Origin of the sequence: Nonomuraea fuscirosea, assembly GCF_003001935.1 — a bacterium.
Taxonomy (GTDB): domain Bacteria; phylum Actinomycetota; class Actinomycetes; order Streptosporangiales; family Streptosporangiaceae; genus Nonomuraea; species Nonomuraea fuscirosea.
The window spans coordinates 110,842-168,076 of sequence record NZ_PVNG01000023.1; the positions used below are offsets into that span (position 1 = coordinate 110,842).

Sequence of the window (57,235 nt, forward strand, 5' to 3'; positions counted from 1 at the left end):
CGCCCAGTCGCGCGCACCACCCAGCCGGGCACACCGCTCAGTGGCGCAGGACGCTCAGAGCGCGATGACGATCTTGCCTCTGGCGTGGCGGCCTTCGAAGTGGGTGATGGCTTCGGGAAGTTCGCTGAGCGGGTACGTGCGGTCGATGACGGGGGTGAGCTTGCCTCTTTCGACCAGTTCGCGCAGGGTGGCGAGGTCCCCGGCGTTCTCCTGGGTGACGAAGGTGACGATGGTGTGCCGGACGAACGGGGACATCGCCTTCAACCGGATGAGGCGACCCATCACCCCGAACCAGGGCCCGCCGCCGGTGCCGCTGTTGGGGACGAGGATCCCGTCGGGGGTGAGCGCACGCCGCAGGTCGGCCACCGTACGGTTGCCCACGTTGTCGAGAATGAAGTGATATCGGCGGCCGGTGCGGGTGAAATCCTCTTTGCCGTAGTCGATGACGTGGTCGGCGCCGAGTGAGCGGACCAGGTCGGCGTTCCCGCCGCTGCACACGCCCGTCACCTCGGCCCCGTACGCCTTCGCGAGCTGCACCGCGCACGTGCCGATGCCGCCCGAGGCCCCGTTGACCAGCACCCGCCGCCCCGCCCGCACCCGCCCTTCGCCACGCAGCGCCCGCAGCGCGGTCAGCCCCGAGGTGGGCAGGGCGGCGGCCTGCTCGAACGTCAGCCCGGCGGGCTTGTGCGCCAGCGGCCCGTCCGCGCGCACGGTGACGTATTCGGCGAAGGCGCCCCGGGCGCAGCCGAAGACCTCGTCGCCGGGCTCGAACGCCGTGACGCCCCCGCCCACCGCCTCCACCACGCCGGCCAGGTCGTTGCCCAGGCCTGGGTGCTTCGGCCGGGCCGGGCCCGCCATGGCGCGCAGGATGTACGGGCTGCCTCTGAGCAGGTGGTGGTCGCCGGGGTTGACCGCGGCCGCGCGTACCCGGACGAGCACCTCGCCGTCGCCCGGCACGGGCCTGGCCACGTCGCGCAGCTCGATGACGTCAGGCGGGCCGTAAGCGTGGTAGCAGATGGCCTTCATCGTCATGGCGTCTCCTCTGACACATGAAAGGAATTTCTGACACGTGAAAACCATACCCCCCCATGGGTGCTTGTGAGCGGGTCGCGGACGACAAAAACCGCGGCGGCCGGAGGAGATCCTCCAGCCGCCGCGGCTCGCGTTCGTTCAGGCGTCCAGCCGTTCAGGCGCTCGGCCGTTCCGCCATCCAGCGTTCAGCCGGGCAGGCGTTCAGCCGTTCCGCCATCCAGCGTTCAGCTGTTGCAGGCGTGCAGCCGTTCAGGCCTTGAGCCAGCTCATCATCGGGCGCAGCTTGGCGCCGGTCTTCTCGATCGCGTCCTCGGACAGCTCCCCGCGGTAGCGCTGGAACTCCTTCTGCCCGCCGTCGAACTCCTCGACCAGCTGCCGGGCGAAGGTGCCGTCCTGAACCTCGGACAGGATCCGGCGCATCTCCTGACGGGTCTCGTCGGTGATGACGCGCGGGCCACGGGTGTAGCCGCCGTACTCGGCCGTGTCGGAGACCGACCAGTACATCTTGGAGATGCCGCCCTCGTACATGAGGTCGACGATGAGCTTCATCTCGTGCAGGCACTCGAAGTAGGCCACCTCGGGCTGGTAGCCGGCCTCGATGAGGGTGTCGAAGCCCGCCTTGATCAGCTCGGAGACGCCGCCGCAGAGCACGGCCTGCTCACCGAACAGGTCGGTCTCGGTCTCCTCCTTGAACGTGGTGCGCAGCGCGCCCGCGCGGGTGCCGCCGATGCCCTTGGCGTAGGAGAGCGCGAGGTCGAGCGCCTTGCCCGAGGCGTCCTTCTCGACGGCCACGAGCACCGGGACGCCGCGCCCCGCCTCGAACTGACGGCGGACGAGGTGGCCGGGGCCCTTGGGGGCGACCATGCACACGTCGACGCCCTCGGGGGCCTCGATGAGGCCGTAGCGGATGTTGAGGCCGTGGCCGAAGAACAGCGCGTCACCCTCGACCAGGTTGGGGGCGACGTGCTCGGCGTACAGGTGGCGCTGGATGTGGTCCGGCGCGAGGATCATGGTGAGGTTGGCCTCTTCGACCGCCTCGGACGGCGAGAGCACGCGCAGGCCGTCGTTCTCGGCCTTCTCGCGGCTCTTGGAGCCCTCGGGCAGCCCGACGCGCACGTCGACGCCGGAATCACGCAGGGAGAGCGCGTGGGCGTGGCCCTGGCTGCCGTACCCCAGCACGGCCACGTGGCGCCCCTGGATGATCGACAGGTCGGCCTGGTCGTCGTAGTAGATCTCGGTCACTTGCTAAAACCTTTCAGGCGGTACGGTCCAGTGCCCTGAGGGACCGGTCGGTGATGGAACGGGCGCCGCGGCCGATGGCCACCATGCCCGACTGGACGAGTTCTTTGATCCCGAACGGCTCCAGCACCTTGACGAAGGCCTCGAGCTTGTCGGGAGTGCCGGTGACCTCGATGGTCACCGCGTCGGCCGCGACGTCGACGCAGCGGGCCCGGAAGAGCTGGACGAGCTCCAGCACGTGGGAGCGGCTCTCGGAGTCGGCCTTGACCTTGATCAGCATCAGCTCGCGCTGCACGGACTGCGTCGGGTCCAGCTCGACGATCTTGAGCACGTTCACCAGCTTGTTGAGCTGCTTCGTGACCTGCTCAAGCGGCAGTTCCTCCACGCTGACCACGATCGTGATGCGGGAGATGTCGTCGTGCTCGGTCGGCCCGACGGCCAGGGAGTCGATGTTGAAGCCGCGCCGGCTGAACAGCGCCGACACGCGTGCCAGCACGCCGGGCCGGTTCTCGACCAGCACCGACAGCGTGTGTCTACTCATCCTCGTTCTCCCACTTCGGCGCCATGTCACGGGCGATCTTGATGTCGTCGTTGCTGGTGCCCGCCGCGACCATGGGCCAGACCATCGCGTCCTGGTGGACGACGAAGTCGACCACAACGGGCACGTCGTTGATCTCCATGGCCTTCTTGATGACGGCGTCCACGTCCTCGGGACGCTCGCATCGCAGGCCCACACAACCATAGGCCTCGGCCAGCTTGACGAAGTCCGGGATGCGGCGCGCCGTCTGCAGGTTGGTGTTGGAGTAACGCTGGTCGTAGAAGAGCGTCTGCCACTGGCGGACCATGCCGAGATTACCGTTGTTGATGACGGCGATCTTGACCGGCACACCCTCCAGCGCGCACGTGGCCAGCTCCTGGTTGGTCATCTGGAAGCAGCCGTCGCCGTCGATGGCCCACACGGTGGCGTCGGGCCGGCCCATCTTCGCGCCCATCGCGGCCGGGACGGCGAAGCCCATGGTGCCGAGGCCGCCGGAGTTGATGAACGTGCCCGGGTTCTCGTAGCCGATGAACTGCGAGGCCCACATCTGGTGCTGCCCGACCCCGGCCACGTAGTACGTCTCGGGCCCGGCGATCGCGCTCAGCCGCTCCATGACGTATTGAGGGGCCAGCGAGCCGTCCTCGAACTCGTCGTAGCCCAGCGGGTAGGTCTGCTTGTAGCCGTTGAGCACCGTCCACCAGTCGGCGTAGTCGCCCTTCTGGCCGGACGCCTCGATCGCGCCGATGAGGTCGCTGATGACCTCTTTGCAGTCGCCCACGATCGGCACGTCGGCGTGGCGGTTCTTGGAGATCTCCGCCGGGTCGATGTCAGCGTGCACGATCTTCGCGTACGGGGCGAACGACGCCAGGTTTCCGGTGACCCGGTCGTCGAAGCGCACGCCCAGGCCGATGATCAGATCGGACTGCTGCAGCGCGCCGACGGCCGAGACGCTGCCGTGCATGCCCGGCATGCCCATGTGCTGGGGGTGGCTGTCGGGGAAGGTGCCCCTGGCCATCAGGGTCGTGATGACCGGGATGTTGGTCAGCTCGGCCAGTTGCAGCAGCTCCGCCGAGGCGCTGGCCTTGTGGACGCCGCCGCCGACGTACAGGACGGGCCGGCTCGCCTCGGCGATCAGCTTGGCGGCCTCGCGGATCTGCTTGGAGTGCGGCCTGGTGACCGGGCGGTAGCCCGGGAGCTGCATGGTGGGCGGCCAGCTGAAGGTGGTCTCGGACTGCAGCGCGTCCTTGGAGATGTCCACGAGAACCGGGCCGGGACGGCCGGTGGAGGCGATGTGGAAGGCCTCCATGATCGTACGGGCGATGTCCGCGGGATCGGTCACCAGGAAGTTGTGCTTCGTGATCGGCATGGTGATGCCGGAGATGTCGGCTTCCTGGAAGGCGTCCGTGCCGATGGCGGCACTGGCCACCTGCCCGGTGATGGCCACGATCGGCACCGAGTCCATGTAGGCGTCGGCGATCGGGGTCACCAGGTTGGTGGCGCCGGGGCCGCTGGTCGCCATGCACACCCCGACCTTGCCGGTGGCCTGCGCGTAGCCCTCGGCCGCGTGCCCAGCCCCCTGCTCGTGGCGTACGAGCACGTGACGGACCTTGGTCGAGTCGTAGAGAGGATCGTAGGCCGGCAGAATGGCACCGCCCGGGATCCCGAACACTGTGTCGACTCCCACGTGCTCCAGCGCCCTGACCAGGGCCTGTGCACCTGTCATCCGTTCGGTCATCGGCTCGTTCCTTGCGTGGCTACTCGCTTAAGGACATAAAAAATGCCCCGTCCCGCCGGCTGGCGGGTCTGGGGCGGCGCGCAGGTCGTCGTGCTTCGCTATCGGCCTGCGCGCCGGCGAAGTACTACGAGAATCTCACTGCGAAGCATGGCTTACACCATAGCCGCTCCGAACGCCCCAGTGTCAACTTGGTGGACACATGTCTCAAACGGTGAGACTCGTCCTGCGCAGCGAGTCGACTCCCCGCGCCGCCATCGGCCGCGCCACCAGGAACCCCTGCCCGCGCGTGCATCCCATCTGCTTGAGCAGTTCGAGCTGCTCGGGACGCTCGATGCCCTCGGCCACCACGATGAGCCCGAGGTCGTGGCCGAGCCGCACGATCGTGCGGGTGAGCAGGGTCAGCGTGTCGTCGCGGCCCAGCCCGGACACGAACGACGGGTCGATCTTGATCATGTCGACCGGGAGCTGGCGCAGGAAGGCCAGCGAGGCGTAGCCGGTGCCGAAGTCGTCGATGGCCAGGCGCACCCCGAGGGCGCGCAGCTCGGACAGCCGCTTGATCGTCTCCTCGGCGTCCTCGACCAGCATCTCCTCGATCACCTCAAGGGTGAGCGCGGCGGCGGGCAGCCCGCTCTCCGCCAGCGCCTCCTCCACGGTCTCGACGAACCTGGGCGCCATGATCTGGCGCGCCGACAGGTTGAGCGACAGCCCGATGTCCCAGGACGAGGCCCGCCAGGCGGCCACCTCACGGCACGACTCGCGCAGGATCCACTCGCTCAGCGGCACGATGAGCCCGGTGTCCTCGGCCGGGCCGAGGAACTGCTCGGGCGGCACGAACACCGACCCGCGCCACCACCGCACCAGCGCCTCGACGGCCGTCACCCGCGAGGTGGCCAGGTCGACCACCGGCTGGTACTCGATCGCGAACTGCTGCTCGATCAGCGCCCGCTGCAGGTCGGCGGCCAGCTCCAGGCGGCGTACGACGTCGGCGTGCATCTGCGCGGCGAACACCTCGACGCGCCGCCCGCCGAGCTCCTTGGAGCGCGCCATCGCCACATCCGCGTTGCGCATGAGGTCGCCGGCGGGCTGGTCGTCCTCGGCGAAGGCCACGCCCACGCTCGCGGTGATCGCCACGTCGCGGTCGGCCACCCGGAACGGCTCCTGCGAGACGGCGCCGACCAGCCGCTCGGCCAGATCGACCGCGACCTGCGCCTCGCCGCCGGTCTCCACGAGCACGGCGAACTCGTCGCCGCCCCACCGGGCCAGCGTGTCGTCGGGGCGCACGGCCCCGCGCAGCCTGCGGGCCGCCTGCCCGAGCAGGTAGTCGCCGCTGGCGTGGCCGACCGAGTCGTTGACGGAGGTGAACCCGTCGAGGTCGAGGAAGATGACCGCGACGTTGGCCGTGCCCGAGGTGCGCCCGGCCAGCACCTCGCGGGTGCGCTCCTCGAAGTAGGCGCGGTTGGGCAGGCCGGTGACGCCGTCGTGGAAGGTGAGGTGGGCGACCTGGTTGCGCAGCGCCTCCTGGTCGCTGACGTCTCTGGTCGTCACCAGCATCCGCTCGTCGCCGCCGACCCGGCGGGTGGCCACGGACTCGGTGGGGCGCCAGGTGCCGTCGGCCGCGCGCACGCGGCAGGCGATGAGACAGGTGCCGGGCGCCGCGTTCTCCTCGTCGAGGTGCATGGCGCGCATGGCGGCCTGGATGCCTGGCACGTCCTCGGGATGGATGTAGTCGAAGATCGACCCGCCGATCAGCTCGTCGGGGCAGTAGCCGTAGGTGACCTCGACCCCGGGGCCGATCTCGCGCACCACACCCTGGTAGTCGCAGGCGAAGACCACGTCGCCGGTGCTCTCGGCCAGCTCCCTGAGCTGGCGGTCGCCCAGCTTGACCAGGCCGCGCAGGCGTACGTTGACCGCGGAGAGCACGAACAGGCGCACCAGCAGGAGCAGCACGATGGACACGGCGACCAGCACGACGCCGGTCACCGCCGCTCCCGCCCGCCCGCCGGCCTGGTGCACGAGCAGCGTGACCGCGGCCACGGCGACCAGCGCCAGCGGCGCGACCCCGATCGCGTGGCCGACCGCCGGACGCGCGGACTCAGCCGGCTTGGGGCCCCATGGGACGGCCGCCAGCAGCAGCAGCGCGACGGGGGCGAGCATGACGCTCCACAGCTGCGGCTCGCCGTCGATCAGCCGCGCCACCGCCTGCCCCACGCCGGCCACGGTCATCGTGGCCAGCACGCCTATCCCGGCCAGGCCGAGCAGCCAGGAGGAGGACCTGCTGGTCACCACTGACGGGATCACGGCGCAGGTCACCAGCAGCGCGATCATCGGCGGCAGCATGACCAGCGTGAACGCGGGCGGATCGGCCGTCTCGGCGTAGACGTGGCGCAGCGCCACCACCCAGCCGACGAGGAAGAGCGAGGCGGCGCTCAGGTAGGCGTCCGTGAGCTGCCGTAAGGCGACTCTGGCCGGAAATCTGCGGTCGGCGGCGATCAGCGCGCCCCCCGCCGTGACCACCGCGCCGAGCAGCACGAACATGTCGGCGAAACTGGCCACGAAGCCTTCGGCGATCGGCTGGAGCGCCACCCCGGCGGCCCAGATGACCGCCCCGCCGCCCATCCAGCGGGCGGCCATCGCCGTCGGGCGGTGACCGGCGGCCTGCTTCACCGAGGCGAACAGCAGGGAGCCCGCGGCGATCAGCGCCGCCAGCCCTCCGGCGACCGCGCCGGTGACCAGGGCCGGGCCCTGCGCGAGGACGGCAGCGGCGAACACCACCGCTCCTGCCGCCGCCGCGGCGGCCGGCGGCACCCGTGGATCACGCCAGCGGATCACAGTCGTTGCCCATCCCGTCTCGAACCCTGCACCTGCGACCGCCGAAGCCCGGTCGATCACTTCGCCAGTGTGTGCGGTCGTGGGTGCGCGGGTGGTGACAACGCCGATGTCGTCACCGATCTGATAACCACACAGACCATTTGCCGCCAAGAGTCCCTTGACAGTCAGTCAGGAACTCCCTGCAAACGCAACCGTACGCACCGAAGGTCACGGACCAGCCACGTTCCGGGATCCTCTCAATATGCGTCGGTGATGACGTTGACCAGCGATTCGCCGGCGAGATAGCGCTCCAACTGGGCCCTCATGAGGCGCAGCGTCCGCCGCACCGACGCGGGGGTGCTGCCCGCGACGTGCGGCGTGATCAGCAGGCCGGGCGCACCCCAGAGCGGGTGGCCCTCCGGCAGCGGCTCGGGCGCGGTCACGTCGAGCGCCGCGCGCAGCCTGCCGTTCTTGAGCTCCGCGAGCAGCGCGTCGGTGTCGACGATCCCGCCGCGGGCGGCGTTGACGAGCACGGCGCCGTCCTTCATCCGGGCGAGGAACGCGGCGTCCACCATGCCGGCGGTGGCCGCGGTGGCGGGCACCAGCAGCACGACGACGTCCGCCTCCGGCAGCAGCGCGGGCAGCTCGTCCATGGCGTGCACGCCGTCGCGGGCGCTGCGCGCCACCCGGACGATCTCCACCTCGAACCCGTCGAGCCGGCGCTCCAGCGCGGCGCCGATGGAGCCGTAGCCCACGATCAGCACGCGCGAGTCGGCCAGCACGCCGGTGTGGTGGTAGGTCCACTCCCCCCTGCGCTGCGCGTCCACGAACCCGGGGAACTCCCTGACGACCGCCAGCATGGCGCCCACCGCCCACTCGGCGGTGCCCGCGTCGTGCACGCCGCGGGCGTTGCACAGCACCGCGCCCGAGGGCATGTGCGGGCGGTACGCCTCCACGCCGGCGGTCACGGTCTGCAGCAGCTTGAGCGAGCCCATCCTGGCCAGCGTCCCCGGCACGTCGGGCACGGGGATGAGCGGCGGGATCCACACCTCCACATCACCCACTCCGTCCGGCATCGCGGACGTGCCGTCATAGACCGCACATTCAACGCCGGGGAGGTCGGACAGTACATCGGCCACCGAAACGGACGGAACCCAGGTCTTCATGCCGAGAACCTTACGACTACGGGGTCAGTATGGAACACATGAGGAAGCTCTGGACGATCGCGCTGATGGCCGTGCTCACCGGCTGTTCCGGCTCCTACGGCGGCGGCGGGGAGGCGCTCCCCACGGCGGCCGTGTCCGCGGGCGCCGCGCCCGGCGCTCCCCAGGACGTCGTGACCGGGCTGGCCGTCCCGTGGGGGATCGCGTTCCTGCCCGGCGGCGACGCCCTCGTGACCGAGCGCGACTCGGCCCGGCTGCTGCGGGTGAGCCCGGCGGGCGCGGTGAAGGAGCTGGGGGCCGTCGAGGGCGTACGGCCGGACGGCGAGGGCGGCCTGATGGGTGTGGCCGTCAGAGAGCGGCAAATCTTCCTTTACCACACGGCGGATCAGGACAACCGGATCGTCCGCTACCGCCTCGACGGCGATCGTCTCACCGACCGGCGCGTCATCGTCGATGGCATCCCGAAGGGCGGCATCCACAACGGCGGCCGGCTCGCGTTCGGCCCCGACGGCTTCCTGTACGCCACCACCGGCGAGACCGGCGACCGCGACCTGGCCCAGCGGCGCGACTCGCTCGGCGGCAAGATCCTGCGCATGACCGCGGACGGCGCGCCGGCGCCCGGCAACCCGTTCGGCACGCTGGTCTACAGCTACGGCCACCGCAACGTCCAGGGCCTGGCCTGGGACGACTCGGGCCGCCTGTACGCCTCGGAGTTCGGGGCGAACACCTACGACGAGGTGAACCTGATCAAGCCGGGGGCCAACTACGGCTGGCCGGAGGTCGAGGGGCGCGGCGACGACGACCGCTACACGAACCCGGTCCTCACCTGGCCCACCTCCGACGCCTCGCCGTCGGGCCTGGCGTACGCGAACGGCTCGTTGTGGATGGGCGCGCTGCGGGGCGAGCGGCTGTGGCAGATCCCGGTGAGCGGCGACGGCTCGGCGGGCACGCCCGCCGCCCACTTCACCGGCCGGTACGGCCGCCTGCGCGCGGTCGTCACGGCCCCCGACGGCAAGCTGTGGATCGGGACCAGCAACAAGGACGGCCGCGGCTCGGTCAGGGACGGCGACGACCGGATCATGTCCGTCACCCCGTCCTGACCCTCCGGCGGAAGTCCGCCGTCACGCCGGCGGGCCCCGGCGACCTGAGCGCCGAGGACCCGTGCGGGTGCTCAGCGCGGGACGCCGGTGCAGGCGATCTGCGGCTGCGGGCGGTACTTGGTGGTCAGCTTCTTGTCCTTCTTGACCACTTTGCCGTCCTTGTGGAACACGCGGGTCACGTCGATCGTGAACCCCTGCTGTCCCGTGGTGGGCAGGCAGCCGGGCGTGGAGCTGGTCTCGCGCCGGAACGGCGTGAAGTCCCTGCGCTCCGACTCCACGGCCTCGATCTTGTCGTAGCGCTTGGTGCTCCACAGCGTCACGGTGACGGACGTCTCGGTGGAGGCGGTCTTGATCAGCACGCCCTGGTCGGAGTCGTTGCGCCACTTCAGGTCCACGTCCGGGTAGAGCAGCGCCACGCTGCGCCCCGCCGGATAGCGCTCGGCGAAGTAGTCCATCGCCTGGTGCTCCACGTCCTCGAACCCGGCGAAGAACGCCGCGTTGTAGAGGACCGTGGCGAACTGCGACCCGCCGCCGCCGACCACGTTCACCGTCCGGCCGCCGACGACCTGCCCGGCTTCGACGTATCCGTTCTCGACCGTCCGCTCGCCGAGGAAGTCGTTCAGCGAGAACGTGTCCCCGCGCTTGACGATGTGCCCGTCGAGCTCCTGCGCCATCCGCTGGATGTTCTTCGTCCGGGGCTGGCAGCAGTCGAACGTCGAGGTGAACTGGCCGACGATCTCCCTGATGCCGAGACCCTGGATCTCCGAGGTCTGCACGGCCGGGGCGACGGTGCCGGTCCGGACCGGGATTGTCCGGACGCCACCCTGGTCGAACACCTTCTCGGCGTCCCTGGCCAGCAGCTTGTCGTTGATCCCGCGCCCGACGCGGGCGGGCACCAGGACCGGCTTGCCGTCCACGATCTGGTACGTGGCGTCGCGCGGCTGCTGGGCCGCGTCCACGAGGCTGCTCTCCGCGGCGGCCAGCACGGCCTTGGCGTTGAACTCGGGCACGAGCTCGCCGTCGCCGTCGGCCACGTAGGTCAGGTTGGCGGCGATCGTGGCCGGGGCGATCTGGGTCTGCTTGCCGTCGAGCGTCAAGGTCAGGGGGGCGGCCACCGCCGCCTTCGCCTTCTCCACCGCCGTCTCGACGGACTCGGGGGTGGAGGCCGGCTTGGCCGGCCTGAGCGTGAGGACCACCGTGCCGCCGCCGTTCAGGAAGGCGTCGCTGATCCGCTTGACGGCGTCGTCCCGGTCGAGCAGCACGCCGTCCTGGGGCAGGTGTGCCTTGGGCACCAGGCCGGTGAACGTCACCCGGCCCTCGCGCGCGCGTTTGTCGGCGGCCTCCGCCATGCCGTCGACGGTCCTGGTGAGCTGGGAGGCGTCGACGGAGATCTTCGGCTGGAGCTCGGTCGTGCCGGTGAGGCCGCGCCACACCTCCTGCGGGCTGGGGAACCCGCTGGGCGCCTGCCCGATGGTGCCGACCACGTCCAGGTCGAGACCGGCCTCGTCGGCCTGGATGGTCTCCCTGGTGTCGCCGATCTCGGCCACGACGGGCTTGCTGAGCTTGGTGGCCAGCTCGCTGCGGAGCTTGTCGGCCGCCTGCGTCACGGTGAGGCCGCCGATGTCCACCCCGGACACGTGCGTGCCGCGTAACACCGAGCCGGACATGAGCACGGCGGGCACCACGTAGGCCAGCGCCGCCAGCATCAGCACGACGATGATCACACCGGGCAGGATCCGGCCGCGCTTCGGCGGCTCTGGCTCGTACGGGGACGGCCGCTCAGGCGAGCCCCCGAACGCCGGGGGCGGCGACTCCTTGCCGGCCATGGGCCAGGGCTGGGCGGGCGGCGCCACCGGCGGTAGCGCGTTCTTGCCCGAAGGTCCGCCCGGGGCGCTCGGGCCCTGGGCCGGCCGCGAATCCTGTCGGTCCGGCGGGCCGAAGATGTCCCGGGACACTCCCGGGGGCAGCCCTTCGATCCGCGGCTTCTTGGAGACGCCCGACGTGGGGAGTGGCACCGAGGCGAACGGGTCGGTTGGTGATTCGATCGGTCCGGCGTTACGCACGCCTCAATCTCCTCCCGGTCCGCAGCCAAGTCTCAGGCAACAGTAAGGCACGCGGATCCGCATATGTCACGGGAATCGGCTACGGAAGTGTGTCAACCTAGCCACCGGTAGCGATGTTCCGGTCGTCCGGCCGTGCCGTAACGCGGCCGGAATTCGGCCTGCCCCACCGCACATAGGTGTTCGAGGTAGCGGCGGGCGCTCACCCGCGACAGGCCGGTGAGCTCGGCCGCCTCCGCTGCCGACAGGTCGCGGCCCGCCTCGCGCAGGGTGTCGGCGACCAGCGCGCACGTGGCCGCGGACAGTCCTTTGGGCATGACGGCGGGGGTCTTGTGCGTGCCGAAGAGCCGGTCCACGTCGTCCTGGCGCGCCTCGGCGCCGATCGCGGTCAGGCGGCGGCGGGTGTCGGCGTACTGCTGGAGGCGCTCGGTCAGGGCGGCGGCGGTGAACGGCTTGATGAGGTAGTTGACCGCGCCGCCCCGCATGGCCTCCCTGACCGTGGGCATGTCGCGGGCGGCGCTGATCATGAGGACGTCCACGTCGTGCAGGGACTTGAGCACCTCCAGGCCCGACATGTCGGGCAGGTAGATGTCGAGCAGCACGAGGTCGGGCCGCAGCTCGGCGACCGCGGCGAGGGCGTCGGCACCGGTGTGGGCGGTCGAGACGACGGTGAAGCCCGGCACGCGGGCCACGTAGCCGCTGTGGATGCGGGCCACCATGAAGTCGTCGTCCACGACGACCACGCGGATCGGCGTGCGCGTCACCGTGCCGCCCCGTCCTTCATCCCGTCCACAGCCCCGTTCTTGACCCCGTTCGCGGGCAGCAGGGCGGTGAAGACCGCGCCGCCCGAGTTCCGTACCCGGACCCAGCCGCCTCTGCGCAGGCACGCCTGCCTGGTCAGCGCCAGCCCGAGCCCGCGCGGCCCCGAGTGGGCGGCCTTCGTGGTGAACCCCTCCCTGAAGACCTCCTCCACCAGGCCGGGCGCGATGCCGGGGCCTGAGTCGCCGACCCGTACGCGCAGCCCGTCCGCGTCGGCCTGCACCGACACCTCGATCGTGCCCTCGGCGCCGTCGAGCGCGTCGATGGCGTTGGCGACCAGGTTGCCGACCACGAGCACCGCGTCCCTCGGATCGCCGATCAGGCCCTCGGGCACCGCGGAGTCGTCCGACAGCACGAGCCTGGCCCCTCGTTCGGCCGCCTCGGCCGACTTGGCCATGAGCAGCGCGGCGAGGGTGGGGTCCTGGATGCGTTCGCGCAGGTCGGTGGCGTACGTGCTGCCGGTCGTGCGGGTGATGAAGCCGATCGCCGCCTCGTGCTCGCCCAGTTCGAGCAGGCCCACCACGGTGTGCAACCGGTTGGCGAACTCGTGCGCCTGCGCCCGCAGCGCGTCCGTCGCGCTGCTGGTGTCGTCGAGCTCGCGGGCCAGGCGGACCAGTTCGGTGCGGTCGCGCAGGGTGACCACCCAGCCGCGGTGGCGGCCGCGTACCCAGACGGGGGTGCGGTTGAGCACCAGCACGCGCTCGCCGTGCAGCACGACGCGGTCCTCGCCCGGGTCGGCGCCGCCGAGCACGTCCCGCATGCGCTCGGAGACCGGCATCCGCGTCAGGTCCTCGCCGACGTCGCCGAGCAGTTCGCGGGCGGCGTCGTTGACCAGCGTGACGCGGCCGTTCAGGTCGAGCGCGAGCACGCCCTCCTTGACGCCGTGCAGCACGCCCTCCCGCTGCTCCAGCAGGGCGGCGATCTCGCGCGGCTCCAGCCCGAACGTCTGCTTGCGCACCCGTGCGGTGATCAGCGCGGCCAGCGCGAGCCCGGCCAGCAGCACCGCCAGCGCGGTCCAGATGAGCGGCGGCAGGGCGTGGGTGAGCTGGCTGTCGACCGTGGTCTCCAGCACGCCCACGGAGACGAGGCCGATGACGGTGCCGTATTCGTCGCGGATGGGCGTCTTGCCCCTAACGGTGGTGCCGATCGTGCCGGTCTCCGTGCCCACCCAGCTCCGGCCCGAGCGCAGGACCGGGGTGCCGTCGGTGGACAGCGTCTTGCCGATCAGCGCGGTGTTGGGGTGGGCGTAGCGCTTCTGGTCGGTGTTGGCGATCACCACGTAGTCGGCGCCGGTCTCCTGCTGGACGCTCATGGCCAGCGGTTGCAGCACGCTCTCCGGGCTCGCCAGCTTGAACGCCTCGCGCACCTGCGGCAGCGCGGCCACCGACTGCGCGATCGCCAGCGCCCGCTGCTGGTAGAGCGAGTCGAGCTGATCTCTCGTGTGCTCGGCCCACACTGCCGCCGTGCCCCCGGCGGCGAGCAGCACGATCACCATCTGGAGCACGAAGAGCTGCGTCCCGAGGGACGCGTCACGCACTCGTCTCACCCTGCTCATGGAAACAAACGGAGGTCACGTCCCGGTCGCGACCGACAACCCCTTCGAGCACCGCCGGCAGGTCGCGACCAATACGACCACTACGACGGCAACCGCGCAAAGACTCGACGCCTCGCGCGCCGGAAATCACCATGCCAGTCCAACCTATGTGAGCACACCCCCTGGAGTGATCATGCGCTTGCGCGTATTCGCCGCACTCGCGGCACTCTCCCTCGGCGCGATGACCGGCTGCGGCGCCTCGGGAGGCACCTCGGCAGGCGCCTCCGCCTTGCGGATCATGGCTCCGGCCGCCCCGGGCGGCGGCTGGGACCAGACCTCCCGTACGGCGGAGCAGGCGTTCAAGAGCGCCGACCCGCAGCGCAAGGTCGAGGTGTTCAACGTGCCCGGCGCCGGCGGCACCATCGGCCTGGCGCAGCTGGCCGGGGAGAAGGGCAACGGCAACCTGCTGATGACCATGGGCCTGGTCATGGTGGGCGCCATCGAGCAGAACAAGTCCAAGGTCACGCTGGCCGAGACCACGCCCATCGCCAAGCTGACCGAGGAGTACGAGCTGGTCGTGGTGCCGGCCGCGTCCCCGTTCAAGTCGCTGGCCGATCTGGTGGCGGCCTGGAAGGCCGACCCGGCGAAGGTGTCCATCTCGGGCGGCTCGGCCGGCGGCACCGACCACATCGTGGCCGGCCTGATGGCCAAGGCCGCGGGCGTGGACCCCAAGCAGGTCAACTACATCGCCCACTCCGGCGGCGGCGAGGCGCTGAACGAGCTGCTCGGCAACAAGGTCAGCGCGGGCATCTCGGGCGTGGCCGAGTTCGCCGAGCACGTGAAGTCCGGCAAGCTGCGCGCCCTGGGCGTCACCTCGGGCGAGCGGGTGCCCGGCCTGGACTCGCCCACGCTGAAGGAGGGCGGCCTGGACGTGGAGCTGGCCAACTGGCGCGGCTTCGTCGCCCCCGCCGGGCTGTCCGAGGCCGACAAGAAGGCCCTGACCGACCTGGTCACCAAGATGCACGACGCGCAGCCGTGGAAGGACGCGGTGGCCAAGAACGGCTGGATCGACTCCTTCCAGACCGGGCAGCAGTTCACCGACTACCTGGCCTCCGAGCAGACCCGGGTGAAGGCGATCATCGCTGAGATGGGGCTCGTTTCCTGATGACCCGCTGGTGGCGGCCCGAACTCGGGCTGGCGATCGTCGTCCTGGTGCTGGGCGTGCTCGTCGTGGTGGGCACGCTCGACGTCTCCGCGGCGGCCTCCCAGCTCGGCATCGGGCCGAGGTTCTTCCCCATGCTGGTGGGCGGCGCCATGGTGCTCATCGGCCTGTTCTACGTCGCCGACGTCCTGCGCGGCGGGCACGGCGACCCCGAGGAGAGCGAGGACGTGGACACCGACGCGCCCACGGACTGGCGCGGCGTCGGACTGGTCAGCGGCATCTTCCTGGCCTTCGCGGCACTGCTGAACGTGCTCGGCTGGATCATCGGCGCGAGCCTGCTGTTCTTCGCCCTCTCGCTGGCGCTGGGCGCCGAGCACAAGTCCCGCGCGGCCGTGGTCGCGGTGGTCATGGGGGTGACGACGTACCTGCTGTTCGTCAAGGGGCTCGGCGTCACGCTGCCCGGCGGGCCGCTGGAGGGGGTGATCTGAGATGACCTCGTTCCAGCTGCTGCTCGACGGCTTCGCCGCCGCGCTCACCCCCGTCAACCTCATGTACGCGCTCATCGGCGTCACCCTCGGCACCCTCGTCGGCGTGCTGCCCGGCATCGGGCCCGCGATGACCGTGGCGCTGCTGCTGCCGATCACGTTCACGGTGCCGCCGGCCAGCGCGTTCATCATGTTCGCCGGCATCTACTACGGCGGAATGTACGGCGGCTCGACCACCTCCATCCTGCTCAACACCCCCGGCGAGTCCGCGTCCATGATCACGGCGCTGGAGGGCAACAAGATGGCCAGGCGGGGCCGGGCCGCCCAGGCGCTGGCCACGGCCGCGATCGGCTCGTTCGTGGCCGGCACCGTCGCCACGGCTCTGCTGGTCGTGGCGGCCCCCGCCGTGGTCGACTTCGCCATCTCCTTCGGCCCCGAGGACTACTTCGCGCTGGCCATCCTGGCCTTCACCGCCGTCTCCTCGGTCCTGTCCCGCTCGATCGTGCGCGGCCTGGCCTCGCTCGGCCTCGGCCTGGTGATCGGCCTGATCGGCATCGACCAGCAGACCGGCCAGGCCCGGCTCACGCTCGGCATCCCGCAACTGCTCGACGGCATCGACGTGGTGATCGTCGCCGTGGGCCTCTTCGCGCTCGGCGAAGCCCTCTACGTGGCCTCCCGGCTGCGGCACGCGCCTCCTGAGGTGGTGCCGGTCGGGCGGGCGTGGATGGGCCGTGCCGACTGGCGCCGCTCCTGGTTCCCGTGGCTGCGCGGCACCGCCCTGGGCTTCCCGTTCGGCGCCCTGCCGGGCGGCGGGGCGGAGATCCCCACGTTCCTGTCGTACGCGGCCGAGAAGCGCCTGGCGCGCGGCGTGGCCCGCGAGGAGTTCGGCAACGGGGCCATCGAGGGCGTCGCGGGTCCCGAGGCGGCCAACAACGCCTCGGCGGCCGGCACCCTCGTTCCGCTGCTCACCCTGGGCCTGCCCACGTCGGCGACGGCCGCGATCCTGCTGGCCGCCTTCCAGCAGTACGGCCTGCAGCCCGGCCCCCAGCTCTTCGACCACAACCCGGCGCTGGTCTGGGGCATGATCGCGTCGCTGTTCATCGGCAACACGATGCTGCTGGTGCTGAACCTGCCGCTGGCGCCGCTGTGGGCCAGGGTCCTGCGCGTGCCCCGGCCGTACCTGTACTCGGGGATCGTGCTCTTCGCCGCCCTCGGCGTCTACGCGCTGAACGGCACCATCGTGGACCTGTTCGTGCTGTACCTGCTCGGCCTGCTCGGCTACGCCATGCGCCGCTTCGGCCTGCCCGTCGCCCCCGCGGTGATCGGCATGATCCTGGGGCCGATGGCGGAGATCCAGCTGCGGCGGGCGCTGGCGATCGGGGCCGGGGACGTGAGCGTGCTCGTCCGCAGCCCGGTGGCCGTCGTCCTGCTGGTGCTGGCCGCCCTCGCCCTGCTCACGCCGCTGTTCAGGAAACTGGCGGGACGTCGGCGACAGACCGCGACCACGTCGGCCGGGGAGTGACGGACGCCTCCCCCGGCCGACGAACCGGCCCCGTCGCTCCACCCGGACCGACGGGGCCGCCCGCTGCCGTCCCGAAACGCCTGGCCCTTCACCCCAGAGCGTCCGTACCAGCACACCCGGGACACCCACGCGAGGGCAGGCCCCCCAGAAACGCGTTCTACTCCTGGACGCCGAGCTTCTCCAGGATCAGCTGCCGGGCACGGGCCGCGTCGGCCTTCCCCTTGCTGGCCCGCATCACGCCACCCACCAGCGCACCCGCGGCGGCGATCTTCCCGGAGCGCACCTTCTCGGCCGCGTCGGCGTTGTCGGCCAGCACCTGATCGATGATCGCCGACAGCTCGCCCTCGTCGTTCACGATCTTCAGGCCGCGGCTCTCGACCACCTCGTCCGGCGTGCCCTCGCCGGCCATCACGCCTTCGAGCACCTCGCGCGCCAGCTTGTCGTTGAGCGCGCCGGAGGCCACCAGCTCGGTCACCCTGGCGATCTGCTCGGGGGTGATGGGCAGGTCGGCCAGCGGCGTGCTGGTCTCGTTGGACCGCCGCGCCAGCTCACCCATCCACCACTTGCGCGCGTCGGCCGCCGGCGCGCCGACCGCGACCGTGGCCTCGACCAGCTCGATGGCGTCGGCGTTGTGCATCGCCTGCATGTCGAGGTCGGACAGGCCCCACTCGGCCTGCAGCCGCTTGCGCTTGACCGACGGCAGCTCGGGCAGCCCCGCCTTGAGCTCGGCCACCCAGCCGCGGTCGGGCGCGATCGGCACCAGGTCGGGCTCGGGGAAGTAGCGGTAGTCCTGCGCCTCCTCCTTGGACCGGCCGGAGGTGGTGCCGCCGGTGTCCTCGTGGAAGTGACGGGTCTCCTGCACGATCTTCCCGCCGGCGGCGAGCACGGCGGCCTGCCGCTCGATCTCGCTCCTGACGGCCCGCTCGACGCTGCGCAGCGAGTTGACGTTCTTGGTCTCCGTACGGGTGCCCCATTCGGACGAGCCGCGCGGCATCAGCGAGACGTTGACGTCACACCGCAGCGACCCCTCCTCCATCCGCACGTCGGAGACGCCCAGCGAACGCATGACCTCCCGCAGCTCGGTCACGTACGCCTTGGCCACCTCGGGCGCCAGCCGGTCGGTGCCGGGGATGGGCTTGGTCACGATCTCGACCAGCGGGATGCCGGCCCGGTTGTAGTCGACGATCGAGTAGTCGGCCCCGTGGATGCGGCCCGTCGCGCCACCCACGTGCGTGGACTTGCCGGTGTCCTCCTCCAGGTGCACCCGCTCGATCTCGATCCGCACGGTCTTGCCCTCGACCTCGACGTCGAGGTAACCGTCGAAGCAGAGCGGCTCGTCGTACTGCGAGATCTGGTAGTTCTTCGGCATGTCCGGATAGAAGTAGTTCTTCCGGGCGAAGCGGCACCACTCGGCGATGGAGCAGTTCAGCGCCAGGCCGATGCGGATCGTCGACTCGATCGCGGCGGCGTTGGCCACCGGCAGCGCCCCGGGGAACGCCAGGCAGGTCGGACAGACCTGCGTGTTGGGCGGGGCGCCGAAGGTCGTCTTGCAGCCGCAGAACATCTTCGACTTGGTGCCCAGCTCGACATGCGTCTCCAGGCCGAGCACCGGCTCGAACCGGTCGAGCGCTTCGTCGTACGGCATGAGCGTACCGGCAGTCATGGTGAGGTCCTCAGTTCAGATCGTTGCGTTCAAGCTATCGCTTCGGCGCTCAGAGAAAGCCCACGGTTCCTCAGCGCCTTGGAGGTGGCGGCCGCCGCATGGCCTGCGGATCCGGGACGTGGAAGTGCCAGGAAGCCACCTCATGCGGCCACACCTTCTGGCCCGACCCTTCCGGCGGCACCTCGAAAGACCAGTCCTCCGATTCGCGACGGGCCTCCATGACCGCGGCGGACGTCCTCACGTCGGCCCTCGACGCCTACCTCAGCCTCCACCCGGACGGCGAACCGCGACACCGGCGGGCGGCCCGACGGCTGGTGGAAGAGCTCCTGGGGCTTGCCCCGCCGCGCGTCGAGCAGCGGGTCCGCGCCACCTCGGATGTGCGGCAGGCCGGCGCCGATCGTCTCGCGGGCGAAGGTCGGGGCGTCCAGCAGGTTGGACTTTCCGCTCGCATTGGGCCCGACCAGGGCGTGGAACGGCGGCACGTCGAGGGTGAGGTCCAGGAAGGACTTGAAGCCGTCGATCTCGATGCGCGTGAGCATGCCGCCGTTCCCCCTCTCGTCCTACAGTTCCGGCGCCCTGGACAGCAGGCCGCCGCCCCAGTGGCTCTCCAGGGCCTGCTCCACGGCGGCGCCGACGCGGTAGCAGCGGTCGTCGCCGAGGACCGGGGCCATGATCTGCAGGCCCACCGGCAGGCCGTCCTCGTCGGCCAGGCCGCACGGGACCGACATGGCCGCGTTGCCCGACAGGTTGGACGGGATGGTGCACAGGTCGGCGAGGTACATGGCCATCGGGTCGTCGGCGCGCTCGCCGATCGGGAAGGCCGTGGTGGGCGTGGTCGGCGAGACCAGGACGTCTACCTGCTGGTAGGCGGCCTCGAACTCGCGCGAGATGACCGTGCGCACCTTCTGGGCCTGGCCGTAGTAGGCGTCGTAGTAGCCGCTGGACAGCGCGTACGTGCCGAGCATGATGCGCCGCTTGACCTCGGGCCCGAAGCCGGCGGCCCTGGTCAGCGCCATGACCTCCTCGGCGCTGCGGGTGCCGTCGTCGCCGACGCGCAGGCCGTACCGCATGGCGTCGAAGCGGGCCAGGTTGGACGAGCACTCCGAGGGCGCGATCAGGTAGTACGCCGGCAGCGCGGTCGTGAACGACGGGCAGGAGACCTCGACGACCTTGGCCCCGAGCGACTCCAGCAGGTGCACGGCCTCCTGGTAGCGGGCCAGCACTCCGGGCTGGAAGCCCTCTCCGGCGAACTCCTTGACGACGCCGATCCGCATGCCGGAGACGTCGGGGTTTCTGGCGGCCTCGACCACCGAGGGCACGGGGGCGTCGACCGAGGTGGAGTCCATCGGGTCGTAGCCGGAGAACGCCTCGTGCAGCAGCGCCGCGTCGAGCACGTTGCGGGCGAACGGGCCCGGCGTGTCGAGCGAGCTGGCGAAGGCGATCAGGCCGTAGCGGGAGGAGCCGCCGTAGGTCGGCTTCATGCCGACGATGCCGGTCACCGAGGCGGGCTGCCTGATGGAGCCGCCGGTGTCGGTGCCGGTGGAAAGCGGCGCCTCGTAGGCGGCCACGGCGGCGCTCGACCCGCCGGACGAGCCGCCGGGCACCCGGCTCAGGTCCCACGGGTTGTGGGTGACCTGGTAGGCGGAGTTCTCCGTGGAGGAGCCCATGGCGAACTCGTCGAGGTTGGTCTTGCCCAGGATGACCAGGCCGGCCTCGCGCAGGCGCGCGGTGACGGTCGCGTCGTAGGGGGGCCGCCAGCCTTCGAGGATCTTGGACGCGGCCGTGGTCGGCATGTCGCGCGTGGTGAAGATGTCCTTGTGCGCGATCGGCACCCCGGCCAGCGGGCCGAGCCGCTCGCCGGCCCTGAGCCTGGCGTCGACGGCGCGCGCCTGCTCGATCGTGGTCTCGCGGTCGACGTGCAGGAACGCCTTGACCTTGGGCTCGACCTCGGCCATCCGGTCGAGGTGCGCCTCGGCCACCTCGACGGCCGACACCTCGCCCGCGGCGATCAGCGAGCCCAGCTCGGCGGCGGTCTTACGGATCAGACTCATGCCTCCTCCCCGAGGATGCGCGGCACACGGAAGCGGTCGTCCTCGACGGCGGGGGCGCCGGAGAGCGCCTGGTCGGGGGTCAGGGACTGTCGCACCTCGTCGGCACGGAAGACATTGGTCAGCGGAAGCGCGTGCGACGAAGGCGGCACGTCGTCGGCGGCGACCTCGGACACCTTGGCGACCGACTCGATGATCTGGTCGAGTTGGGTGGCGTAGTGGTCGAGCTCGTCGTCGGTGAGCGCCAGCCTGGACAACCGGGCCAGGTGTGCGACCTCGTCGCGGGTTATGGCGGACATGAGTCGTTGAACCCGTTTCGTGGATGGAGTCTGTGGACACTGCCATCCTAGGGGGCTTGACGTATTGAGCCCGAACGGTTAACCCGACGGCAACACGCGACGTCGCGCGGGGCGGCGCGTCAGGCGGTCGCGCGAAGCAGCGGGGCAGGCGGTCGCGCCGGGGCGGCGGGTCAGGCGGGTCAGGCGGAGCTGCTGACCTCGGGCTGGTAGCCGTACTCCACCGAGGGGTCCGACTGCTCGCGCAGCCAGGCGGTGGCCTCGTCGGCCGGCAGGGGGCGGCAGAACAGCCAGCCCTGGCCGACGTCGCAGCCCATCTCGGCCAGCCGGATCGCCACCTCGTCCGACTCCACGCCCTCCGCGACGGACCTCAGTCCGAGCGAGCGGACGAGGTCGACGATGGAGCGGACGATCCGGTAGTCGTCCTCCGACTCGGCGATCCTGCGGACGAAGGAGGCGTCGATCTTGACCTCCGACACGGCCAGCCGCTGCAGGCGGATGAGCGAGGAGTAACCGGTGCCGAAGTCGTCGATGGCCAGCGGGACGCCGAGGGTGGCCAGCGCCTTGATGGTCTCCTGGGTGTAGGCCTGGTCGCCGGTCAGGATGCGCTCGGTGACCTCCAGCTGCACGGCGGCGGGCGGCAGCCCGTAGCGGGCCAGCCCGACCTCCAGCTGCTCGGGCAGGGCCGAGGCGAGCAGGTCGCGGGCGGAGATGTTCACCGAGATCTGCACCCGCAGCCCGCTGTGCCACCAGGCGGCGGCCTGCTCCAGGGCCTCCTCGATCACGTACGCGGTGAGCTGCCGCATCAGGTACGACTGCTCGGCCAGCGGCACGAAGTCCGACGGCCCGATCGGCCCGTGCACCGGATGCCGCCAGCGCACCAGCGCCTCGACCCCCTGGACGTCCCCGGAGCGCAGCCCGACCTTGGGCTGATAGTGCAGGCGCAGCTCCCCGTTGTCGATGGCGCGGCGCAGGTCGCCGAGGAGCGTGAGGCGTTCGGGGGAATTGCGGTCCTTGTCGGCCTGGTAGAGCTCGACGCCGGTGCGTCCCTCCTTGGCCAGGTACATGGCCACGTCGGCGCGCTGGAGCAGCAGCTCGAAGTCGGGCGCGTGGTCGGGGTAGAGGGCGATCCCGACGGAGCCGTCGAGGTCGAAGGTCATGCCCTCCAGGCGTACCGGCTCGGTCAGCGCCGCGCGCAGCCGGGCCGCCACCTCCCTGGCCGCGTGGGCGTCCCTGATCGAGGGCAGCAGCACGGCGAACTCGTCGCCGCCCAGCCGGGCCACGACGTCGCCTGGACGTACGGAGTGGGTCAGCCGGTGGGCGACCATCTGCAGCAGCCGGTCACCGACCGGATGCCCCATCGTGTCGTTGACCTCCTTGAACCGGTCGAGGTCGAGCAGGAACAGGCCGACCCGCTCGTCCTGGCGCACCTCGGCCAGCGCCTCCTCGGTGCTGACGATGAGCATCTTGCGGTTGGGCAGGCCGGTCAGCTCGTCGTGCAGGGCCTGGTGGTCGCGGCGCATGGACAGCGTGGCGGTGAAGTAGACGGCGGCCAGGGGGGCGACGAACAGGGGCACGAGGCCGGGCGAGTGGTTCATCACCACGACGACGAGGGGTGCGAGGCCCAGCAGCCCGGCGTACACGAGGCTCTGGGGGCCGGCGGTGGCGCGCAGCACGCGCGTGATCGAGCGCCGCTCGTGCAGCGCGACCGCGCCGGACACGAGGGCGGCCCTGGTGACGAAGTACGCCACTCCGGCCAGCCCGATCGGCAGCAGGTCGCCGCCGCCCGGCACCCACGGCCGGGCCGGGCTCGGCATGATCCCGAACGTCCCCAGCACCACGGCGGCCGCGGTCAGCGCGAGGGTGGACTGGGCGATGTTGAACATGACCCGATGCCACGACCTGCGGGTCACGACGCCGTTGATGGTCACCGCGACGGCCTGCATCAGCACCGCCACCGGCAGCCCGAAGTGCAGCAGCACGGCGAAGTTGAACATGGTCGACGGGTACGTGCCGCCCACGGTGGTCGCGGAGGACACCATCACGGGCCGCAGCTCGCCCAGGATCACCAGCACCGCGAGCACCCAGAACAGCGGCCCGCGGGCCAGCTCGGCCAGCCCGGCGGGGTCGAGCCTGAGCATGGCCACCAGCAGGGCGGTGAAGCCGATCACGGTGATGCCCGCGAGGAACCCCCACAGCGGCGTGCCGACGCGTGGTCCGGTGTCGCGAGTGTCGGTTGGGTCAGTCATCGGTAACAGAACCCCCATTAGGTCACTATGGGAGGGTACGACCTTCACCCCACTTCGCGAAACCAAGCGGGTACGTTCCGTAGTGTCTCTTATCCGACATATACCCAAAAAGCACCCTCAGTAGCAACCCGTGCACGCTATGACCCCGGAACCGCCGGAAGGGCCCGCCCACGTACGGACGAGCCCCTCCTGCGGAAGCGAGCATGCGGGCGGGAGCCAGGGCGCCAGCCTGACCGCGGAGCCAAGGCTCCCGCCTGGCCGCGAAAGCTAGGGCTCCGGTGTGACCGCCACGCCCGCCGCGGCCTCCGGCCCCTCGTTGAGCAGGACCTCGAACCCGGCCTCGTCGAGGATCGGCACCCCCAGGCTGACCGCCTTGTCGTACTTCGACCCCGCGTTCTCCCCCGCCACCAGGAACGACGTCTTCTTCGACACCGACCCGGACACCTTGCCGCCCCTGCTGGTGAGCGCGTCGGCGGCCGTGTCGCGCGTGTAGCCCTCCAGGGTGCCGGTCACCACGAACGTCATCCCCTCAAGGGTCTGCGGCCCCTTCTCGGGAGCGGGCTCGTCCTCCATGCGGACCCCGGCGGCCCGCCAGCGCTCGATGATCTCGCGGTGCCAGTCGACCTCGAACCACTCCTTGATCGTGGCCGCCACCCTGGGCCCGATGCCCTCGACCGCGGCCAGCTCCTCCTCGGAGGCGTTCATGACGGCGTCGATCGACCGCATGGCGTCGGCCAGGGCGCGCGCCGTGGGCGGGCCGACGTGCCGGATCGACAGCGCCACCAGGATCTGCGCGAGCGGCACCTGCTTGGCCCGCTCCAGCTCCTCCATCAGCCGCAGGGCGTTCTGGCTGGCCTCGCCGTTGAGGTTGGAGAAGAAGGTGACGACCTTCTCCTCACCGGTCTTCGGGTCGATCTTGGGCAGGCCGGTGTCCTGGTCGCGGACCACCGACCTGATCGGGATGAGCTGCTCCAGCGTCAGGTCGAACAGGTCGGCCTCGGTCCGCACCACCGGCTGCTGCGGCGGCAGCGGCTGGGTGAGCGCCGTGGCCGCGACGTAGCCGAGCCCGTCGATGTCGAGCGCCCGCCGCCCGGCCGCGAAGAAGATCCGCTCCCGGATCTGCGCCGGGCAGCCGCGCGCGTTGGGGCAGCGCAGGTCGGCGTCGCCCTCCTTCTCGTACGCCAGCTCCGTGCCGCACTCGGGACAGTGGGTGGGCATGACGAACTCCCGCTCGGACCCGTCGCGCAGCGCGGCGACCGGCCCGACGATCTCGGGGATGACGTCGCCCGCCTTGCGCAGCACCACCGTGTCGCCGATGAGCACGCCCTTCTTCACCACGATGGCCGCGTTGTGCAGCGTGGCCCGCTCGACGGTCGAGCCCGACACCACGACCGGCTCCATCACCCCGAACGGCGTGACCCGCCCCGTGCGCCCGACGCCCACCTGGATGTCGAGCAGCTTGGTGTTGACCTCCTCCGGCGGATACTTGTACGCGATGGCCCAGCGCGGCGCCCGCGAGGTCGAGCCCAGCTCCCGCTGCGTGCGGAAGTCGTCGACCTTCACCACGACCCCGTCGATCTCGTACGGCGGATCGTGCCGGTGCACCCGGTAGTGCTCGATGAACGCGTTGACCTCGTCGAGCCCCGCCACCACCTTGGTCAGGTCGCTGACCGGCAGCCCGAACTCACGCAGCCGCTCGTAGACCTCCGACTGCGCCCGCGGCTCGGCCGCGCCCTCCCAGACGCCGATGCCGTGCACCAGCATGCGCAGCGGCCGCTGCGCCGTGACGCGCGGGTCCTTCTGCCGCAGCGTGCCCGCCGCCGAGTTGCGCGGGTTGGCGAACGGCGGCTTGCCCTGCTCGACCAGCTGCTCGTTGAGCCGGGCGAAGTCCTCGACCGGGATGTAGACCTCGCCGCGCACCTCGACCAGGCTCGGGACGTCGTCGCCCGTGAGCCGGTGCGGGATGCCCTTGATCGTGCGCACGTTGGCGGTCACGTCGTCACCGGTGCGCCCGTCGCCGCGGGTCGCGCCGCGCTCCAGCCTGCCGTCCCGGTAGACCAGCGCGATCGCCAGCCCGTCGATCTTCAGCTCGCACAGGTACGGCCCTGGGTCGCCCTCGGCCAGCCGCTCGGCCCGCGTCATCCAGGCCGACATGTCGTCGGCGTTGAAGGCGTTGTCGAGGCTCTCCATCCGGTTGAGGTGCGCGACCTTGGCGAAATCGCCCGAGACCGGCGCGCCCACCTTCTGCGTGGGCGAGTCGGGCGTCTGGAGCGCCGGATGCGCCTCCTCCAGCGCCAGCAGCTCCTTGAACCAGCCGTCGAACTGGGCGTCGCTGACCGTGGGCTGGTCGAGCACGTAGTAGCGCCAGCGCGCGTCCTCGACCAGCTCGCTCAGCTCGGCGTGCCGCTTGAGCGCGGCCACCGGCACGCCCCCGACCTCCGCACCAGACTCGCTCACGCAGCTCTCCTCCCGTACGTCAACCTGTGCAAACGCTACCGCCGGGCACCGACAGGAGCACGCCTCAGCGGGCCCCATTCCGGCCACGCACGCTTCGGCCGGTGTCCGTCCCGGCCGTGCACCCCTCAACCGGTCTCCATCCCGGTCGCGGGGGTCTCCTCAGCCGGTCTCCATCCCGGCCGCGGGGTCGTCCCTGAGCACCTGGGCCGCCTTCCTGCACGCCGCCAGCGCCGCCCGCGCGTACGCCGGCGACGCCCCCGCCAGCCCGCACGCCGGCGTCAGCACGACCTGCTCGGCCAGCCGGTCGGGCGCGAACCCCAGCCGCCGCCACAACCCCACCGCGGGCCTGGCCACCACCCCGGCGTCCGCCAGCCGGGTGTCCCGGCCCGGCACGACCCCCAGCAGCAGCGTCATCCCGGCCTCGAACAGCTCCCCCAGGGCCTCCTCGTCCCTGCGCCGCAGCAGCGCGCCGTCCACCGACACTCCCCGCACGCCCGCCCTGCGCAGCAGGTCGAACGGCACCCCGGGCGCGCAGCAGTGCACCACCGGCTCGGGGAACAGCCGCAGCGACTCCTCCACCCGCCACTCCTCGACCGCCGCCAGCCGCCCGAACCCGGACGCGGTCGGCACGGTGCCCGCCAGCACCCCCGGCAGCCCCGGCTCGTCGAGCTGCAACACGATCTCCGTCACGCCGGGCAGCCGCCGCCGTACTTCGGCGCAGTGGTCGGCCACCCCCTGCGCCAGCGAGGCGGTCAGGTCGCGCACGGCGCCCGGGTCGGAGAGCATCTTGTCGCCGAACTTCAGCTCGATCGACCCCGCCAGCGTCCACGGCCCGCACACCTGCAGCTTGAGCGGCCCCGCGTAGTCGTGCGCGACCTCCTCCAGCCCGTCGAGGTCGCGCCGCAGATGATCGACGGCCCGATGGTGGTCGCGCCCCGGCCGGTCGCTCAGCCGCCATCCCGACGGCTGCACCTCGACCGGCAGATCGACCAGCAGACCCGCCGTGCGCCCCACCATGTCGGCCCCGACGCCCCTGGCCGGCAACTCGGGCAGATACGGGAGGCCCGGCACCTCGCCGAAGACGATTCTGGCCGCTTCGAGATGATCCTCACCCGGATGCGAGCCCAACCCGGTGGCTTCCCACGTAGACATGGGCACAAGCGTAGGCTCTGCGGAATGGAGCTCACGAAATTCGACCACGCATGCGTCCGCCTGGAGAAGAACGGCAAGGTCCTGGTCATCGACCCGGGCGCGTTCACGCACAGCCCCGTGCTCGACGGCGCCGACGCGGTGCTCATCACGCACGAGCACTTCGACCACGTGGACGCCGACAAGCTGAAGGCCGCCTCTGCCGACCTTGAGATCTACACGTGCGAGGCCGTCGCGGCCCAGCTGGGCGAGGTGCCGGGCAAGGTCCAGGTGGTACGGCACGGCGACGGCTTCGAGACGGCCGGTTTCCGGGTGAAGGCGTTCGGCGAGCGGCACGCCGAGAACCACCCCGACATGGCGGTGGTGCAGAACGTCGGTTTCCTGGTGGACGACGAGCTCTTCTACCCGGGTGACGCGCTGACCGTGCCGGACGTGGAGGTGCCGACGCTGCTGGTGCCGACCGGCGGGCCCTGGCTCAAGCTCATGGAGATGGTGGCCTACCTGCGGACGATCCGGCCGGCGCGGGCGTACTCGACCCACGACGCCCTCTACAGCGAGATCGGTCTGGGCCTCGTGGACAACTGGCTGCGGATCGAGTCGGAGAAGCAGGGCGCCGACATACGCCGGCTCGCCGTCGGCGAGTCGACGACCCTCGGCTGAGCCGACAGGCGACGACCCTCAGGCGGCGGAGACGATGGTGGCCGAGCCGATCACGGTGGCCCCGGAGTAGAGGACGGCGGCCTGGCCGGCGGCGACACCCGTGGCCGGCCGGTCGATCTCGATCCTGAGCCCGCCCTCGGTCTCCTCGAACCGGCACGGATAGACCTCACCGTGCGCCCGCAACTGCACCGTGAACTCGCCGGATCCGTCCGCCGGAACGGCGCCCCGGCCCGAGCCGGCCCCGTCCGAGCTGCCCGGGCCGTCGCCGACCGGGCCGTTCCAGAGGGGGCGGCCGCAGGTGATCGAGGTGACCTCAAGGGCCGAGCGCGGGCCGACCGTGACCGTGTTGGACACCGGCTCGATGGACAGCACGTAACGCGGCCTGCCGTCGGCGGCCGGCCGGTCGATGTGCAGGCCCTTGCGCTGGCCCACCGTGAACCCGTGGGCCCCCTGGTGGCTGCCCACGACGTCACCGCTCTGGTCGACGATGGGCCCCTCGGCCGCGCCGAGCCGCTTGGTCAGGAAGCCGCGTGTGTCACCGTCGGCGATGAAGCAGATGTCGTGACTGTCGGGCTTGTCGGCGACGGTCAGGCCACGCCTGGCGGCCTCTTCGCGCACCTCGGCCTTGGTCGAGTCGCCCAGCGGGAAGATCGCGTGGCCGAGCTGCTCGCGGGTGAGCACGCCGAGCACGTAGGACTGGTCCTTGCCCTGGTCGGGGCTCCTGGACAGCACGCCGTCGACCAGCCTGGCGTGGTGGCCGGTGGCGACCGCGTCGAAGCCCAGGGCCAGCGCCCGGTCGAGCACCGCGGCGAACTTGATCTTCTCGTTGCAGCGCAGGCACGGGTTGGGTGTACGGCCCGCGGCGTATTCGGCGACGAAGTCCTCGATCACGTCGCGCTGGAACCGTTCGGCCATGTCCCAGATGTAGAACGGGATGCCGATCACGTCGGCGGCGCGCCGGGCGTCGCGCGAGTCTTCGACCGTGCAGCAACCCCTGGCTCCCGTGCGGTGGGATTGGGGGTTGGCGGACAGGGCAAGGTGGACACCAGTGACGTCGTGACCGGCCTCGGCGATCCGAGCGGCGGCCACGGCTGAGTCGACGCCGCCCGACATGGCGGCAAGCACACGCAGTCCCATGACCGTTCCAGCGTACTGTCCGCCCGGGAGTGCGCGACCATCTCCCCGCTCCTGTCCCCGCTCCTGTCCCCGCTCATGTCCCCGGTCGCGTCCCCAGTCGTGTCCAGGGTCTGGAAGTATTCGAGCATGCGACTGTTCGGGCGCAAGGACGCGGAAGAAGAGGCGGGCGGGCCTGACGAGGCCATCGCCGGATTCTGGACGTGGTGGCAGGAGACCCGGCCGACCCTCGACTCGCTGGTGGCCGCCGGCCAGGCCGAGGGGCTGGAGGAGTGGCTGGCCCCCGCGGTCGCCGCGATCCATCCCGACCTGGTCTGGGAGGTGGCGCCGGGCCGGGCGGCCGCACACACCCTGGTGGTGACCGCGGCGGGCGACGCGGAGCTGCGTTCGCTCGCGCACCGCTGGGCCAGGGCGGCGCCGCCGGCGGACCTGCTGTGGGAGTTCCATCCGTCGCGGCAGGCCAATCCGCAGGCGATGGAGCTGACCCTCGACGTGGGCGGCTACGAGTTCGCGCTCGACAAGCTGATGCTGGGCCTGCGCGTGCCGCGCGACCAGGCCAGGGTCGACGTCTCCGCCTACCATCCGATCTTCGGCGAGCTCGACGACGACACCCGGCTCGAAGCCGCGCTGCTGGCCCTCGACTGGCTGCTCGGCGAGGACGACGTGGCGCGGTGGGTGGGCGAGATCACGGCGGCCACGTTCCAGCCGATCGACGCCGTGGCCGCCGCGCACCTGCCGGCCGTGGTCGCCGACGTCGCCTCGGGGTTCGCCGAGGAGGAGTGGCTGCTGATGGAGGGCCAGACCGGGGGCGGCGCGCCGCTGGTCGCCACCGTCCGCCATCCGTTGCGGCCGGTGGACCATCCGCTGTTCGACCAGCACATCATGATCACGCTCCCGTACGCGCACCGCGACGAGAACGGCCTGCCGGTCGGCGACTCGCTGACCGCGCTGCGCGACTTCGAGGAACGCCTGGCCGCCCGCCTGCTCAAACTGCGCGACGACGCCGTGCTCGCGGCGCACTTAAGCGCCGAGGGGCACCGGATCATCCACGTCTACGCCGATCCGACCGGTGAGGCGGCGACCCACGCCAAGGAGCTGATCGTGGGCTGGGAGGAGGGCGAGCCGCGGGTCGACGTGTCGGCCGACCCCGCCTGGACCGCGGTCGTCCCCTTCCTGACCTGACCCCCGACCTGACCCCGCTGTCGGGCCGAACCGCCGTCGGGCCGGACCGCCGTCGGGCCGGACCGCCGGCGTCAGCTGAGGCCGGCGCGGCGGGCGCGTTCGACGGCCGCGGGGAGCACGTCGATCAGCCGGTCGACGTCTTCGGGCGTCGAGGTGTGTCCCAGCGTGAAGCGCAGCGAGCCGCGCGCCGCGGCCGCCTCGGCCCCCATGGCCAGCAGCACGTGGGACGGCTGCGCCACACCGGCCGAGCAGGCCGAGCCGGTCGAGCACTCCACCCCCTTGGCGTCGAGCAGCATGAGCAGCGCGTCGCCCTCGCAGCCGGGGAAGGAGAAGTGGGCGTTGCCGGGCAGCCGGTCGTCGGGGTCGCCGTTGAGCACCACGTCGGGCACGGCCTCGCGGACGCGCTGGATGAGCTCGTCGCGCAGCGCCGACAGCCGCGTGTGCAGGGCCTCCTGCTCGCGTACGGCGGTGCCGACGGCGGCGGCCAGGCCCGCGATGGCCGGCGCGTCGAGGGTGCCGGAGCGCACGTCGCGCTCCTGCCCTCCGCCGTGCTGCACGGACACCGGCGTCAGCCCCCTGGCCAGCAGCAGCGCGCCGGCTCCCATGGGGCCGCCGACCTTGTGTCCGGTCAGCGTGAGCGCGTCGGCCCCCGAGCCGGAGAAGGACACGGGCAGCTGCCCGACCGCCTGCACCGCGTCGGTGTGGAACGGGATGCCGTGGTCGTGCGCGATGGCGGCCAGCACGTGGATCGGCTGGACGGTGCCGACCTCGTTGTTGGCCCACATGACGCTGATCATGGCCACGTCGTCGGGATCGCGCTCGATGGCGGCGCGCAGCGTCTCGGGGTGAACCCGGCCGAGCTCGTCGACCTCCAGCAGCTCCACCTCGGCGCCCTGGCTGTCCGCCAGCCACTGGGCCGGGTCGAGCGCCGCATGGTGCTCGACGGAGCTGATCAGCACCCGCCGGCGCGGCCTGCGCGCCCAGTAGAGGCCCTTGATCGCCAGGTTGTCGGCCTCGGTGCCGCCCGAGGTGAACACGACCTCGCTGGGCCGGGCGCCGAGCGAGTCGGCGATCGTCTCGCGCGCCTCCTCGACCACCCTGCGCACCTGACGGCCGGCGGCGTGCAGTGAGGAAGCATTTCCGACGCGTTTGAGTTGCTCCGTCATGGCCTCGATCGCTTCGGGCAGCATGGGGGTGGTCGCCGCATGATCAAGGTAGGCCGACGGTCTGGTCACGTGCTCAGAGTATCTCGTTTGCGACTGTACCGTCCGGACGGTACAGTTGAGGCATGCGAAGGGACGAGCTTTTGGACGCCGCGGAGGAGCTCCTCTGCGACCAGGGCTCGACCGCGCTCACCCTGGCCGCCGTGGCGGACCGGGCGGGCGTGAGCAAGGGCGGCCTGCTCTACCACTACGCCTCGAAAGAGGCCCTGATCAAAGGCATGGTCGAGCGGCTGATCGACGACTTCGACGAGCTGCTGGCCGCCCAGCCGGGCGAGAGCTACACCGAGCGCTACCTGGGCGCGACGCTGGCAGCCGTCAGATCCGGCCGCCTGCGACGCTGGGCGGTGGTGACCGGAGCCTCGGGCAACCTGTTCCTGCTCGCGCCGCTGCGCGAGGCGATGGCCCGCTGGCATCGCGAGGAGCTGAGCGAAGAGCCCGATCCGCTGGCGGCGCAGATCGTCCGGCTGGCGTGTGAGGGGCTGTGGGACGTGGCCAGCCACGATCCCGAGCTCAACACGGAAGAGGATCTGCAGGCGCTGGAACGCCGCCTGAGAGCGCTCATCGCCCCCGCCTGACGTCCCGCCCCGCCTGACGTCCCAGCTCCGCACGACGTCCCTGCACCGCCTGACATCCCAGCTCCGCGCCACGTCCCTGCGACGCCCGGCTTTCCCGCCCCGCGCCGACGGGGCTCTTCCTCATGAGACCGCGGCCTGACCATGGCCGCCGCGCCGCGCCTTCCGGTGCGGCGCCTTTCGTGCGGCGAGCCCTCAGGACGTGCGGCCGGGGTCCGGCGCGGTTCCTCCCCCATGAGCACCACGTGGCACGCCCGTGCCCGTGCGACCTTCACGAACACGACATCACTGATCACATAGCACAGAAGAGGTGTGGCCCTTATGACCCGCGAGCTGAGGAGCGCCCGTTACGGGGCGGTCCTCACCTTTGTCCTTGCCGGCCTGATGGTGGGCACGATGACCGTGCGCATCCCGGCCCTGACCGACAAACTCGGCCTGTCCGAGGCCACGGTCGGAACGATCCTGCTGGCATGGGGCCTGGGCGCTCTGGTGACGATGCAGTCCATGCGCCGCGTCATGGCGCGCGTGGGCAGCCGGGCGGTGCTGCGGGCAGGCGGTCCACTGACGGCGCTCGGCCTCCTCGGCGTGGCCCTCGCCCCCGACCTGCCCCTGCTCCTGGTGGCGGCGACGCTCTTCGGCATGGCCTTCGGCACCGTCGACGTCGCCATGAACGCCCAGGGCTCGGCGGTCGAGCAGGCGTACGGGCGGCCGCTGATGAACGGCATGCACGCCGGCTGGTGCGTCGGCGCGATCGGGGCCGGCGGGCTGGGCAGCCTGGCCATCGCCGCCGGGCTCCCGTTCACCGTGCACGTGGCGCTGATCGCGCTGGTCTCGCTGCCCGTCCTGGTGCTGGTCGGCCGTACGTACCTGCCCGAGTCCCCGGCGGCGGCGAGCGCCGCGGCCGGCGAGCGGCGGCGGCTGCCGGCGATCGTCTACCTGCTCGGCGCGATCATGTTCTTCGCCTTCATGGTCGAGGGCACGGTCGCGGACTGGAACGGCCTCTACATGCGTGACGAGCTCGGCGCCCCCGAGGCCGTGGCGGCGCTCGGCTACCCGGTCTTCGAGGCGGGCATGCTGATCGCCCGGCTCACGGGTGACCGGCTGCGGGTCAGGTTCGGGGTGCGCGGGATGCTGACCGTGTCCGGTGTGGCCACGGCCGGGTTCTTCGCGGTCGTGCTGCTGGCGCCGGCGGCGACGGTGGCGGTGTCCGCGATGTTCTTCGTGGGGCTCGGCGTGGCGACGATCTCGCCGCTGACGCTGTCGCTGGCCGGCACCGCCACCGGCACGCCCGGCCCGGCCATCGCGCAGGCCGGGGCCATGGGGTACGCGGGGCTGCTGCTCGGGCCCGTGGTGATCGGCTTCCTGTCGGACGCCACCTCGCTGCGTACGGCGCTCGGCATCGGCGTGGTCCTCGGCGTGCTCATCGCCCTGTCCGCCCGCCTCCTCCCCCGCCACGAGCCCGCCACCATCAGCCCGCTCCCCGTCAGGGAGCGCGTGGAGGCCGCGGCCTGAGAGTTCTCTGTGCGTCCGGCGCGGGCGGCGTCGTACGTCCCACGTGGCGACGCCCGCGCTCACAGAGAACTCACAGAACCGCTCAGAACGCCTCCAACCGGCCGCCTCACGCTGGATTCATGATTCAGCTGACAGCACTGACCAAACGCTACGGCGACAAGACCGCCGTGGACGACCTCACCCTCCTCGTACGCCCAGGCGTCGTCACCGGCTTCCTGGGCCCGAACGGCGCCGGCAAGAGCACCACGATGCGCATGATCCTCGGCCTCGACCTGCCCACCTCGGGCACGGCCACGATCAACGGCCGCGCCCACCACGAGCTGCCGCACCCGCTGCGCACGATCGGCTCGATGCTGGACGCGCGGGCCGCGCACCCGCGGCGCACCGCGTACAAGCACCTGCTCTACCAGGCACAGACGAACGCCATCCCGGCCACCCGCGTGGACGAGGTGCTCGACCTGGTCGGGCTGACGGAGGTGGCGGGCAAGCCGGCGGGCTCGTTCTCGATGGGGATGACCCAGCGGCTGGGCATCGCGGCCGCGCTGCTGGGGGATCCGCCGGTGCTGGTGCTGGACGAGCCGGTCAACGGGCTGGACCCCGAGGGCGTCCGGTGGATCCGCGCGCTCATGCGCGGCCTGGCCGCCGAGGGGCGTACGGTGCTGATCTCCAGCCACCTGATGAGCGAGATGGCGATGACCGCGGACCGGCTGGTGGTCATCGGCAAGGGGCGGCTGATCGCCGAGGGCGAGATCGGCGACTTCACCGCCGCGGGGTCTGCCGTGGCCGTCCGCACGCCCGAGTCCGGCGTCTTCGCCCGGCTGCTGGAGCTGGCGGGCGCCCACGTACGTCCTGGTCCCGATGACGAGCTGCTGGTCACCGGCATGGAGGCGGCCGACGTCGGGCGGCTGGCCGCGGCGGAGGGCGTGACGTTGTTCGAGCTGTCCGTGCGGCACGCGTCGCTGGAGGAGACGTTCATGGAGCTGACCAGGGACGCCGCCGAGTACGGAGCCGCCCGATGATCGCGACGGGGGTGCTCAAGGCGGAGTGGACCAAGTTCAGCAGCATCAGGGCGACCATGGTGCTGTCGCTGGCCGTCGTGGCGGCCTCGGGGTTCTTCGGGTGGACGTTCGCGAACATGGCGGCCCACGAGTACGCCACCGCCTCGGCGCAGGAGCGGCTGGACTTCCTGCCCCTTGACCAGGTGATGCGCGGGATGCTCCTCGTCCAGCTGCTGATCTCGGCGCTGGGCGTGCTGGTGGCGACCTCCGAGTACGGCTCCGGCACGTTGGGCCCCAGCCTGGCCGCGGTGGGCAGGCGGAGCAGGCTGGTGATCGCCAAGGCGGGGATGACGGCGCTGGTCGCGCTGCCGGTGAGCGTGGCGGGGATCGGGCTGATGTTCGTGACGAGCCAGGTCACGCTGGCCGCCCAGGGGGCACCGTACCTGATGCCAGGTGACCCGGACGCGCTGCTGGCACTGCTGCTCGGGCCGGTGGTGTTCACCCTGCTGGCACTGTTCGGGCTGGCGCTGGGCCTGCTGCTGCGCGGCACGGCGGCGGCTGTGAACGTCAGCAGCACGTTCCTCCTGATGCCCGTCCTGGCTCCCATATTTCCCGACTTCCTGAGCAGGCTCCTGACCACCTACTGGCCGAACGGCGCCGGCTTCAGGGCCGTCACCAGCAGGTCCGACCTGCCGCCCGTGCTTTCCTTCGGGCTGCTCGTCGGGTTCGTCGCCGTCATGCACATCGCGGCCTTCACCCGCTTCGCCCGGCGGGACGCCTGACTACCCTTGACGGCGGGAGGTGCCTGACATGGGCGAGCGGCTGCTGGTGGTCGACGACGAGCCCACGGTCAAGGAGCTGCTGTCGGCGACGTTACGCTTCGCGGGCTTCACCGTGAGCTCGGCCGACAACGGCGTCCAGGCCCTGGAGGTGGCGGGGCGCGAGCCGCCCGACCTGGTGCTGCTCGACGTGATGCTGCCCGATCTGGATGGGTTCGAGGTGCTGCGCCGCCTGCGTGCCCTGCCCAGGCCGGGCGGCCGGCCCGGGCCCGTGCCGGTGCTGTTCCTGACCGCCCGCGACGCGACGGCCGACAAGATCAACGGGCTCAGGCTGGGCGGCGACGACTACGTGACCAAGCCGTTCGACCTGGAGGAGCTGCTGGCCAGGATCCGGGCGATCCTGCGCCGCACCGGCGCGATCCCCGACGATCAGACGCTGGTGGTCGGGGACCTCGAAGTCGATCCCGACGGCCACCAGGTGAGCCGGGCGGGCCGCCCCGTACGCCTGTCGCCCACGGAGTTCCGCCTCCTGCTCCACCTGGTGCTGAACGCCGGCCGGGTGCTGCCGAAGTCGCAGATCCTGGAGCACGTGTGGCGGTACGACTTCGCCGGCGACACCAGCATCGTGGACACCTACGTCAGCTACCTGCGCCGCAAACTCGACACCGGCGGGCCGCGGCTGATCCACACGGTCCACGGCGTCGGCTACGTGCTGCGCAGGCCCAAGGAATGATCACCCGGCCGTCGCCGCTTTCGCGGCTGTCGCCGCGCCCCCGGCCGTCGTCGGGCCCCCGGCCGTCGTTGAGCTCCCGGCTGTCGTTGGGCTCGCGGCTGTCGCTGCGTTCGCGGCTGCTGGCCATCACGGTCACGCTGCTCGTCGCCGGTCTCGTGCTGATCAGCTCGGTCGTCGTACGCCAGCTCGAAACCCAGCTGATGCACCGCGTGGACCAGCAGCTCACCCCCATGGGCACGGCCCTGTCGGCGGTGCCGCCCGACCTCCTGACCGGCAAGCTGAAGCGGCCGGCCGGCGTGGCGCTGTCCACGGACGACCTCGACCTGTTCGGCACGGCGTACGCGGCGTACCTGTCGGCCGACGGCGCCGTGCTGCGCGAGCTGACCGGCCCAGGCCCCGCCCTGCCCCGCCTCGACCTCGCGGAGGTCACGGCCCGCGCCGGGCGGCCGTTCACGGTCGAGGAAGCCGGCGGGGAGACGTGGCGGGTGCTGGCGCTGCCCGCGCGGAGCCGGAGCGCGACGATCGGGCACGCGGCGGTCGTCGCGGCGGTGTCGCTGGAGGGCATGCGCTCGACCATCGACCGGATGCGCGTGGTCTGCCTCGTGGCCGGGTCGCTCCTGCTGGCGTTGCTGGCGCTGGTGGGCGGGCTGGCGATCAGGGCCGGTCTCGCGCCGCTGCGCCGCGTGGAGGAGACGGCGACGGCCATCGCGGACGGCGACCTCACCCGGCGCGTCCCCTCGCCCGCCGGGCCCGGCACGGAGATCGGGCGGCTGGCCCTGTCGATCAACAAGATGCTGGCCCAGATCGAGCAGGGGGTCGCGGCGCGGGTGGAGTCGGAGGCGCGCATGCGCCGGTTCGTCGCCGACGTGAGTCATGAGCTGCGCACGCCGCTGTTCGGGATCAAGGGCTTCTCCGAGTTGTACCGCATGGGCGGCACCGAGGCCGCGCCCGCGCTGGCCCGCATCGAGAGCGAGTCGGGGCGGCTGGCCGCGCTGGTGGACGATTTGCTGTTGCTCGCCGGTCTCGACGAGAGTGACGGGCCGGGGCTGGAGCTGACCCCGATGGACCTGCGTACGCTCGCCGCCGACGCCCGCCACGACTTCACCGCGCTCGACCCGTCCCGCCCCATCGCCTTCACCGGCCCCTCCGGCGGCCCCGCAGCGAGCGCTCCCGTGCTGGGCGACGAGGCCCGGCTGCGGCAGGTGGTCAGCAACCTCGTCGGGAACGCGATCACGCACACCCCGGCCGGCACCCCGGTCAGGATCGGCGTCGGGACGGACGGCGCCGAGGCGGTGCTGGTGATCGAGGACGAGGGTCCTGGACTGACGGCCGAGGAGGCGGAGCGGGTCTTCGACCGCTTCTACCGCGCCGACGGCTCCCGCGCCCGCGCCACCGGCGGGGCCGGCCTGGGTCTGGCCATCGTCCGCTCCATCGTCACGGCCCACGGCGGCCACGTGGACCTCCACTCATCCCCCGGCCAGGGCTCCTCCTTCCAGATCCGGCTCCCAGCCACACCCCCGTGACCCCGGCCTCAAAGCTTGATCACCTCGGCACCGGGCATGTCGTCATGGTCCGTGTCCTGCGTGACGACTAGAACGTTGCGCGCTATGGCCGTGGCGGAGCCGCGGGGATCCACCGAGGGCGGCGAGCGAACGAAGCGATCTGCCGGATGGAGGCGGACATGCGGCGATCGTAGTACTACGCGGCGTAACGCCGAGGGGCCTCGCGTATGCCGACGAGTAGCGGTGGTGCCGGGGTGTGGGAGGCTGGGGGCCGGACTGGCTGAGGTGGAGAACGGAGAGGTCGTCGTGGGGGGCGTGCTGCGGATCTCGCGGCCGAACGCGCGGTTCCAGCAGTGGCAGGCGCTGCTGCGGAACCAGAACAAGCGTCAGCGGGCGGGCGAGTTCCTGGTTCAGGGGGTGCGGCCGATCACGCTGGCGCTCGAGTACGGCTGGCCGGTGCGCGCGCTGATCTACGACGCCGAGCGGTCGCTGTCGCGCTGGGCGGCCGGAGTGCTGGAGCGGGCCGGTGGCGAGCAGGTGGCCATGGCGCCCGAGCTGCTGCGGGAGCTGAGCGGCAAGGACGAGGAGGTGCCGGAGCTGGTGGCGGTGGTCGCCCTGCCCGACGACGACCTGGCGCGGATCCCGATGGGGCCCTCGTTCCTGGGCATGGTGTTCGACCGGCCGACGGGTCCTGGCAACATCGGCTCTATGGTGCGCTCGCTGGACGCCTTCGGCGGGGCCGGGCTGATCGTCACCGGGCACGCCGCCGACCCCTACGACCCCAAGTCCGTCCGCGCCTCGACCGGCTCCCTGCTGGCGCTGCCGGTGGTGCGGACCCGCTCGCACCAGGAGGTGCTGGCCTGGGCGGCCGGCGTACGCGCCGACGGGCTGCCGCTGACCGTGGTGGGCACCGACGAGCACGGCACCGACGACATCTCCGCTCTCGACCTGACCGGCCCGACGCTGCTGGTGATCGGCAACGAGACCACCGGGCTGAGCGCGGGCTGGCGGCAGGGCTGCGACGTGATGGCGCGCATCCCGATCACGGGCGCGGCCAGCTCGCTCAACGCCGCCAACGCCGCCACCGTCGTCCTGTACGAGGCCGCCCGCCAGCGCGCCGCCGCGAAGTGAGTCATGCCCTACCGTCACGCCGTCGTACGCGCTAATTACGAGGACCTGGCCAGCGGCGGAGTGCTGCACTCGGCCCCGGGGTTCCCCGCCTTCCCGGTCCGGCTGGCCAGCGAGATGTTCCAGAGCGCCCTCGCCTTGCGCGGCGGCGGTCCCGCGCTGGTGTGGGACCCCTGCTGCGGCGGCGGCTACCTGCTGACCGTGGTCGCGTTGCTGCACCGCCGCCTGGTGAGTGGGGTGGTGGCCTCGGACTTCAACGCCGAGGCGGTGCACCTGGCCGAGCGGAACCTGGGGTTGCTGACCGCGACCGGGCTGGCGGCCAGGGCGGCGGAGCTGGACGAACGCGCCGCGCGCTACGACAAGCCGGCCTACGCGGCCGCGGCGCTGGCGGCCGGGCGGCTGGCCCAGGGGCTGTCGGCCGAGGGTGGCGATGTGCGGGGCGTCGCCCGCCGGGCCGACGTGTTCGATCCGGACGCGCTCCGCGACGCGCTCGGCGGCCTGCGCCCTGACGTGGTGCTCACCGACGTCCCGTACGGCGAGCAGACGTCCTGGCTGGGGCCCGGCGCGGAGGGCGGTCTCGGCAGCATGGTGCGTGCTTTGGGGCAGGTGCTCGACGAGGACGCGGTGATCGCGGTGGCGGTACGCGGCCGGAAGGTGCCCACGGACGGCGGCCCGCGCCCGCACGCCACCTACAAGATCGGCACCAGGACCGTCGCCCTGTTCCGACCCACCTCGTGACCTCGGGGCCCGGTGAGACGGCGTCGGCAGGCCCCAGGGAGCCGGTGGACGGCGTCGGCGGCGGGCCCCGAGAGCCCGGCACGCCCCTCCTCCGGCGTGATCGGCCGGCGGAGGGGCGGTGCGGATGCTACTTGCGCTTGTTGACTTCCTCGGTGAGCTGCGGCACGACCTGGTGCAGGTCGCCCACCACGCCGTAGTCGGCCAGCTCGAAGATCGGCGCCTCGGGGTCCTTGTTGATGGCGACGATCGTCTTCGCGGTCTGCATGCCGGCCCGGTGCTGGATGGCGCCGGAGATGCCGGCCGCGATGTAGAGCTGCGGCGAGACGGTCTTGCCCGTCTGTCCCACCTGGAACTGGTGCGGGTACCAGCCCGCGTCCGTGGCGGCGCGCGAGGCGCCCACGGCCGCGCCCAGGGCGTCGGCGAGGCCCTCGATGACCGAGAAGTTCTCGGCCGAGCCGACGCCGCGCCCGCCGGAGACCACGATCGCGGCCTCGGTGAGCTCGGGACGGGCGCCCTTCTCCTGCTTGACCCGCTCCACGACACGGGTGGCCTTGGCGGCGTCGGTCAGGGTGACCGAAACCTCCTCCTCCACGCCGGCGCCGGCGGCCGCCACGGGGGCGGTGGAGTTGGGGCGGACGGCCACGATCGGCGTGCCCTTGCGCACCCTGGAGTGCACGTTGACGCCGCCGCCGAAGATCGACTGGTCGGCCACGAAACCCTCGCCGAGGCCCACGGCGTCGGTGATGACGCCGGAGTCGGTCTTGATGGCCAGGCGGCCGGCGATCTCCTTGCCCTCGGCCGTGGCGGCCACCAGGACGGCGGCGGCCGACGCCGAGGTCACGAGCTGGGCGAGCAGCTCGGCCTTGGGGGCCACCACGTGGTCCACGAGGTCACCGGAGCCGGCGACGTAGATCTTCTCGGCGCCGTATTCGGCGAGCCTGGCCTTGGCCTCCGCCGTGATGCCGGGGCCGGCCCAGACGGCGGCGGGCGTGCCGAGGGTGCGGGCCAGGGTCAGCAGTTCGAGCGTGACCTTCTTGACCTCGCCTTCGACCTGCTCGACGAGAACGAGAATTTCCGACATTTCCGTAAGACCCCCGTTCTCAGATGAACTTCTTGGACGCCAGGAAGTCGGCGGCGTTGGCGCCGCCGTCACCCTCGTCCTTGACGATCGTGCCGGCCGCCCGCGGCGGGGCGGGAGCGAAGTCGACGACCTCGGACCAGGCGGCGGCCAGGCCCACCTGGCCGGGGTCGATGGAGGCGTCGCCGATGGCGAGCGTCTCGACCGGCTTCTTCTTGGCCGCCATGATGCCCTTGAACGACGGGTAGCGGGGCTCGTTGATCTTCTCGACCACGGACACGACGGCGGGCAGCGTGGCCTCGATCCGGTCGTAGCCGTAGTCGGCCAGCCGCTGCACCCTGATCGTGCTTCCCTCGACCTCGACCTTGTTGGCCAGCGTCAGCTGCGGCGTGCCGAGCCGCTCGGCCAGCATGGCCGGCAGCATCCCGGTGCGCGCGTCGGTGGACTCGGAACCCAGGACGACCAGGTCGAACCCGATCTTCTTGAGCACCTGGGCCATCGCGTAGGAGGTGGACAGCGCGTCGGAGCCGCGCAGAGCGTCGTCGCTGAGGTGGACGGCCTTGTCGGCGCCCATGGCCAGCGCCTTGCGGATGGTCTCGGTGGCCTTGCCGGGCCCCATGGTGAGGACGGTCACCTCACCGCCGTGGGCCTCCTTGAGCTTCAGTGCCTCTTCGACCGCGTACTCGTCAAGCTCGTTGACCACGCCGTCGGCGGCGTCACGGTCGAGCGTGTTGTCTTCGGACCGCAGCTTGCGCTCGGTCGCCGTGTCGGGGACCTGCTTCACGCAGACGACGATGTTCATGGCCGGTGGCCGACCTCCCGTAGTTCGCGTGCGCCGCCGCCTCGCTGCGGTGGCGCCGAATGCATCTGTCCAGACTGCCAGGTGCCCGGCGGGCTCCCGACAGAGGGTCTGCCGTGTTTCGGGTTATGTTACCCATGGGTAGCTTACGCGCAAACCAGTGGTACGTGCGCTGAGCGCGAAAGCCCTCCCCCACCATACCGAACTTTATTCGGTAGCCGCTCAGGCGGACACCAGGAACACGATCCCCACCACCAGGGCCGTGCCCGCGAACAGCGCCAGCGTGACCGGGCTGAACATCGCCGCCAGCCCGAAGCAGATCCCGGTCGCCCCCGCCACGCTGAGCGCGTCGGCCACCAGCCTGCTGCGCCGGTAGAGGCCGCGGGAGAACAGCGCCACCCCGGCGTCGGCCACCACACCCAGCGCGTACGCCGCCAGCAGGAACAGCGACACCTCCGGCAACGGCTCACGAGCGGCCGCCGCCAGCAGCGCCACGAACAGCCCCGACCCGATCAGCCAGCGCCTGCGCACCTTCTCCCGGTGCCTGGCCCTGGACTCCTCCACCGAACGGCGGTGCCGCTCCTGGCCCGGCCGCCACTCCCTGGTGCTCAGGTCGTCGCTCACGGAGCGGGCACGTACGGCGGGAGCGGCCTGATGGGAGACGAGCGGAACGTGGGCGACCGGCTCGACGCCGAGCCTGGCGCAGATCTGCGCGGCCGTCGGCCGCGCGGCCGGATCGGTGGACAGGCACTCGCGTAACAGCGGCTCCAGCCACGCCGGCGCGCCGTCCAGGTCTGGCGGGTGGTGCACCACCCGGTAGGCCACCGCGGAGGCGGGCCCCTGCCCGTACGGCTGCCGCCCGGTGGAGGCGTACGCCAGCGTCGCCCCGAACGAGAACACGTCGGCCTCCATGCCGGCCGCCCGCCCCTCCAGCACCTCGGGGGCGAGGTAGCCCGGCGTGCCCACCACGGCGCCCGAGGCCGTGACGGACAGCGAGTCGAGCGCGCTGGCGATGCCGAAGTCGATCACGACCGGCTCGCCCTCGGTCATCATCACGTTGGCCGGCTTGAGGTCGCGGTGCACCACGCCGGCCGCGTGCATGGCGAGCAGCGCGTCGGCCAGCCCGGCGGCCAGGCGCCGGAGATCGGGCACCGGGACGGGCACGGCGCTGAGCGGCCGGCCCTGCACGTAGCGGGTCACCAGGTAGGGCCGCTCGCCGGTCAGCGAGGCGTCGAGCACCTCCGCGACGTGCGGCCCGCCGACCATGCGCATGGTCTCCACCTCGCGCGCCAGCCGGGCCAGCGCCCCGCCGTCGGCCGCCACGTGGGGATGCAGCACCTTGACCGCGACCGTGCGTCCCTCGGGGTCGAGCGCCAGGTGCACCGCGCCGAACCCGCCGGCCCCGAGACGGGAGGCAAGCTCGTACGGCCCCAGGCGCTCGCTCATACCTTCATCTCTCCCCCAGGGAGACGGCGCGGACACTCAGGACCAGGGATTCAGGAACCCCAGCCCGAGGCCGTCGAGCAGGCTGCCGATCAGCCCGGTGATCAGCCCGATCGTGCTCTGCCTGGCCTCACCTGCCAGTTGGTCGATCACCTTCTCGGGCTCCTGCCACGGATACCAGTCCGTGGGCTGGCCCAGCGCGAACATGACCGCGAACAGCGCCGCGGTGCCCACCAGCACGACCGCGACCAGCGCCGCGCCCGGGCTGCGCAGCACGCCGGTGAGCGTGCGGGTGACCGCCTTGCGCGGCGCGCCGCCGCCCGGCAGCACGAACAGCCCGGCGGCGAAGGCGCCCGCGGCGTACGCGGCGGCCTCGTTGATGTCGAGCTGGCCGCCCCAGCGGAGCACCCCCCACACGCACACGCCGAACAGCAGCGCCAGCGGCGCGTGCACCAGCGTCACGAGCGCGGACTTGATCAGCGCCCACGGGGTGCCGACCAGCACGAGCAGCGGATCGGCGGCGCTGCTGCCGCGCACCTGCCGCCGCTTGACCATGTCGCCGAACAGGTATTCGCCGATGCGCAGCACGAGCGCGAGCGCGAGGGCCACCGCGCCCACCATGACCGGCATCAGCACGGTCAGCGCCACGAGCGTGACCAGCAGCAGCAGCCCGACGACCTGGCTGCCGAACAGATATCTCCTACGCTCGGACGGCGGGGTGTACTGGGGCGGCGGGGTGTAGGGCCGCACCTGCGCGGGCGGCGGCGCGCCCGGGTAGCCGGCCACCCGCTGGTCGCCGTACTGGCCGGACGGCCTGGCCGGCATCGGCGCGGGCACGTAGGGCGGCGGCCGCTCGTCGCGGCGCGGCTGCTCGCGGCGCGCGGGCCGCACCTCCTGGCGCGTGGGCGTCGGCGGCGGGGCCGGCTTGGTGTACTCGACCGGCGGCAGCAGGTCGGAGAAGTTGTCCATGGTCCGGGTGCGGTCGCCGAGCCGCTTGGTCCCCGTCGGCCCCTCGAAGGACGCCTCGTTGAAGGTGGTCACCGACGGGTCGAGCGCCCTGGCCATCCGCAGCAGCTCCTGGGCGCCCGGCCGGGCCGACGGATCGACCTGGAGGGCCCGGCTGAGCCAGCCGCGCAGCCACACGGGCGCCTTGTCGATCTGCGCCCGGCCTTCCATGATGTTGAAGCAGACCGCCTCGAACGTCCCCGTGCCGAACGGCGGCGCCCCGGTCGCGGCGAAGAACACCGTCGAGGCCAGCGCGTGCACGTCGGCGGCCTGGGTGATGTCGGAGTCGCGGATGATCTCGGGCGCGAGATAGCCCGGCGTGCCGACGAACATGCCGGTCTGCGTCAGCCGGGTCGCGTTGACCAGGTGGGCGATGCCGAAGTCGATGACCAGCGGCTCGCCGTCGACCAGCATGACGTTGGACGGCTTGAAGTCGCGGTGGATCACGTCGGCCGCGTGGATGGCCACCAGCGCCTGGCAGAGCCCCTGGGCGAGCCTGATGATCTGGCCCGCCTCCAGGGCGCCCTCGCTCAGGACGGTGTCCTCCAGCGTGCGGCCGGGCGCGAACCGGGTCACCACGTACGGCTGGCCGCCGACGAGCTCGGCGTCGATCACCTCGGCGACGTACGGGCTGCGCACCCGGCGCATGGTCTCGACCTCGCGGGTGAGCCGGTCGCGCGCCTTGAGGTCGGCGGCCACGTGGGGATGCAGGACCTTGATGGCGACCTCGCGGCCCTCACCGTCGAGACCCAGGTGGACGACCCCCATGCCACCTTCGCCGATCTTCCTGACCAGTCGGTACGGTCCGAGGCGTTCTGGTGCTTGGGTGCTCATCGCCACCTTCCCCCCGTCATCCTCCGGATTCCCCCCCTAGCTGATCCAGCTGTCTGGTCACTGGATCGACGTTCAGCGGAGTCCATACGGCCTCCCTCTTGTCCCCGAACGTTCCGATGGCGAGGATCAGCGAGAGCGCGGCCACCGCGGCCAGCGCTCCCGCCATCACCATCGCCGCTGTTCTCGAGGGTACGAGCGACGAGAGCGTTCTGCGCATCTGTTTGCCCGGTCCCTCGACTCCGGGACCCGCGCAGACCGTCCACAGCGCGACCGCGGCGCCCCAGGCGAGGGCGTTGTCGGGATTCATACCCGCCACGACCGTGAGTAGCAGCGTGACCGGCAGCCCGAGTATGAGCGCGTAGAGGACCAGGGCCGCCGTGATGCCGGCCGACTTGGCCAGCGCGGCCGGATAGGCGAACACCCTGATCACGTCGAGCGCCGCCGCGCCCGCCGCCCTGCGCGCCGTGAGCTGGGGCTGGGCCAGGTCGGCCGCGCGCAGCAGGACCGCGATCGGGATCGCCACGACGGACACGAGCACGGGCGCCCGCACCGCCGCCACGATCATCAGGATCAGCAGCATCGAACCGGCCACGCCGTAGGCCCTGGAACGCTGCAGCACCTTGCCCGGCGCGGCGCTCGGGAGATAGGGCTCCCGCTTGGTCGGGTCGAGGTGCGGATATTGCGGCTGGGCCGGGATGTAGGGCGGCGGCTGCACCGGGATCGGGTTGGGCCGGCCGTAGTCGTGGTGGTCGCCCCGGCCGGCGCCGGCGCCGCGCTGCGGCCCGGAACCCTGGCCGTGCTGCTGCGGGCCGGAACTCGGACCGTGCTGCGGCCCGGACCCAGGTCCGTGCTGCGGGCCCGAGCCGGGGCCGTGCTGCGGGCCCGAGCCGGGGCCGTGCCGGTATCCGGAGGGCGAGCCCGGCTGCGGGCCGTGCTGGGGGCCGGAGCCGGGGCCGTGCGGCGGGCCGTAGTCCGGCGCCTCGGGACGACCGGCTGGAGCCTGGTGCTGGGCCTGCTGGTTCTGCTGGTTCTGCTGGTTCTGCTGCGGAGGCTGGGTGAGCCTGCGGTAGTCGGCCGAGTCGGGGCGCACCCGCCTGGTGGGCACGTCGGCCTCGCCCTGCTGCGGGGCCGCCGGCCCGTTGCCGCCCGACAGCGACTGGGGCGTGTGCAGGCCGGCCTCGCGCTGGATCTGCCGCAGCTCCTCCGGCGACACCCGCCGCGTCGGGTAGGGGTCGGGCTGGTCGGGCAGCAGCGAGACGTACTGCTGCTCCTGCGGCGGCAGGGCCGGCTGCTCCTGGCTCTCGATCAGCCGCCTGGGCGTCACCGGCGGCGTGGAGATGTCGTAGGAGGGCTTGTCCGCCAGCGAAGGGGGCGGCGTGAAGGGGAGCGACGGCGCGGCGTCGGGGTGCGGCGTGGTCGAGATCTCGTCGGGCGAGGAGGCCGGCGGCGACTTCGGCAACATCCGGGCGGTCTGCTCGGCCAGCTCGGCCGCCTTGGGCCGCTTGTTCGGGTTGCGCTGGAAGGCCGCCTTCAGCAGCGGCCGCAGCTCCGCCGGGGCGCCGCTGATGTCGGCCTTGCCCGCGGTGATGTTGTAGAAGATCATCTCCAGCGTGCCCTTGCCGAACGGCGGTTGCCCGGTGCCGGCGTACAGCAGGGTGCCCGCCCAGGCGTGCACGTCGACCTCGGGCCCCGCCTCCTGGCCCTCGATGATCTCGGGCGCGAGGTAGCCGGGCGTGCCGATGAACATGCCGGTCTGCGTCAGCCGGGTCGCGTCGACGGCCTGCGCGATGCCGAAGTCGATCAGGACGGGCTCGCCGTCGAGGATGAGCACGTTGCCCGGCTTGAGATCGCGGTGGATCACGCCCACCGAGTGCACGGCGGACAGCGCGGCGGCCACCCCGTGCGCGACCCTGACCAGCGCGGGCAGGTCGAGCGGGCCGTCGTCCTTGACGATCTCGTCGAGCGGACGGCCCGGAACGTAACGCGTGACGATGTAAGGACGATGACCGGTCACATCGGCGTCGAGCACCTCGGCGATGAACTTGCTGCGCACCCTGCGCATGGTCTCGACCTCACGCGAAAGCCGCCGCCTGGCGACCTCGTCGCCCGCGACCTCTCCGCGCAGGACCTTGACCGCCACCTGCCGCCCCTGGGGGTCGACAGCGAGGTGGACAACACCCATTCCGCCTTCACCGAGCCGCCTGAGCAGCCGGTAAGGGCCTAGTCGGTCATCGTTCATGGCATGAAGCACCATACCGGCTTAATCCCCGCCCACGAGATGAACCATGAGGCCACATTCCCACTCGTACAACGTCCAGAGCGGGCCCATCGGTTTCCCATCCAACGGTCTCGAATCGGCTTCAGTTTTCCCTCAGCCGGCCAAGGAGAGCACCTCTGCTCTCTTGAGACCGGCCAGCGCGGCGCCTGATACCGCGAGTTTCGATCTGCGCACGCCGCTGCCGATGACCACCCTGGCGTGCCGCGCTACGTGCGCGTCCACCAGGATCGGCCACTCCTCGGGCAGGCCGAGGGGCGTGATGCCGCCGTATTCCATGCCGGTGAGCCGGACGGCGTCGTCCATCGGCGCGAAGCTCGCCTTGCGGGCGTCGAGGTGTCTGCGCACGACGCCGTTCACGTCCACCCGCATGGTGGCCAGCACCATGCAGGCGGCGTAACGCGTCTCGCCGCCGCGCTTGGCCGCCACCACGACGCAGTTGGCCGACTCGTCGAGAGTCACGCCGTAGCGCTCGCAGAACGCGGCCGTGTCGGCCAGGCCGGGATCGATCTCGGCGACCTCGACCTGCCCGATCTCCGGCTCGATTTCGGACAGGGCCGTGGCCACCGGATCGGCCAGCAGGTCGATCCGTTCGGTCGCGGGCACCCAGTGCAACGTCATCCCAGCTCCTCGATCGCTTCTCCCCCGAGCCTATTGTGGCCCTGGGGATCAGCGGGCGACGTCACGGAGACTGCAGCACTCGCTGGTGCAACTGCGTGACGGCGCCACGGGCGGACTCCATGGCCCCCGCCTGCCAGGCGATCAGATGGGTGAGCCAGTCGCCCGCGAAGTAGACCCTTCCGGCTGGGCGTTGCAGAAGAGTGAAGGACGAATCAAAGGCCGGCCAGCGCACCCAGCCTCCCTGGATGTGCTCCTGCCGTTCCCAGGCGATGGAGGCGCTGGCCAGGACGTCCTGGCGGTACTTCTCGCCGTGGATCTTCTTGCCCTGGGTGAGCGCCCTGCGCCTGCGGTCCTCGGGGGTGAGCGCCGCGTACAGCTCGGCGTCGGCGTCGGTGTTGTAGTAGCCGACGAGCAGGCCGCGCTCGGAGTGGTAGCCGTGCGACGGGTACCAGATGTGGGTGATGTCCAGGTCCGTCTCGGTGACGCCGCCGTAGATGCGGTCCTCCTGCTCCCACCAGCGCCGGCCGTACTCCAGGCCGATCTTGCCCGCCGCCGCCGGGACCGGCTTGCTCAGCGCGGCGGTGACCCTGGCGCCCAGGTTGTGCGGGATCTTGGCGAGGAGGTGGGGCGGGAGGGTGGCGACGCAGTAGTCGGCCTTGACCGCGCCGCCGCTGTGCACGACCTCCACGCCGTCCGCCAGGCTGGTGATCTTGGTGACCTTGGCGCCGGTCGTGATCCGGTCCTGACCGACGGCCTCGACGAGTTTGGTCACGATGGCGTCCATGCCGCCGACCGGCTGGAACATGGGGGTGGCCTGCTCGTAGCCGAAGTCGCTGGTGATGGCGCGGCCGGTGCCGGCGGCGAGGATCTGGTGCAGGCTGCCGGGGGCGGCGACGGGCGTGCCGGCGTCGAGCGCGGGGAACTTCGCGAAGCCGCGGCGGTCGGAGCCCTCGTACTCCAGTTTCGGGCCGAGGTCGCCGAAGCGCCGCAGGAAGTCCAGCAGGGTCTCCTGGTCGTTCTTGCTGACGACCCGGTCGAGGGCGCCGAGGTCGGTGGCCTTGGCGAGGAGTTCGGCGACGTATCCGTACATGTCGGCGCGGGCCGTGCGGGCCCGCACGGTGCTGCCGTTGGTGTGCACGTACGCGGCGGCGTTGTTGTTGACGAAGGTCTCGATGGGGACGCCGAGCTCGCGGCAGTAGTCGAGGGTGACCATCCAGGGGGCGATGCGGCCGGGCCCCGCGTTGAAGTAGACGCCCTCGCCGAACTTCACGTCCTGGGCGGGACCGTTCAGCTCGGTCAGGCGGTCGCCGCCGCGCAGCGTCAGGTTCCTGCCGCCCGCCTTCTGCCTGGCCTCCAGCAGCGTGCAGTCGTAGCCGGCCTTGCCCAGCTCGTACGCGGCCGTCAGCCCCGCCACCCCCGCGCCGATGATCACCACCTTGGCCGAGCCCTTGCCGCGCAGGGTGAAGTCGCCCGTCCTCGGGGCGGTGAAGTCCTTGTCCTGCTCGGAGGGGGCCAGACCGAGCGCGCCCATGGCCGCGTACATGGCGCCCGCGCCGCCCGCCGCCCCGATGCCGATCAGCAGCCCGCGCCGGGTCAGCGCCCCGCCGCCGCCGCTCTCAGCCATAGGGGCCGCTGCCGCAGGCGATCTGACCACCGATCGTGGCGAAGATCCCGAACAGGGCCATGATCTGGGTGAAGTCGTCGGTGGTGAACTCCGTGTGCCGCGAGCCCACCGTCTTAACGCCGGGGACCAGCGCCACCGCGGCGGCGATCGCGGTGGAGTTCCACTCCACCCCCAGCGTGTACGGCGCCGCCGGCTGGTACGGCGTGAAGTCGCTCAACCGGCCGAGCGCACGCGAGGCCGCCTCACGAATGCGCGCCTGGGCCACGACCGGCGGCAGCAGCTCGGCCGAGAACTTGTCGATGCCCCTCTTGACCGCCACCGTCTCGACGTCGCCGAGCAGCTCGCGGGCCTCTTCCCCCACCGCCTCGTCGCCGGTCACCAGCACCACGGGCACCCCGTGGAAGCCGGCGCAGGCCGCGACGAGCCGGGTCTCGCCGCACAGCTCGCCGTTGAGGTAGACGTTCTGGATCTCCTTGCCCATCCAGGTGTGGTTGAGCACGCCGTCGGGCACGCCCGCGCGGGCGTGGTAGCCCACGAAGCAGGCCGCGCCGAACGTCCCGTCCAGGCCCTGGGCCATCCGCTGCGCCTTGCCCGGCCCCCTGATGAGGCTCGACCGGGGGTCGAGCAGGTCGATCCTGAGGTTCTTGGTGGAGCCGTGGGCGTCGTTGACCAGCACCTCGTCCGCGCCCGCCGCGAACGCGCCCTCGATCGCCGCGTTGGCGTCGGCGGTCATCAGCTCGCAGCCGCGCTCGTACCCGCGCTTGCCCGCGTGCATCTCCTCGGGGTCGGTCAGACCCGTCACGCCCTCCATGTCGACCGACAGATAAACCTTCACGACGCCGTTCCACTCCTCGTCCAGCCGCTGATCACGCGCCCCACGTCTCCACCCTGCGCACCTCGGGCCCGCTCATCAGCCCGACGTTCGCCTCGACGAACGCCGCCGCCGTGGCCCGCCACGGCTCGGGGATCTCGGCGAGCGCGGGCGGGTAGCAGTGCTCCAGCCAGCTCGTCGCCTCCTCCGAGACGTCGAAGTAGTCGAGGGCCGGGCCGAACAGGGTGTTCTCGATGCCGGGGACGCGGGAGAGCCCGTACTGGATCATCTCCTGGCCGCCGTAGGGCGGCTTCTTGAGATATTTCCGGGCGGCGGGGTGATCGGGCTTGATCGGCGTGTCCAGCGGGCGGCGCTCGACGGCGGCCTGGATGAGCTCCTTGTACAGGCACTTGCCGCAGACGCGGCACGGGCCGTCGGTGCCGCGCAGGCACCAGCGGACCTGGGGCCGCAGGCCGGAGCCGAGCGCGAGGCGCATGGTGACCGCCTCGCTCACGCCGCCGACGGGCAGCACGATGTGCACGCCCGCGGCCGCGAACAGGCGGCCCCACCTGCCGTGGGGCGACCACATGGGGTTGTCGGGGGTGTAGCGCCACAGGTAGCGTCCACCGCCCAGCCAGCGCGAGCCCATCTCGTAGCCGAAGCCCAGGCCGCCGAGGTCGAGCCGGTCGGCCAGCAGCAGCGCGCCGGCGGCCACGGCGTGGTGCTCGGGGTAGCCGGGGCGGGGCTCGGCCAGCGTGTACTCCAGGTCGGAGGTGACCGTGCTCAGCTCCCTGCCGGTCTGTTCGGCCAGCTTGGCCAGCACGTCGGAGCGGTAGTGGGGCCAGCGGTTCGGCACGCGGGGGTGGGTGACCCGGCGGAAGTGGATGAACGGGGCGTCCGGGTACATCGTGGCCGCCGCCACGGAGTCGGCGCCGCCGCTGTACGAGATCGCCAGCCGGCTCCCCGGGCGACGCGGCTCCGCCCCCACCGGGCCCGCCTCGACGCCCCAGCCCTCGTACAGGACCTGGGCCAGCTCCGCCGAGACGGCGCGGTCGAACGTGATGCGCCTGCGCGTCCACGGGGCCACGATCGTCCAGGCAGCCACGGCGAACAGGTCCGGATGGGCGTCGTCCGGGACCCCGCCGACGGTGCACGAGTTGATGGCCAGCTTGATCGGGTAGTCGTCGGAGGCGGTGCCGGTGATCTCGTCGTCAGGGTCGAGGCGGAAGCTCAGCGAGCCGCCGCCGCTCCACGTCACGCGCACGGCTGCTCCTCCGCGCGACCCTGCTCTCCACGACTCCGCTCCGCGGCGACCTTCGCCACGACGCTCACGTCCACGGCGCTGTCATCCACGATGCTCTGACCCACAGTGCTCGGATCCACGGTGCTCTGATCCATGGGGGCCTGAACCACGGCGCTCTGGTCCACGGCCGCCTGGACCGCCGCCGTCTGCTTCTCCTGGGCCTCGGCCTGGGCGGCGCGCAGCTCGTCGATGGCCTGCCAGACCAGGATCTCGTTCTGCAGCACCCCGTCCAGGGCCTTCGCCGTCTCCTGGGCGAGCCGGCGGGCGTCGTCGATCTTCGCCTTGTCGGCGGCCGACTGCTGCGGCGGGGGTGGTGGCGCCGCCGGGCGGGCCTGGCGCAGCCGTTCCACCTCGCTCTGCAGGGTGACCATCTCCCGCCGCAGGGTCTGAACCTCCCAGAGCGCGTCCCTGATGTCCTGGCGGTGATCAGAGATCGAGATGTAGCGGGAATCGAACCACGTGCGCACGGCCTTTCTGAGCCGGGCAGGGACGAGGACGCGCATCATGAAACGCCACCATAGTGGCAAACCAACATCGGAAAGACGACCCTTACCGAATGTGTTGACTTCGCGTCGCGCCGACCTGCCGCGCTCGGCTCCGTGACCTCAGCAGACCGGTGAACCCGGCCCTGCGCCTGATTTCCGCGGACCGGTGAACCCGGCCTCTAGCGACCGGTGAACTTGGCCTTGGACTTGTCCATGAACGCCCTCATGCCGAGCTTGGCGTCCTCGGTGGCGAACAGCCCCGAGAACTGCAGCCGCTCGATCTCCAGGCCGGTGTCGAGGTCGGTCTCCAGCCCCTGGTCCACGGCCTGCTTGGCGGCGCGCAGGGCGACCGAGGGGCCGCCCACGAAGGTCGCGGCCCACTCCAGGGCCGCGGTGTAGACCTGCTCGTCCGGCACCACCCGGTCGACCAGGCCCATCGCCAGCGCCTCGGCGGCGGGGACGTGCCGGCCGGTGAAGATCAGGTCCTTCGCCCTGGCCGGGCCGATCAGGCGCGGCAGGCGCTGCGAGCCGCCCGCGCCGGGGATGAGGCCGAGCAGGATCTCCGGCTGCCCCAGCTTGGCCGACTCCCCCGCGACCCGGAAGTCGGCGCACAGGGCCAGCTCGCAGCCGCCGCCCAGGGCGTAGCCGGTGACGGCGGCGATGACCGGCTTGCCGATGCGGGCGACCGCGGTGAAGCAGCCCTGGAGGGTGGCGGAGTGGGCGGACATGTCGGCGTAGGACATGTCGGCCATCTCCTTGATGTCCACGCCGGCGGCGAACACCCGCTCCCCGCCGTACAGGATCACCGCCTGCACCAGCGGGTCGGCGTCGACGATGCCGGCCGCCTCCTCGATCTCCCTCTGGGCCTGGCCGCTGAGGGCGTTCATCTTCGGACGGTCAAGACGGATCGTGGCGATCTGGTCGGCCACCTCGACGCTCACAAACTCACCCATGAGCCAGAACCTAACAGCCGCCGTCCCGCCCGGGTCAGTGCGCCGCGGCCGACTTGACCTCGTCCGCGCGCGAGCAGGGCGTCCCGTACGGCTTCCTCGCTCTTCCCCATGCCCGTCCGCCACCCGGGACCCGTCCGGGCATGTCGGCCCCGGAGTTTGGGGTGGGGCCCATGGGTTAGGCGGAGGGTTCACGAGGACAAAGGAGCAGGTCGTGCTGGTATTGACTGACAACGCGGTCGTCGCCATCCGGGATCTCATGGACGGCGAGGACGTGCCCGCCGACGCCGGGCTGCGCATCTCCGCCAAGGCCGACGAGGCCGGGACGCTGGAGGTGTCCCTGGCGACCACACCGCAGGCCGGGGACCAGGTGGTGGAGAAGGAGGACGTGCGGGTGTTCGTCGCACAGGACGCGGCGCCCATCCTCGACGACAAGTCGCTGGACGCGGATCCGGGCACGCCGGGTCAGCCGATGTTCCGTCTCGACCGGCAAGCCGGCGGCCAGAACGGCCGCAGCGCCCAGAACGGCCAGAGCGTTTAACGGCCGGAGCGTTGACGGCCGCCGGCCGTGCGTGTCTTCCGGGCCGGGGTTCCGCCGGCCCGGAAGATCATGCTCAGGCATGCGGTACGGGGGCGGGGCGGGCGCGTAGCGGAGGAGAATCCTCCGGTTCGCTGCGGTTAGGCTGCTGAGGAAGCGACACCGAACGAAAGGCGGCTGACCGCATGGGCGCGCCGGGTCGACTGAGAGCGGACGCCGAGCAGAACCGGGACCTCGTCGCCGACGGCCTCGACCGTATGATCGCGCTGGCCGAGCAGGCGGGCGAAGAGGAGACGTGGGCGTGGGACGCGCTCAGCCGCTTCGTCGACGGCTGCGCCGACCTGCGGCTCGACCCGCTGCTCACGGTCGCGGACACGCCGGCCCAGGAGATGGGCGGGCGACGCCAGGAGAGCGTACGGCCCGAGGGAAGCGCGCCGCCCAAGGAGAGCACCACGCCCAAGGGGAGCGCGACGCCCGAGGTGGACCTGAGGCCCGAGGCAGGTGTGACTCGCGAGGCGGGTGTGACGCCCGAGACAGGTGTGACGCCCGAGCTCGCCGCGGGCCGAGCCCGGCTGCTGGAGGCGCTCGGCCGGATCGTCGGCGCCGCTCACGCCGAGGGCGCCCTGCGGCTCGACGTGGGCGCCGGAGACGTGCTGGGGGTGGTGGGTCTGCTCATCAGAGGACTGCCGACCCTGCCGGCCGAGCTGGACGAAGAGCTCCGGGGCCGCGCGGTCCGGCTCGTCCTGGCCGGCATGCGCGTCCACCCCGCCCCCGCCCCACCCGGCCGGCCACTGAGCGGCGACGAACTGTTCCAGCACCTCCCCTGAAGCCCAGCCGCACGACCCGGCCGCACAACCACCGGGCCACCGCACAACCCGGCCACACGACCCCGCACAGCCCGGCCGCACAGCCCGCCGCCCGATCCCTGGACCATCGCACGACTCGGCCGTTGTCGCACGGGGTCGCCGCGCGGCCGGGGCCCCGGTGACGGTCTGTCCTCGGGCGGACCGGTGGCGGGCCGTCCCCTGAGTCGGTCTCAGGTGGTGGGGCGGAGGGCCGCGAGACCGTCGGGGAGGCCGTGGCGTACCGCCTGGACGATCTGGTCATGCAGGTCCTGGCCGGGACCTGAGGCCGGGCGCAGGGGGCTGCCGTCGATCTGGTACCACTCGTCGGCGTCCAGGTACTGGACGCGTACCGTCACCCGATCGCCGGACACCTCCGTGCGCACGGTCACCTCGCCGGTGATGACGCCGGCCTCCTCCGTCATCACCCCGCCGGGACCGGCGACGACGCTGCTCTCGAAGCTTCGCGCGGCCTCCATTCAGGCCTCACCGCCCGAGCGGCAGGTGCCCACCATCTCGGTCAGCGCGTCCCGTTCGGCGTCGGTGATCGTGAGGTCGTAGCGGGACTTCACGTCGATCCAGGCCCGGCTGTAGACGCACCAGTACGACCGCTGCGGCGGCCGCCACTGGTCGGGTGACTGGTCGCCTTTCGACCGATTCGAGGCCGCCGAGACCGCGATGAGCTGCGGCCCTTCGAGGTCGTTGGCGAACTGCTTGCGCCGGGCGTCGGTCCAGCTCTTCGCGCCGGAGCGCCAGGCCTGGGCGAGCGGCACCATGTGGTCGATGTCGAGGTCGGAGGCGTCGGTGAGGTCCTTGCCGTCGTACTCGCTGTGCCAGGAGCCCGAGACGACGCGGCAGCTCTCGTCCTGCTTGACGTCGGCGCCGTCGCGGGCGAGCACGACCTCGCGGGTGTCGCAGGATTTCCCGTGCTGAGCCCAGTGCGGGAAGCGGGCGCGGCTGTAGCCGGACATCGAGCCGGGTTCCGCGACGTCGAGCCGGGCGAGCTGCGCGTACGCGGCAGCGGCGGACAGAGGCGGCGGCAGTTCGGCCGGACGGGCGGCGTACCCGGCCGCCGCGGACGAGAGCGCCGGCGGCGAGGCGGCGACGGTCGCGCCGGCCGCCGGAACCAGGGTCAGGAAGGTGACGGCTGCCGCGTACGTGGGCCATGATCGCAAAGAGAACATGGCCCACGACTACGGGCACAATCCCCCTAAGTGGTCAGAAGGCGCGCCTCCTTGTCACTTACGGTGACGTCCATGGAGCTCCCCATACCGGGAGCTCCAGCTAGGCGGTGCCGGAGAGGCGCTCCACGCCGCGCAGCAGCGCCGAGTGGTCGAGCCCGCCGTCGCCGCTCGCGTTCGCGGAGGCCACGAGCTGGGCCACGAGCGCCCCGAGCGGCAGCACCACGCCGGCCTCGCGGGCCGCCGAGGTGACGATGCCCATGTCCTTGTGGTGCAGCGCGATGCGGAAGCCGGGCTCGAAGGAGTGCCCGGCCATGTTGGCCCGCTTCTGCGTCAGGACGGCGGAGCCGGCCAGGCCGCCGCCGAGCACGTCCATCGCCGCCTCCAGGTCCACCCCGTACGCCCGCAGGAACACCACCGCCTCGGCCAGCGCCTCGATGTTGGCCGCCACGATGAGCTGGTTGGCGGCCTTGACCGTCTGGCCCGAGCCGCTCGGCCCGACGTGGACGACGGTCTTGCCGACCGCCTCGAAGATCGGCCGCGCGGCCTCGAAGTCGCCGGCCGCGCCGCCGACCATGATCGACAGGGCGGCGTTCCTGGCCCCGGCCTCTCCGCCGGAGACGGGGGCGTCGAGGTAGCGCAGGCCCCTGCGGCCCGCCTCCTCGGCCAGCTCGCGGGTGACGTCGGGGCGGATGGAGGAGAAGTCGATGATCAGCGTGCCGGGGGCGGCGTGCGCGAACACGCCGTCGTCGCCGGTCAGCACGTCCTGGACGTCGGGCGAGTCGGGCACCATGAGCGCGACGACCTCGGCGCCCGTCACGGCGTCGGCGACCGATCCGGCCACCCGCCCGCCGGCCGCGGCCAGCGGCTTCGCCTTGTCCGGCGACCGGTTGTACCCGGCCACGGCATGCCCGGCCTTGACCAGGTGGACGGCCATGGGCGAGCCCATGATGCCGAGACCGATGAAGGCGATGGCGCTCACGTGAGAGATCCTTCCGTGTCGGGTACGGCGTCGCGGGTCGCGTTCAGGGCGGCGTCGCGGGCCGTGTGCGGGGTCGCGCTCATGGCCGGGTGCCGGGGGCCGGGTCGGCGGCGCGTTGTTCGCGGGGCAGCCAGGTGAAGGCGCCGGGCCTCTCCGCGCGGTATTCCAGACCTATATAGCCGTCATATCCGGCGGCGTATACGTCGTCGATCCACTGCCGCAGCGGCAGCTCACCCGAACCGGGCGCGCCCCGGCCAGGGGCGTCGGCGATCTGTACGTGGGCGATGCGCGCCGCGTGCCGGTCGATGACGGCGGCCACGTCGTCGCCGTTGACGGCCAGGTGGTAGAAGTCGGCGAGCAGCCCGAGGTTGGGCACGTCGCCCAGCCGGTCGAGCACGGCCACGGCGTCGGCGGCCGTCAGCAGCGGATAGCGCGGCGCGCCGCTGACCGGCTCAAGCAGCACCGTGCCCGAGACGCCCTTGGCGCAGGCGGTCAGCAGCTCGGCGGCCAGCTCGTCCTGCTCGGCGGCGTCGGCGCCGTCGATCCGGTTGCCGTAGAGGGCGTTGAACGCGCGGCAGCCGAGCCGCTCGCCGATCGCGGCCACCACGGGGATGTTGTCGAGCAGTTCGCGTGAGCGGCCCGGCCACGACACGACGCCGCGGTCACCGCCCGGCATGTCGCCGGCGAAGAAGTTGAGCCCGGTGAGCCGCACGCCCGCGTTCTCGACCGCGGCGATGAACGCGTCCACCTCACGGTCGTCCGGCACCGCCACCGGCCACGGCCACCAGAACTCGACGGCGGTGAACCCGTCGGCCGCCGCCGCGGCGGGCCGCTCCAGCAACGGCAGGTCGGTGTAGAGGAGAGAACAGTTGACGCTCCACCTGGTCACGCGTGGGCCTCTTCCGATCGTTCACGGCGCAGCTGGCCGAGCAGCCGCCCCTGGGCCTGGTCGAGATGGTGGGCCAGGCACTGCTGCGCCCGCTCGGGGTCGCCGTCGCCGATGGCCTTGAGGATGTCGTCGTGCTCGTGCGCCACGTTCATCGGGTCCGTGGTGCGGTGGGCCTGGAACTGGCCCATGGTCAGGTGCACCTCGCCGAGGATGACCTCGTGCATCCGCGCCAGGCGGCGGCTGCCGACGGCGGCCACCAACGCGGAGTGGAAGGCGATGTCGGCCTCGACCTGAGTGGCGAACGCCCCGGCATGGGATCCCTGGTCGGAGCCGTGCTGGGCCGCGTCGCCGGCCG

50 protein-coding genes (1 of these 50 cut by a window edge) are annotated in these 57,235 nt (G+C 71.8%); 16 read left to right on the forward strand and 34 right to left on the reverse strand.

Annotation, left to right across the window (positions count from 1 at the left end):
- Positions 1-54: 54 nt before the first annotated feature.
- From B0I32_RS42440 to B0I32_RS42465, 6 genes are all read right to left on the reverse strand, one after another.
- A complete protein-coding gene (locus tag B0I32_RS42440; protein WP_245956373.1) occupies positions 55-1,032 on the reverse strand; it encodes an NAD(P)-dependent alcohol dehydrogenase in 978 nt (325 codons plus the stop codon).
- 249 nt (positions 1,033-1,281) lie between these two features.
- Complete coding sequence (gene ilvC / locus B0I32_RS42445; protein WP_106249500.1) at positions 1,282-2,265, reverse strand: ketol-acid reductoisomerase; 984 nt, start codon at positions 2,263-2,265, stop codon at positions 1,282-1,284.
- A 22-nt stretch (positions 2,266-2,287) separates the two neighbouring features.
- Entirely contained in the window at positions 2,288-2,812 is a 525-nt protein-coding gene (gene ilvN, locus B0I32_RS42450) for an acetolactate synthase small subunit (RefSeq protein ID WP_106249360.1), read from the reverse strand.
- Positions 2,805-4,544, reverse strand: a complete 1,740-nt coding sequence (locus tag B0I32_RS42455) for an acetolactate synthase large subunit (RefSeq protein WP_106249362.1) — start codon at positions 4,542-4,544, stop codon at positions 2,805-2,807. The genes ilvN and B0I32_RS42455 overlap by 8 nt, the downstream gene beginning before the upstream one ends.
- 204 nt (positions 4,545-4,748) lie before the next feature.
- On the reverse strand, positions 4,749-7,373 hold the full coding sequence (locus tag B0I32_RS42460) for a putative bifunctional diguanylate cyclase/phosphodiesterase (protein WP_245956374.1): 2,625 nt from the start codon (positions 7,371-7,373) through the stop codon (positions 4,749-4,751).
- A 236-nt stretch (positions 7,374-7,609) separates the two neighbouring features.
- Complete coding sequence (locus tag B0I32_RS42465; RefSeq protein WP_106249363.1) at positions 7,610-8,518, reverse strand: 2-hydroxyacid dehydrogenase; 909 nt, start codon at positions 8,516-8,518, stop codon at positions 7,610-7,612.
- A 38-nt stretch (positions 8,519-8,556) separates the two neighbouring features.
- On the opposite strand from B0I32_RS42465, the gene B0I32_RS42470 reads away from it, so the two are divergent.
- The gene (locus tag B0I32_RS42470; protein ID WP_106249365.1) at positions 8,557-9,615 is read left to right on the forward strand and encodes a PQQ-dependent sugar dehydrogenase; all 1,059 of its coding nucleotides are present in this window, start codon (positions 8,557-8,559) and stop codon (positions 9,613-9,615) included.
- Between the two features lie 71 nt (positions 9,616-9,686).
- On the opposite strand, the gene B0I32_RS42475 is transcribed toward B0I32_RS42470, so the two are convergent.
- The 3 genes from B0I32_RS42475 to B0I32_RS42485 form a co-directional block, all read right to left on the reverse strand.
- A complete protein-coding gene (locus B0I32_RS42475; RefSeq protein ID WP_146178512.1) occupies positions 9,687-11,678 on the reverse strand; it encodes a VanW family protein in 1,992 nt (663 codons plus the stop codon).
- A gap of 92 nt (positions 11,679-11,770) precedes the next feature.
- Positions 11,771-12,439 carry a response regulator gene (locus B0I32_RS42480; RefSeq protein WP_281262658.1) on the reverse strand — a complete coding sequence of 223 codons (669 nt, stop codon included), beginning with the start codon at positions 12,437-12,439 and terminating at the stop codon, positions 11,771-11,773.
- Positions 12,436-14,031, reverse strand: coding sequence for a sensor histidine kinase (locus B0I32_RS42485; RefSeq protein ID WP_245956375.1), 1,596 nt, complete (start codon positions 14,029-14,031; stop codon positions 12,436-12,438). The genes B0I32_RS42480 and B0I32_RS42485 overlap by 4 nt, the downstream gene beginning before the upstream one ends.
- A gap of 190 nt (positions 14,032-14,221) precedes the next feature.
- Here B0I32_RS42485 and B0I32_RS42490 point away from each other — a divergent pair, with 190 nt between their 5' ends.
- The 3 genes from B0I32_RS42490 to B0I32_RS42500 are packed head-to-tail and all read left to right on the forward strand — an operon-like array spanning position 14,222 to position 17,197.
- A complete protein-coding gene (locus B0I32_RS42490) occupies positions 14,222-15,193 on the forward strand; it encodes a Bug family tripartite tricarboxylate transporter substrate binding protein (protein WP_106249505.1) in 972 nt (323 codons plus the stop codon).
- Positions 15,193-15,678 carry a tripartite tricarboxylate transporter TctB family protein gene (locus B0I32_RS42495; RefSeq protein WP_106249370.1) on the forward strand — a complete coding sequence of 162 codons (486 nt, stop codon included), beginning with the start codon at positions 15,193-15,195 and terminating at the stop codon, positions 15,676-15,678. Before B0I32_RS42490 ends, B0I32_RS42495 begins: the two co-directional genes overlap by 1 nt.
- A gap of 1 nt (position 15,679) precedes the next feature.
- Positions 15,680-17,197, forward strand: a complete 1,518-nt coding sequence (locus B0I32_RS42500) for a tripartite tricarboxylate transporter permease (protein WP_106249371.1) — start codon at positions 15,680-15,682, stop codon at positions 17,195-17,197.
- Positions 17,198-17,354: 157 nt separating this feature from the next.
- Here B0I32_RS42500 and gatB read toward each other — a convergent pair whose 3' ends face one another.
- The 7 genes from gatB to B0I32_RS42535 form a co-directional block, all read right to left on the reverse strand.
- Positions 17,355-18,860, reverse strand: coding sequence for an Asp-tRNA(Asn)/Glu-tRNA(Gln) amidotransferase subunit GatB (gene gatB / locus B0I32_RS42505; RefSeq protein WP_106249373.1), 1,506 nt, complete (start codon positions 18,858-18,860; stop codon positions 17,355-17,357).
- A 140-nt stretch (positions 18,861-19,000) separates the two neighbouring features.
- The gene (locus B0I32_RS56875; RefSeq protein ID WP_146178513.1) at positions 19,001-19,399 is read right to left on the reverse strand and encodes an AAA family ATPase; all 399 of its coding nucleotides are present in this window, start codon (positions 19,397-19,399) and stop codon (positions 19,001-19,003) included.
- 21 nt (positions 19,400-19,420) lie between these two features.
- Positions 19,421-20,911, reverse strand: coding sequence for an Asp-tRNA(Asn)/Glu-tRNA(Gln) amidotransferase subunit GatA (gene gatA / locus B0I32_RS42515; protein WP_106249375.1), 1,491 nt, complete (start codon positions 20,909-20,911; stop codon positions 19,421-19,423).
- Positions 20,908-21,207 carry an Asp-tRNA(Asn)/Glu-tRNA(Gln) amidotransferase subunit GatC gene (gatC, locus tag B0I32_RS42520; RefSeq protein WP_106249377.1) on the reverse strand — a complete coding sequence of 100 codons (300 nt, stop codon included), beginning with the start codon at positions 21,205-21,207 and terminating at the stop codon, positions 20,908-20,910. Before gatC ends, gatA begins: the two co-directional genes overlap by 4 nt.
- Positions 21,208-21,386: 179 nt before the next feature.
- Positions 21,387-23,453 (reverse strand): putative bifunctional diguanylate cyclase/phosphodiesterase, encoded by a 2,067-nt coding sequence (locus tag B0I32_RS42525; protein ID WP_106249379.1) that lies wholly within the window; start codon positions 23,451-23,453, stop codon positions 21,387-21,389.
- A gap of 267 nt (positions 23,454-23,720) precedes the next feature.
- A complete protein-coding gene (gene ligA, locus B0I32_RS42530) occupies positions 23,721-25,910 on the reverse strand; it encodes an NAD-dependent DNA ligase LigA (protein WP_245956376.1) in 2,190 nt (729 codons plus the stop codon).
- Between the two features lie 159 nt (positions 25,911-26,069).
- Positions 26,070-27,062, reverse strand: a complete 993-nt coding sequence (locus B0I32_RS42535) for a methionine synthase (RefSeq protein ID WP_106249383.1) — start codon at positions 27,060-27,062, stop codon at positions 26,070-26,072.
- Between the two features lie 24 nt (positions 27,063-27,086).
- On the opposite strand from B0I32_RS42535, the gene B0I32_RS42540 reads away from it, so the two are divergent.
- The gene (locus B0I32_RS42540) at positions 27,087-27,719 is read left to right on the forward strand and encodes an MBL fold metallo-hydrolase (RefSeq protein ID WP_106249385.1); all 633 of its coding nucleotides are present in this window, start codon (positions 27,087-27,089) and stop codon (positions 27,717-27,719) included.
- 18 nt (positions 27,720-27,737) lie between these two features.
- Here B0I32_RS42540 and mnmA read toward each other — a convergent pair whose 3' ends face one another.
- Positions 27,738-28,856, reverse strand: coding sequence for a tRNA 2-thiouridine(34) synthase MnmA (gene mnmA, locus B0I32_RS42545; protein WP_106249386.1), 1,119 nt, complete (start codon positions 28,854-28,856; stop codon positions 27,738-27,740).
- A 126-nt stretch (positions 28,857-28,982) separates the two neighbouring features.
- Between mnmA and B0I32_RS42550 the strand changes: the two genes are divergently transcribed.
- On the forward strand, positions 28,983-30,035 hold the full coding sequence (locus tag B0I32_RS42550) for a DUF695 domain-containing protein (protein ID WP_106249388.1): 1,053 nt from the start codon (positions 28,983-28,985) through the stop codon (positions 30,033-30,035).
- Between the two features lie 71 nt (positions 30,036-30,106).
- On the opposite strand, the gene B0I32_RS42555 is transcribed toward B0I32_RS42550, so the two are convergent.
- On the reverse strand, positions 30,107-31,270 hold the full coding sequence (locus B0I32_RS42555) for a cysteine desulfurase family protein (protein WP_106249390.1): 1,164 nt from the start codon (positions 31,268-31,270) through the stop codon (positions 30,107-30,109).
- Positions 31,271-31,323: 53 nt separating this feature from the next.
- Here B0I32_RS42555 and B0I32_RS42560 point away from each other — a divergent pair, with 53 nt between their 5' ends.
- The 8 genes from B0I32_RS42560 (at position 31,324) to B0I32_RS42595 (ending at position 39,220) form a co-directional block, all read left to right on the forward strand.
- The gene (locus B0I32_RS42560) at positions 31,324-31,833 is read left to right on the forward strand and encodes a TetR/AcrR family transcriptional regulator (protein WP_106249391.1); all 510 of its coding nucleotides are present in this window, start codon (positions 31,324-31,326) and stop codon (positions 31,831-31,833) included.
- A 318-nt stretch (positions 31,834-32,151) separates the two neighbouring features.
- Positions 32,152-33,342: an MFS transporter gene (locus tag B0I32_RS42565; RefSeq protein WP_106249393.1), complete on the forward strand. Its 1,191-nt coding sequence runs from the start codon at positions 32,152-32,154 to the stop codon at positions 33,340-33,342.
- Between the two features lie 119 nt (positions 33,343-33,461).
- Positions 33,462-34,361 (forward strand): ABC transporter ATP-binding protein, encoded by a 900-nt coding sequence (locus B0I32_RS42570; protein ID WP_106249394.1) that lies wholly within the window; start codon positions 33,462-33,464, stop codon positions 34,359-34,361.
- Positions 34,358-35,122 carry a hypothetical protein gene (locus tag B0I32_RS42575; protein WP_106249396.1) on the forward strand — a complete coding sequence of 255 codons (765 nt, stop codon included), beginning with the start codon at positions 34,358-34,360 and terminating at the stop codon, positions 35,120-35,122. The genes B0I32_RS42570 and B0I32_RS42575 overlap by 4 nt, the downstream gene beginning before the upstream one ends.
- Positions 35,123-35,150: 28 nt before the next feature.
- Positions 35,151-35,852, forward strand: a complete 702-nt coding sequence (locus tag B0I32_RS42580) for a response regulator transcription factor (RefSeq protein ID WP_106249397.1) — start codon at positions 35,151-35,153, stop codon at positions 35,850-35,852.
- Positions 35,849-37,375, forward strand: coding sequence for a sensor histidine kinase (locus tag B0I32_RS42585; protein ID WP_106249399.1), 1,527 nt, complete (start codon positions 35,849-35,851; stop codon positions 37,373-37,375). The genes B0I32_RS42580 and B0I32_RS42585 overlap by 4 nt, the downstream gene beginning before the upstream one ends.
- Before the next feature lie 264 nt (positions 37,376-37,639).
- Complete coding sequence (locus B0I32_RS42590) at positions 37,640-38,485, forward strand: TrmH family RNA methyltransferase (protein ID WP_245956377.1); 846 nt, start codon at positions 37,640-37,642, stop codon at positions 38,483-38,485.
- Between the two features lie 3 nt (positions 38,486-38,488).
- The gene (locus tag B0I32_RS42595; protein WP_106249401.1) at positions 38,489-39,220 is read left to right on the forward strand and encodes an rRNA methyltransferase; all 732 of its coding nucleotides are present in this window, start codon (positions 38,489-38,491) and stop codon (positions 39,218-39,220) included.
- Between the two features lie 127 nt (positions 39,221-39,347).
- Here B0I32_RS42595 and B0I32_RS42600 read toward each other — a convergent pair whose 3' ends face one another.
- From B0I32_RS42600 to B0I32_RS42650, 11 genes are all read right to left on the reverse strand, one after another.
- The gene (locus tag B0I32_RS42600) at positions 39,348-40,301 is read right to left on the reverse strand and encodes an electron transfer flavoprotein subunit alpha/FixB family protein (RefSeq protein ID WP_106249403.1); all 954 of its coding nucleotides are present in this window, start codon (positions 40,299-40,301) and stop codon (positions 39,348-39,350) included.
- A gap of 19 nt (positions 40,302-40,320) precedes the next feature.
- Positions 40,321-41,100, reverse strand: a complete 780-nt coding sequence (locus B0I32_RS42605) for an electron transfer flavoprotein subunit beta/FixA family protein (RefSeq protein WP_106249405.1) — start codon at positions 41,098-41,100, stop codon at positions 40,321-40,323.
- 219 nt (positions 41,101-41,319) lie between these two features.
- Entirely contained in the window at positions 41,320-42,543 is a 1,224-nt protein-coding gene (locus B0I32_RS42610) for a serine/threonine-protein kinase (RefSeq protein WP_106249407.1), read from the reverse strand.
- 36 nt (positions 42,544-42,579) lie between these two features.
- Entirely contained in the window at positions 42,580-44,379 is a 1,800-nt protein-coding gene (locus tag B0I32_RS42615) for a serine/threonine-protein kinase (protein ID WP_106249408.1), read from the reverse strand.
- Between the two features lie 16 nt (positions 44,380-44,395).
- Positions 44,396-46,618, reverse strand: coding sequence for a serine/threonine-protein kinase (locus B0I32_RS59205; protein ID WP_245956378.1), 2,223 nt, complete (start codon positions 46,616-46,618; stop codon positions 44,396-44,398).
- Between the two features lie 132 nt (positions 46,619-46,750).
- A complete protein-coding gene (locus B0I32_RS42625) occupies positions 46,751-47,275 on the reverse strand; it encodes a YbaK/EbsC family protein (RefSeq protein ID WP_106249410.1) in 525 nt (174 codons plus the stop codon).
- 61 nt (positions 47,276-47,336) lie between these two features.
- Positions 47,337-48,899, reverse strand: a complete 1,563-nt coding sequence (locus B0I32_RS42630; protein WP_106249412.1) for a flavin monoamine oxidase family protein — start codon at positions 48,897-48,899, stop codon at positions 47,337-47,339.
- Positions 48,892-49,734 (reverse strand): M55 family metallopeptidase, encoded by an 843-nt coding sequence (locus tag B0I32_RS42635; RefSeq protein WP_106249413.1) that lies wholly within the window; start codon positions 49,732-49,734, stop codon positions 48,892-48,894. The genes B0I32_RS42630 and B0I32_RS42635 overlap by 8 nt, the downstream gene beginning before the upstream one ends.
- 31 nt (positions 49,735-49,765) lie before the next feature.
- A complete protein-coding gene (locus B0I32_RS42640) occupies positions 49,766-50,974 on the reverse strand; it encodes a DUF6395 domain-containing protein (protein ID WP_106249415.1) in 1,209 nt (402 codons plus the stop codon).
- The gene (locus tag B0I32_RS58245; RefSeq protein ID WP_181308393.1) at positions 50,965-51,519 is read right to left on the reverse strand and encodes a hypothetical protein; all 555 of its coding nucleotides are present in this window, start codon (positions 51,517-51,519) and stop codon (positions 50,965-50,967) included. The genes B0I32_RS42640 and B0I32_RS58245 overlap by 10 nt, the downstream gene beginning before the upstream one ends.
- A gap of 158 nt (positions 51,520-51,677) precedes the next feature.
- Entirely contained in the window at positions 51,678-52,451 is a 774-nt protein-coding gene (locus B0I32_RS42650; RefSeq protein WP_106249416.1) for an enoyl-CoA hydratase/isomerase family protein, read from the reverse strand.
- Positions 52,452-52,662: 211 nt separating this feature from the next.
- Between B0I32_RS42650 and B0I32_RS42655 the strand changes: the two genes are divergently transcribed.
- Entirely contained in the window at positions 52,663-52,989 is a 327-nt protein-coding gene (locus B0I32_RS42655; RefSeq protein ID WP_219912296.1) for a HesB/IscA family protein, read from the forward strand.
- 182 nt (positions 52,990-53,171) lie between these two features.
- Positions 53,172-53,813 carry a hypothetical protein gene (locus B0I32_RS42660; RefSeq protein WP_106249418.1) on the forward strand — a complete coding sequence of 214 codons (642 nt, stop codon included), beginning with the start codon at positions 53,172-53,174 and terminating at the stop codon, positions 53,811-53,813.
- A gap of 209 nt (positions 53,814-54,022) precedes the next feature.
- Here B0I32_RS42660 and B0I32_RS42665 read toward each other — a convergent pair whose 3' ends face one another.
- The 5 genes from B0I32_RS42665 to B0I32_RS42685 all read right to left on the reverse strand — a co-directional run.
- Complete coding sequence (locus B0I32_RS42665; RefSeq protein ID WP_106249419.1) at positions 54,023-54,307, reverse strand: hypothetical protein; 285 nt, start codon at positions 54,305-54,307, stop codon at positions 54,023-54,025.
- Entirely contained in the window at positions 54,308-55,012 is a 705-nt protein-coding gene (locus tag B0I32_RS42670; protein ID WP_106249421.1) for an HNH endonuclease family protein, read from the reverse strand.
- A gap of 100 nt (positions 55,013-55,112) precedes the next feature.
- A complete protein-coding gene (locus B0I32_RS42675; RefSeq protein ID WP_425438141.1) occupies positions 55,113-56,000 on the reverse strand; it encodes a 2-hydroxy-3-oxopropionate reductase in 888 nt (295 codons plus the stop codon).
- Positions 56,001-56,070: 70 nt separating this feature from the next.
- Positions 56,071-56,880, reverse strand: a complete 810-nt coding sequence (locus B0I32_RS42680) for a hydroxypyruvate isomerase family protein (protein WP_106249424.1) — start codon at positions 56,878-56,880, stop codon at positions 56,071-56,073.
- Positions 56,877-57,235: the final stretch of a GntR family transcriptional regulator gene (locus B0I32_RS42685; RefSeq protein WP_106249426.1), read on the reverse strand. 364 nt of this gene lie beyond the right edge of the window; the window shows 359 of its 723 coding nt (coding positions 365-723); the start codon falls outside the window, past its right edge — the gene reads right to left on this strand; it ends in the stop codon at positions 56,877-56,879. Before B0I32_RS42685 ends, B0I32_RS42680 begins: the two co-directional genes overlap by 4 nt.

Excerpts from the sequence above, each read along its gene's own strand:
- B0I32_RS42585 (WP_106249399.1), top strand. The coding sequence starts at position 35,849 with ATGATCACCCGGCCGTCGCCGCTTTCGCGGCTGTCGCCGCGCCCCCGG.
- mnmA (WP_106249386.1), bottom strand. The coding sequence starts at position 28,856 with ATGGGACTGCGTGTGCTTGCCGCCATGTCGGGCGGCGTCGACTCAGCC.
- gatB (WP_106249373.1), bottom strand. The coding sequence starts at position 18,860 with ATGACTGCCGGTACGCTCATGCCGTACGACGAAGCGCTCGACCGGTTC.
- B0I32_RS42465 (WP_106249363.1), bottom strand. The coding sequence starts at position 8,518 with ATGAAGACCTGGGTTCCGTCCGTTTCGGTGGCCGATGTACTGTCCGAC.
- B0I32_RS42660 (WP_106249418.1), top strand. The coding sequence starts at position 53,172 with ATGGGCGCGCCGGGTCGACTGAGAGCGGACGCCGAGCAGAACCGGGAC.
- B0I32_RS42565 (WP_106249393.1), top strand. The coding sequence starts at position 32,152 with ATGACCCGCGAGCTGAGGAGCGCCCGTTACGGGGCGGTCCTCACCTTT.
- B0I32_RS56875 (WP_146178513.1), bottom strand. The coding sequence starts at position 19,399 with ATGCTCACGCGCATCGAGATCGACGGCTTCAAGTCCTTCCTGGACCTC.
- B0I32_RS42540 (WP_106249385.1), top strand. The coding sequence starts at position 27,087 with ATGGAGCTCACGAAATTCGACCACGCATGCGTCCGCCTGGAGAAGAAC.
- B0I32_RS42440 (WP_245956373.1), bottom strand. The coding sequence starts at position 1,032 with ATGACGATGAAGGCCATCTGCTACCACGCTTACGGCCCGCCTGACGTC.
- gatA (WP_106249375.1), bottom strand. The coding sequence starts at position 20,911 with ATGAGTCTGATCCGTAAGACCGCCGCCGAGCTGGGCTCGCTGATCGCC.
- B0I32_RS58245 (WP_181308393.1), bottom strand. The coding sequence starts at position 51,519 with ATGATGCGCGTCCTCGTCCCTGCCCGGCTCAGAAAGGCCGTGCGCACG.
- B0I32_RS42605 (WP_106249405.1), bottom strand. The coding sequence starts at position 41,100 with ATGAACATCGTCGTCTGCGTGAAGCAGGTCCCCGACACGGCGACCGAG.
- B0I32_RS42630 (WP_106249412.1), bottom strand. The coding sequence starts at position 48,899 with ATGGCTGAGAGCGGCGGCGGCGGGGCGCTGACCCGGCGCGGGCTGCTG.
- B0I32_RS42580 (WP_106249397.1), top strand. The coding sequence starts at position 35,151 with ATGGGCGAGCGGCTGCTGGTGGTCGACGACGAGCCCACGGTCAAGGAG.
- B0I32_RS42625 (WP_106249410.1), bottom strand. The coding sequence starts at position 47,275 with ATGACGTTGCACTGGGTGCCCGCGACCGAACGGATCGACCTGCTGGCC.
- B0I32_RS42455 (WP_106249362.1), bottom strand. The coding sequence starts at position 4,544 with ATGACCGAACGGATGACAGGTGCACAGGCCCTGGTCAGGGCGCTGGAG.
- B0I32_RS42550 (WP_106249388.1), top strand. The coding sequence starts at position 28,983 with ATGCGACTGTTCGGGCGCAAGGACGCGGAAGAAGAGGCGGGCGGGCCT.
- B0I32_RS42670 (WP_106249421.1), bottom strand. The coding sequence starts at position 55,012 with ATGTTCTCTTTGCGATCATGGCCCACGTACGCGGCAGCCGTCACCTTC.
- B0I32_RS42595 (WP_106249401.1), top strand. The coding sequence starts at position 38,489 with ATGCCCTACCGTCACGCCGTCGTACGCGCTAATTACGAGGACCTGGCC.
- B0I32_RS42575 (WP_106249396.1), top strand. The coding sequence starts at position 34,358 with ATGATCGCGACGGGGGTGCTCAAGGCGGAGTGGACCAAGTTCAGCAGC.
- B0I32_RS42495 (WP_106249370.1), top strand. The coding sequence starts at position 15,193 with ATGACCCGCTGGTGGCGGCCCGAACTCGGGCTGGCGATCGTCGTCCTG.
- B0I32_RS42500 (WP_106249371.1), top strand. The coding sequence starts at position 15,680 with ATGACCTCGTTCCAGCTGCTGCTCGACGGCTTCGCCGCCGCGCTCACC.
- B0I32_RS42490 (WP_106249505.1), top strand. The coding sequence starts at position 14,222 with ATGCGCTTGCGCGTATTCGCCGCACTCGCGGCACTCTCCCTCGGCGCG.
- B0I32_RS59205 (WP_245956378.1), bottom strand. The coding sequence starts at position 46,618 with ATGAACGATGACCGACTAGGCCCTTACCGGCTGCTCAGGCGGCTCGGT.
- B0I32_RS42525 (WP_106249379.1), bottom strand. The coding sequence starts at position 23,453 with ATGACTGACCCAACCGACACTCGCGACACCGGACCACGCGTCGGCACG.
- B0I32_RS42615 (WP_106249408.1), bottom strand. The coding sequence starts at position 44,379 with ATGAGCACCCAAGCACCAGAACGCCTCGGACCGTACCGACTGGTCAGG.
- B0I32_RS42665 (WP_106249419.1), bottom strand. The coding sequence starts at position 54,307 with ATGGAGGCCGCGCGAAGCTTCGAGAGCAGCGTCGTCGCCGGTCCCGGC.
- B0I32_RS42470 (WP_106249365.1), top strand. The coding sequence starts at position 8,557 with ATGAGGAAGCTCTGGACGATCGCGCTGATGGCCGTGCTCACCGGCTGT.
- B0I32_RS42650 (WP_106249416.1), bottom strand. The coding sequence starts at position 52,451 with ATGGGTGAGTTTGTGAGCGTCGAGGTGGCCGACCAGATCGCCACGATC.
- B0I32_RS42600 (WP_106249403.1), bottom strand. The coding sequence starts at position 40,301 with ATGTCGGAAATTCTCGTTCTCGTCGAGCAGGTCGAAGGCGAGGTCAAG.
- ilvN (WP_106249360.1), bottom strand. The coding sequence starts at position 2,812 with ATGAGTAGACACACGCTGTCGGTGCTGGTCGAGAACCGGCCCGGCGTG.
- B0I32_RS42560 (WP_106249391.1), top strand. The coding sequence starts at position 31,324 with ATGCGAAGGGACGAGCTTTTGGACGCCGCGGAGGAGCTCCTCTGCGAC.
- B0I32_RS42570 (WP_106249394.1), top strand. The coding sequence starts at position 33,462 with ATGATTCAGCTGACAGCACTGACCAAACGCTACGGCGACAAGACCGCC.
- B0I32_RS42610 (WP_106249407.1), bottom strand. The coding sequence starts at position 42,543 with ATGAGCGAGCGCCTGGGGCCGTACGAGCTTGCCTCCCGTCTCGGGGCC.
- B0I32_RS42535 (WP_106249383.1), bottom strand. The coding sequence starts at position 27,062 with ATGTCTACGTGGGAAGCCACCGGGTTGGGCTCGCATCCGGGTGAGGAT.
- gatC (WP_106249377.1), bottom strand. The coding sequence starts at position 21,207 with ATGTCCGCCATAACCCGCGACGAGGTCGCACACCTGGCCCGGTTGTCC.